The sequence below is a fragment of the Pseudomonas sp. rhizo25 genome (assembly GCF_031931935.1).
Taxonomy (GTDB): Bacteria; Pseudomonadota; Gammaproteobacteria; order Pseudomonadales; family Pseudomonadaceae; genus Aquipseudomonas; species Aquipseudomonas synxantha.
Genome location: NZ_JAUJXA010000010.1, coordinates 171,475 through 214,765, shown reverse-complemented (window position 1 = coordinate 214,765; position 43,291 = coordinate 171,475). Strand labels below are relative to the sequence as shown.

Annotated in this window: 36 protein-coding genes and 2 pseudogenes (1 of these 38 cut by a window edge); 26 read left to right on the top strand and 12 right to left on the bottom strand. The window is 60.7% G+C overall.

What is annotated here, in order from left to right:
- Window positions 1-93 precede the first annotated feature (93 nt).
- The 6 genes from recC to QZR30_RS20970 all read left to right on the top strand — a co-directional run bounded on the left by recC (window position 94) and on the right by QZR30_RS20970 (window position 11,745).
- A complete protein-coding gene (gene recC / locus QZR30_RS20995; protein WP_311904069.1) occupies window positions 94-3,546 on the top strand; it encodes an exodeoxyribonuclease V subunit gamma in 3,453 nt (1,150 codons plus the stop codon).
- Window positions 3,543-7,214 (top strand): exodeoxyribonuclease V subunit beta, encoded by a 3,672-nt coding sequence (recB, locus tag QZR30_RS20990; protein ID WP_311904068.1) that lies wholly within the window; start codon window positions 3,543-3,545, stop codon window positions 7,212-7,214. The genes recC and recB overlap by 4 nt, the downstream gene beginning before the upstream one ends.
- Window positions 7,211-9,280, top strand: coding sequence for an exodeoxyribonuclease V subunit alpha (gene recD / locus QZR30_RS20985; RefSeq protein WP_311904066.1), 2,070 nt, complete (start codon window positions 7,211-7,213; stop codon window positions 9,278-9,280). Before recB ends, recD begins: the two co-directional genes overlap by 4 nt.
- A 142-nt stretch (window positions 9,281-9,422) precedes the next feature.
- A complete protein-coding gene (locus QZR30_RS20980) occupies window positions 9,423-9,989 on the top strand; it encodes a YfiR family protein (protein ID WP_043046734.1) in 567 nt (188 codons plus the stop codon).
- Window positions 9,986-11,248 carry a diguanylate cyclase domain-containing protein gene (locus QZR30_RS20975; RefSeq protein ID WP_046069521.1) on the top strand — a complete coding sequence of 421 codons (1,263 nt, stop codon included), beginning with the start codon at window positions 9,986-9,988 and terminating at the stop codon, window positions 11,246-11,248. Before QZR30_RS20980 ends, QZR30_RS20975 begins: the two co-directional genes overlap by 4 nt.
- A gap of 5 nt (window positions 11,249-11,253) precedes the next feature.
- Complete coding sequence (locus tag QZR30_RS20970) at window positions 11,254-11,745, top strand: OmpA family protein (protein WP_043046736.1); 492 nt, start codon at window positions 11,254-11,256, stop codon at window positions 11,743-11,745.
- A 160-nt stretch (window positions 11,746-11,905) separates the two neighbouring features.
- On the opposite strand, the pseudogene QZR30_RS20965 reads toward QZR30_RS20970, so the two are convergent.
- Window positions 11,906-12,001: pseudogene (locus tag QZR30_RS20965) on the bottom strand (DUF3077 domain-containing protein); the annotation flags it as partial.
- Window positions 12,002-12,401: 400 nt separating this feature from the next.
- On the opposite strand from QZR30_RS20965, the gene QZR30_RS20960 reads away from it, so the two are divergent.
- Together QZR30_RS20960 and QZR30_RS20955 are read left to right on the top strand one after the other, a co-directional pair.
- Window positions 12,402-13,250, top strand: coding sequence for an EamA family transporter (locus QZR30_RS20960; RefSeq protein ID WP_311904064.1), 849 nt, complete (start codon window positions 12,402-12,404; stop codon window positions 13,248-13,250).
- Window positions 13,250-14,197, top strand: coding sequence for a LysR substrate-binding domain-containing protein (locus QZR30_RS20955; protein ID WP_046069519.1), 948 nt, complete (start codon window positions 13,250-13,252; stop codon window positions 14,195-14,197). The genes QZR30_RS20960 and QZR30_RS20955 overlap by 1 nt, the downstream gene beginning before the upstream one ends.
- Window positions 14,198-14,242: 45 nt before the next feature.
- Here the strand turns inward: QZR30_RS20955 and QZR30_RS20950 are convergent.
- Both QZR30_RS20950 and QZR30_RS20945 read right to left on the bottom strand, forming a co-directional pair.
- A pseudogene (locus tag QZR30_RS20950) lies at window positions 14,243-14,395 on the bottom strand (DUF3077 domain-containing protein); the annotation flags it as partial.
- Window positions 14,396-14,571: 176 nt separating this feature from the next.
- Complete coding sequence (locus QZR30_RS20945; RefSeq protein ID WP_046069517.1) at window positions 14,572-15,519, bottom strand: LysR family transcriptional regulator; 948 nt, start codon at window positions 15,517-15,519, stop codon at window positions 14,572-14,574.
- A gap of 133 nt (window positions 15,520-15,652) precedes the next feature.
- Between QZR30_RS20945 and QZR30_RS20940 the strand changes: the two genes are divergently transcribed.
- Window positions 15,653-17,170: a CoA-acylating methylmalonate-semialdehyde dehydrogenase gene (locus QZR30_RS20940; protein ID WP_046069516.1), complete on the top strand. Its 1,518-nt coding sequence runs from the start codon at window positions 15,653-15,655 to the stop codon at window positions 17,168-17,170.
- A 15-nt stretch (window positions 17,171-17,185) separates the two neighbouring features.
- On the top strand, window positions 17,186-18,073 hold the full coding sequence (gene mmsB, locus QZR30_RS20935; RefSeq protein WP_056845950.1) for a 3-hydroxyisobutyrate dehydrogenase: 888 nt from the start codon (window positions 17,186-17,188) through the stop codon (window positions 18,071-18,073).
- Window positions 18,074-18,120: 47 nt separating this feature from the next.
- Here the strand turns inward: mmsB and QZR30_RS20930 are convergent, their stop codons facing one another.
- The gene (locus QZR30_RS20930) at window positions 18,121-18,465 is read right to left on the bottom strand and encodes a cupin domain-containing protein (protein WP_003230905.1); all 345 of its coding nucleotides are present in this window, start codon (window positions 18,463-18,465) and stop codon (window positions 18,121-18,123) included.
- 329 nt (window positions 18,466-18,794) lie between these two features.
- Between QZR30_RS20930 and kynB the strand changes: the two genes are divergently transcribed.
- Window positions 18,795-19,445 carry an arylformamidase gene (gene kynB / locus QZR30_RS20925; RefSeq protein WP_046069514.1) on the top strand — a complete coding sequence of 217 codons (651 nt, stop codon included), beginning with the start codon at window positions 18,795-18,797 and terminating at the stop codon, window positions 19,443-19,445.
- Window positions 19,442-20,299, top strand: a complete 858-nt coding sequence (gene kynA / locus QZR30_RS20920; RefSeq protein ID WP_046069513.1) for a tryptophan 2,3-dioxygenase — start codon at window positions 19,442-19,444, stop codon at window positions 20,297-20,299. The genes kynB and kynA overlap by 4 nt, the downstream gene beginning before the upstream one ends.
- 144 nt (window positions 20,300-20,443) lie before the next feature.
- Here kynA and QZR30_RS20915 read toward each other — a convergent pair whose 3' ends face one another.
- The 4 genes from QZR30_RS20915 to antA form a co-directional block, all read right to left on the bottom strand.
- Window positions 20,444-21,844 carry an amino acid permease gene (locus QZR30_RS20915; protein ID WP_057025156.1) on the bottom strand — a complete coding sequence of 467 codons (1,401 nt, stop codon included), beginning with the start codon at window positions 21,842-21,844 and terminating at the stop codon, window positions 20,444-20,446.
- A 71-nt stretch (window positions 21,845-21,915) separates the two neighbouring features.
- A complete protein-coding gene (gene antC / locus QZR30_RS20910) occupies window positions 21,916-22,923 on the bottom strand; it encodes an anthranilate 1,2-dioxygenase electron transfer component AntC (RefSeq protein ID WP_056845952.1) in 1,008 nt (335 codons plus the stop codon).
- 148 nt (window positions 22,924-23,071) lie between these two features.
- Window positions 23,072-23,563, bottom strand: coding sequence for an anthranilate 1,2-dioxygenase small subunit (gene antB, locus QZR30_RS20905; RefSeq protein ID WP_056845953.1), 492 nt, complete (start codon window positions 23,561-23,563; stop codon window positions 23,072-23,074).
- Complete coding sequence (antA, locus tag QZR30_RS20900) at window positions 23,563-24,954, bottom strand: anthranilate 1,2-dioxygenase large subunit (RefSeq protein ID WP_046069509.1); 1,392 nt, start codon at window positions 24,952-24,954, stop codon at window positions 23,563-23,565. The genes antB and antA overlap by 1 nt, the downstream gene beginning before the upstream one ends.
- A gap of 311 nt (window positions 24,955-25,265) precedes the next feature.
- Between antA and QZR30_RS20895 the strand changes: the two genes are divergently transcribed.
- Window positions 25,266-26,258 (top strand): AraC family transcriptional regulator, encoded by a 993-nt coding sequence (locus QZR30_RS20895; protein ID WP_046069508.1) that lies wholly within the window; start codon window positions 25,266-25,268, stop codon window positions 26,256-26,258.
- 68 nt (window positions 26,259-26,326) lie between these two features.
- On the opposite strand, the gene QZR30_RS20890 is transcribed toward QZR30_RS20895, so the two are convergent.
- On the bottom strand, window positions 26,327-27,202 hold the full coding sequence (locus QZR30_RS20890; protein WP_046069507.1) for a LysR family transcriptional regulator: 876 nt from the start codon (window positions 27,200-27,202) through the stop codon (window positions 26,327-26,329).
- 114 nt (window positions 27,203-27,316) lie between these two features.
- On the opposite strand from QZR30_RS20890, the gene QZR30_RS20885 reads away from it, so the two are divergent.
- The 3 genes from QZR30_RS20885 to catA are packed head-to-tail and all read left to right on the top strand — an operon-like array spanning window position 27,317 to window position 29,719.
- The gene (locus QZR30_RS20885) at window positions 27,317-28,444 is read left to right on the top strand and encodes a muconate cycloisomerase family protein (RefSeq protein ID WP_056845992.1); all 1,128 of its coding nucleotides are present in this window, start codon (window positions 27,317-27,319) and stop codon (window positions 28,442-28,444) included.
- Window positions 28,445-28,455: 11 nt separating this feature from the next.
- Complete coding sequence (gene catC / locus QZR30_RS20880; protein WP_056845956.1) at window positions 28,456-28,746, top strand: muconolactone Delta-isomerase; 291 nt, start codon at window positions 28,456-28,458, stop codon at window positions 28,744-28,746.
- A 43-nt stretch (window positions 28,747-28,789) separates the two neighbouring features.
- A complete protein-coding gene (gene catA / locus QZR30_RS20875) occupies window positions 28,790-29,719 on the top strand; it encodes a catechol 1,2-dioxygenase (RefSeq protein WP_046069506.1) in 930 nt (309 codons plus the stop codon).
- A gap of 140 nt (window positions 29,720-29,859) precedes the next feature.
- On the opposite strand, the gene QZR30_RS20870 is transcribed toward catA, so the two are convergent.
- Complete coding sequence (locus QZR30_RS20870; protein ID WP_003176072.1) at window positions 29,860-30,333, bottom strand: Lrp/AsnC family transcriptional regulator; 474 nt, start codon at window positions 30,331-30,333, stop codon at window positions 29,860-29,862.
- 144 nt (window positions 30,334-30,477) lie between these two features.
- Here QZR30_RS20870 and kynU point away from each other — a divergent pair, with 144 nt between their 5' ends.
- The gene (kynU, locus tag QZR30_RS20865; RefSeq protein ID WP_046069505.1) at window positions 30,478-31,728 is read left to right on the top strand and encodes a kynureninase; all 1,251 of its coding nucleotides are present in this window, start codon (window positions 30,478-30,480) and stop codon (window positions 31,726-31,728) included.
- 163 nt (window positions 31,729-31,891) lie between these two features.
- Window positions 31,892-33,298 carry an amino acid permease gene (locus QZR30_RS20860; RefSeq protein WP_046069504.1) on the top strand — a complete coding sequence of 469 codons (1,407 nt, stop codon included), beginning with the start codon at window positions 31,892-31,894 and terminating at the stop codon, window positions 33,296-33,298.
- On the opposite strand, the gene QZR30_RS20855 is transcribed toward QZR30_RS20860, so the two are convergent.
- Complete coding sequence (locus tag QZR30_RS20855; RefSeq protein ID WP_274356041.1) at window positions 33,244-34,134, bottom strand: LysR substrate-binding domain-containing protein; 891 nt, start codon at window positions 34,132-34,134, stop codon at window positions 33,244-33,246. The genes QZR30_RS20860 and QZR30_RS20855 overlap by 55 nt on opposite strands.
- Window positions 34,135-34,217: 83 nt before the next feature.
- Here QZR30_RS20855 and QZR30_RS20850 point away from each other — a divergent pair, with 83 nt between their 5' ends.
- The 4 genes from QZR30_RS20850 (at window position 34,218) to QZR30_RS20835 (ending at window position 38,567) form a co-directional block, all read left to right on the top strand.
- Window positions 34,218-34,982: a sulfite exporter TauE/SafE family protein gene (locus tag QZR30_RS20850; protein WP_274356040.1), complete on the top strand. Its 765-nt coding sequence runs from the start codon at window positions 34,218-34,220 to the stop codon at window positions 34,980-34,982.
- A gap of 51 nt (window positions 34,983-35,033) precedes the next feature.
- Window positions 35,034-35,930, top strand: a complete 897-nt coding sequence (locus QZR30_RS20845; RefSeq protein ID WP_046069503.1) for a LysR family transcriptional regulator — start codon at window positions 35,034-35,036, stop codon at window positions 35,928-35,930.
- Window positions 35,931-36,033: 103 nt separating this feature from the next.
- The gene (locus QZR30_RS20840; RefSeq protein WP_311904061.1) at window positions 36,034-36,927 is read left to right on the top strand and encodes an NAD-dependent epimerase/dehydratase family protein; all 894 of its coding nucleotides are present in this window, start codon (window positions 36,034-36,036) and stop codon (window positions 36,925-36,927) included.
- 194 nt (window positions 36,928-37,121) lie between these two features.
- On the top strand, window positions 37,122-38,567 hold the full coding sequence (locus QZR30_RS20835) for a SulP family inorganic anion transporter (protein WP_311904060.1): 1,446 nt from the start codon (window positions 37,122-37,124) through the stop codon (window positions 38,565-38,567).
- Between the two features lie 2 nt (window positions 38,568-38,569).
- Here QZR30_RS20835 and QZR30_RS20830 read toward each other — a convergent pair whose 3' ends face one another.
- On the bottom strand, window positions 38,570-38,950 hold the full coding sequence (locus QZR30_RS20830; RefSeq protein ID WP_046069500.1) for a lysozyme inhibitor LprI family protein: 381 nt from the start codon (window positions 38,948-38,950) through the stop codon (window positions 38,570-38,572).
- Window positions 38,951-39,196: 246 nt separating this feature from the next.
- Here QZR30_RS20830 and QZR30_RS20825 point away from each other — a divergent pair, with 246 nt between their 5' ends.
- The 4 genes in view from QZR30_RS20825 to QZR30_RS20810 are tightly spaced (at most 29 nt apart) and all read left to right on the top strand, a layout consistent with a single transcriptional unit that may run on beyond the window.
- Entirely contained in the window at window positions 39,197-40,546 is a 1,350-nt protein-coding gene (locus tag QZR30_RS20825; RefSeq protein ID WP_068967798.1) for a GntT/GntP/DsdX family permease, read from the top strand.
- Between the two features lie 26 nt (window positions 40,547-40,572).
- On the top strand, window positions 40,573-41,433 hold the full coding sequence (locus QZR30_RS20820) for a MurR/RpiR family transcriptional regulator (protein WP_274356038.1): 861 nt from the start codon (window positions 40,573-40,575) through the stop codon (window positions 41,431-41,433).
- A gap of 1 nt (window position 41,434) precedes the next feature.
- Window positions 41,435-42,898 carry an N-acyl-D-amino-acid deacylase family protein gene (locus QZR30_RS20815; protein WP_311904059.1) on the top strand — a complete coding sequence of 488 codons (1,464 nt, stop codon included), beginning with the start codon at window positions 41,435-41,437 and terminating at the stop codon, window positions 42,896-42,898.
- A gap of 29 nt (window positions 42,899-42,927) precedes the next feature.
- Window positions 42,928-43,291 carry the 5' portion of a glyoxalase superfamily protein gene (locus tag QZR30_RS20810; RefSeq protein ID WP_032879523.1) on the top strand. Its footprint extends 5 nt past the window's final position, so only the first 364 of its 369 coding nucleotides appear in the window; its start codon is at window positions 42,928-42,930; its stop codon lies beyond the right edge, outside the window.

Here is a 43,291-nt window from a genome sequence, read left to right as displayed (position 1 = left end):
CCTGTCCCCGCGCACCTGTCAGCCATGTGTCCGGTCCGTGCACCACAGTGCTAAAGTCCACCCCTCGATTTTGCTTTTCCCAAGGAAGCCGTTATGCCGGACGCAACGTCCCTCAGCGCTGGATTCATGGTGGTCCACGGCAATCGCCTGGACGAACTGCGTAGCCTGGTGGTCAGTTGGATGCGCCGCTACCCACTGGCGCCTTTGGAAAATGAAATCGCCCTGGTACAAAGCAACGGTATCGCCCAGTGGCTCAAGCTGGCCCTGGCCGAAGACCCTGAGGAAGACGATATGGGCGGTTGCGGCATTGCTGCTGCAATCGATGTGCAGCTGCCTGGCAGCTTCATGTGGCAGCTCTACCGCATGGTCCTGGGCCGTGACGAAATCCCGCCGAAGTCCCTGCTCGATAAAGCCCCGTTGACCTGGCGCCTGATGCGCCTGTTACCCGAGCTGATTGACCAGCCGTACTTCGAGCCTTTGCAACGCTTCCTGACCCAAGACACCGACCTGCGCAAACGATACCAACTTGCCGAGCGCCTGGCTGACTTGTTCGACCAATACCAGGTCTACCGCGCTGATTGGCTGGAAGATTGGGCCGCAGGCCGCCACCAACTACGCAATAGTCGAGGCGAATCCAAACCGCTCGACCCTGCCAATTGCTGGCAAGCCGAGTTATGGCGTGCGTTGTTGCTGGACGTGGGAGCAGAGGGCATGGCCCAAAGTCGAGCCGGCGTTCACCAACGTTTTATCGAACGTATCAATAGCCTTGAAAAAGCACCGTCCGGCTTGCCTTCCCGGGTGATTGTCTTTGGCATTTCATCGCTACCGGCCCAGGCATTGGAAGCGCTGGCGGGTCTGGCCCGTTTCAGCCAGGTCCTGCTTTGCGTGCATAACCCTTGCCGCCACCACTGGTCCGACATTGTCGCCGACAAGGACCTGCTGCGAAACGAATACAAACGCCAGGCGCGCAAAGCCGGCATGCCGGTCACCATCGACCCCCAAACCCTACATCAGCACGCCCATCCGTTGCTCGCCGCGTGGGGCAAGCAAGGCCGTGATTACATCAACCTGCTAGACAGCTACGATGACCCCAACAGCTATCGGGCCGCATTCCGTGACGGCCGCATCGACTTGTTCAGCGACAGTGAACCCACCACGCTGCTCAACCAGCTCCAGGACGATATCCTCGAACTGCGCCCGCTGAATGAAACCCGTGAGCTGTGGCCCCCTGTCGACTTGGAGCACGATGCTTCGATCCGCTTCCACATTGCCCACAGCGCCCAGCGCGAAGTGGAGATCCTCCACGACCAATTGCTCCAACGCTTCAGCGCCGACCCAACTTTGCGCCCCCGGGACATCATCGTCATGGTCCCCGACGTCGACAGCTACGCGCCGCACATCCGCGCAGTCTTCGGCCAGCTCGAACGAAATGATCCACGCTTCATTCCTTTCACGCTTACCGACCAAGGCCAGCGCGGCCGCGACCCTCTGCTGATCGCCGTCGAGCACCTGCTGAAACTTCCCGACAGCCGTTTCCCCGTCAGCGAGATCCTCGACCTGCTCGACGTGCCCGCCCTGCGCGAACGTTTCGCTATCAAAGAGCGCGACTTGCCCACCTTGCATCGCTGGATCGAAGGTGCCGGCATCCGCTGGGGCCTGAATGCCGAGCAACGCGCTGGTTTAGGCCTACCTACAGAACTGGAACAAAACAGCTGGCGATTCGGCCTGCGCCGCATGCTGCTGGGCTACGCTGTCGGCACCGGCACGGCCTGCAATGGGATTGAGCCCTACGATGAAATCGGCGGCCTCGATGCGGCACTGATCGGCCCGCTGGTCGCCCTGCTCGATGCCTTGAGCGATGCCCATCAGGCGTTGTCCCAACCCGCCTCCCCCCAGGCCTGGGGCGAGCGACTGCAACGCTTGATGCAGCTGTTTTTCCTCCCTAGCAGCGAGCACGACGACTACCTGCTAGGCCAGCTCGAACAACTAAGAGAGACTTGGCTGGAAACCTGCGAGTCCGTTGGCTTGCAGGACGAGTTACCGCTTACCGTGGTCCGTGAGGCGTGGTTGGCCGGACTGGATCAGGGGCGCCTGTCCCAACGCTTCCTAGCGGGAGCTGTCAATTTTTGTACCCTCATGCCCATGCGTGCAATCCCGTTCAAGCTGGTCTGTCTGCTCGGCATGAATGATGGTGATTACCCGCGGGCCCAGCCGCCCCTGGACTTCGACCTAATGGGCAGCGACTACCGCCCCGGTGACCGTTCACGCCGCGAAGACGACCGCTACTTACTGCTTGAAGCGCTGCTGTCGGCCCGCGACCAGCTATATATCAGCTGGGTAGGGCGCAGCATCCGCGATAACAGCGATCGCCCAGCCTCGGTGTTGATTGGTCAACTGCGCGATCACCTCGCCAGCGGCTGGCAGCACGCCAAAACCGATACACCGCTGATTGACGCAATGACCCAGGAACATCCTCTGCAGCCCTTCAGTGCCCGCTACTTTCACGAAGGCGACCCGCTGTTCAGTTATGCCCGCGAATGGCAATTGCTGCATGAAACCCCGGTCGCCGTCGGCCCAGAAAATACGCTGGCGCAACACCAACAGGAAGAGCCGCTGAGCCTCGGCCAGTTGCAGGACTTCCTACGCAACCCGGTTAAACACTTCTTCAGCCAGCGCCTGAAAGTGTTCTTTGAAGCTGCCGAAGTTCCCCTGGCCGACGAAGAGCCCTTCGTGCTGGACGCACTGCAACGCTACAGCCTCAGTGACAGCCTGCTGAGCGCCGCACTGACCCAGCCCGATCACCTCGATCAGGCCCTCAATGCCCAGGCGCTGCGCCTGCAAGGCAGCGGACTGCTGCCGATGGTCGGTTTCGGTGAGTGTCTGCGTAACGAACTGATCGAGCCATTGCCTGACCTTGTGCAACGCTATCAACACCTTCTGGCCCTTTGGCCAACCCCGCATACCGCTGCTGAGCCGATCAGTTTTGAGTATCAGGGCATCCAGCTGGAAGGTTGGATCAGCGGCCTGCATCGACGCAGTGATGGCGGTTTGTTAAGCGTTACCACCATCCCCAACAGCATTGGCTCGATCAAGACCCGCAAGTGGCACCGCCTGATTCGACCCTGGGTCAATCATGTGGTGGCCTGCGCCTGCGGCCTGCCACTGAGTACCGGCCTGGTGGCAAGTGACGACACCTTGCTGCTGGCTCCGCTGGACAAGCCCATTGCGCAGGAAATCCTTGGCAACCTGCTGCTGGCCTGGCACACCGGCATGAGCACGCCGCTACCCGTCGCGGTGAAAACCGCCTTTGCCTGGCTCGGCCAGACCGATCCCATCAAGGCCCAGGCCGCGGCCAGCAAAGCCTACGAAGGCGATGGCATCACCACCGACGGCGAACGCCGCGAAACACCCGCGCTCACGCGGCAATTTCCCGACTACGCCGCCTTGGTTGCCAGCGAAGAGTTCGAAGGCTGGTGCGAAACCCTGTATCGCCCACTGCTCAACGCCCCGTGGCGATCACTCTCCAGTACGGAGGCCGGCGCATGATTGGCAAACCCTTGGCCCTGGCGTTTCCGCTCAAAGGCAGCCAGTTGATCGAGGCCAGTGCCGGCACTGGCAAGACGTTTACCATCTCCGCCTTGTACCTGCGCCTGGTGCTCGGCCACGGCGGTGATGAGTCCGGTTTCGTGCGCGAACTGTTGCCGCCACAAATCCTCGTGGTGACGTTCACCGACGCCGCTACCAAAGAGCTGCGGGAGCGCATCCGCATCCGCCTGGCCGAAGCTGCGCGTTTCTTTCGCGACGAAATCGAACAGCCCGATGCGTTGATCGCCGACCTGCGCGATCAGTACCCCCCGGAGCAGTGGCCCGCCTGCGCCAACCGCCTGGACATCGCCGCGCAATGGATGGATGAAGCCGCCGTCTCGACTATCCACAGCTGGTGCCAGCGCATGCTGCGCGAACATGCGTTCGACAGCGGCAGCCTGTTCACCCAGACTCTGGAAACCGACCATAGCGACCTGCTGGGCGAAGTGCTACGCGACTACTGGCGGCTGTTCTGCTACCCGATGCACGACGACGCGCTCAGCTGGGTGCGCAGCCATTGGGGCGGCCCCGCTGCACTGATGCCGCGAGTGCGTGCGCTGTTCGGCAGCGAACGGCCCACCGATGAAAGTCGTGAGCCGGCGGAGCTGATCAACGCCTGCCTGCAAGAACGTCGCGCAGCGCTGGTAAGCCTCAAGGCGCCTTGGCAACAATGGGCCGTCGAGCTGCGCGATATCTGCCTGCAAGCTGTTGCGGCCAAAGCTGTCGATGGTCGCAAGATGCAAGCGCGCTACTTCGAACCCTGGTTCGAGAAGATCAGCGCCTGGGCCGCTGATGAAGCCCTGGAACAACTGGACATCGGCACCGGCTTCACGCGCCTGACGCCCGACGGCATGGCCGAAGCCTGGAAAGGTGAGCCGCCGCAGCACCCAGGGATCGAGGCCATGGCCGGCCTCAAAGCCAGCCTTGACGCCTTGCCAACACCAGACGCAGCGGTGTTGCAACATGCTGCCGGCTGGGTCGGCAAACGCTTCGAAGAAGAAAAGCGTCGCCGCGCAGAGATGGGCTTCGACGACATGCTGATTCGCCTCAACGCCGCCCTTCAAGCCGACGGTGGCGAGCGCCTGGCCAGTGTGATCCGTGAGCAATTTCCGGTGGCGCTCATTGATGAATTCCAAGACACCGACCCTGTGCAATACAGCATCTTCGACAGCATCTACCGCATCGAGGAGAACCACCTCGACAGTGGCCTGTTCCTGATAGGCGATCCCAAGCAGGCGATCTACGCCTTTCGCGGCGCCGACATCTACACCTACCTGCGCGCCCGGCAGTCCACCACCGGCCGCCATCACACCCTGGGCACCAACTTCCGTTCCAGCCATGCGATGGTCGAGGCGGTGAACCACGTGTTCCAGCGAGCTGAAGCCGGCCGTGGCGCGTTTCTGTTTCGTGAGCCCAATGGCGAGAATCCGGTGCCGTTCCACCCGGTACTGTCCCAAGGCCGCAGAGAGCATCTGCAGGTTGACGGCCAGACGCTGCCGGCCATGAACCTTTGGCACCTGCCCACCGACCAGCCGATTTCCAACGCGCTTTATCGCCAACAACTGGCTGCTGCCTGTGCCACGCAGATCGTCGCGCTGCTCAACGGCGGGCAGCAAGGCACGGCGGGGTTTGTCACGAAAGACAGTTTCACCGGTGTGCTGCCCTCAAACATCGCCATCCTCGTGCGCGACGGCAAGGAAGCCCAGGCCGTACGTGCTGAACTGGCCAGCCGTGGCGTGCGTAGCGTGTACCTCTCGGATAAAGACTCGGTGTTCGCCGCCCAGGAAGCCCACGACCTGTTGGCCTGGCTCAAGGCGTGCGCCGAGCCGGATGTCGAGCGCCCGCTACGCGCTGCCCTTGCCTGCGTCACCTTGAATCTGTCGTTGGCGGAACTGGAGCGTCTGAACCAAGACGAACTGGCGTGGGAATCCCGCGTAATGCAGTTCCGGGGTTACCGCTCGATCTGGCGTACCCAAGGCGTGCTGCCGATGCTGCGCCGCCTGCTCCACGACTTCAAGTTGCCGCAAACCCTCATCGCCCGCAGTGATGGCGAGCGTGTGCTGACCAACCTGTTGCACCTCAGTGAGTTGTTGCAACAAGCCGCGTCGGAACTCGATGGTGAACAGGCGTTGATCCGTCATCTGGCCGAACACTTGGCGCTGTCGGGCCAGGCTGGCGAAGAGCAGATCCTGCGGCTGGAAAGCGATGAGCAACTGGTAAAGGTGGTGACCATCCACAAATCCAAAGGCCTGGAATATGACTTGGTGTTCCTGCCGTTCATCTGCTCGGCCAAACCGGTGGATGGCAGTCGCTTGCCGCTGCATTACCACGATGAACAGGGTAAGTCCCAAGTGAGCCTGCGGCCGACGGCCGAGCTGATTGCCCAGGCCGATGATGAGCGCCTGGCCGAAGACCTGCGCTTGTTCTACGTGGCGTTGACCCGCGCCAAACACGCGTGCTGGCTGGGCATCGCCGACCTCAAGCGCGGCAATAACAGCAGTTCGGTTTTGCACCTCTCGGCCTTGGGCTATCTGCTGGGAGCCGGTGCGTCGCTAGGCGAATCCGCCGACCTGGCGCGCTGGCTGTTGGACTTGCAGCAAGGCTGCCCGGCCATCAGTTATGCACCTGTGCCAGATGCGCAAGACATCCTGTTCCACCCGCCACGCAATGAAGCGACCCTGCTGGCGCCGTTGCTGCCTAAACGCAAGGCTGCGGAAAACTGGTGGATCGCTTCCTACAGCGCCTTGCGCATTGGCGACAGCATGAGCGCCGCCAGCCTCGAAGCACCGGAAAGCCCACAGGCCCAGAAGCTGTTCGACGACGAACGCCTCGACCCGGATGCACCACGGGAATTGGTGGCGTCCGGCGGTGACATACACCGTTTTCCACGCGGCCCTAATCCAGGCACCTTCCTTCACGGGTTGTTGGAGTGGGCCGGTGAAGAGGGTTTCAACGTGACGCCTGAGGCGATCGAAAAAGCCGTGGGCGCACGCTGTAATCGCCGCAACTGGGAGGGCTGGATCGTCACCCTCAGCGGCTGGCTGGGTCATCTGCTGCAAACGCCGCTGCCCCTGTGCAACGACCACGTCACCCTCAGCGGCCTGAAGCAGTACCAGATCGAAATGGAGTTCTGGTTCGCCAGCCACAAGGTCGATGTGCTCGCCCTCGACAAGCTGGTGTGCCAGCACACCCACGGCGGTGCCTCCCGCGTGGCCGCTGAGCCGGTGTTGCTCAACGGTATGTTCAAGGGGTTTATCGACCTGACGTTCGAGCACAATGGCCGCTACTACGTGGCGGACTACAAATCCAACTGGCTTGGTCCCGACGATTCAGCCTACACCCTTGATGCCATGGAGCATTCGATCCTAGAGCATCGGTACGACCTGCAATACGTATTGTACCTGCTGGCCCTGCATCGCCAGCTCAAGGCGCGTTTGCCGGATTACGATTACGACCAGCACGTCGGCGGCGCCCTGTACCTGTTCCTGCGCGGTACCCAGGCGGTGAGCCAGGGCGCGTATTTCACCCGGCCACCCCGTGAGCTGATCGAGGGGCTGGACCTGTTGTTCCAGGGCAAGCCTATCCCGCCCAAGGTTGAGCCCGCCTGGGAACAAGGAGTGCTGCTATGAACCTGTCGCCGTTACCGCTGGACGAGCTGACACCCCTGAGCCGCGCCGCCGACCTGCTGCAACTGTTAGAGCGTTGGGTCGACCGTGGCTGGTTGCGCGCCTTGGACAAAGCCTTCGTCGGCTTCCTGCATGAGCTTGATCCCCAGGCCGATCCCCTGGTGCTGTTGGCGACCGCCTTGACCAGCCATCAGTTGGGCCATGGTCACGTCTGCCTGGACCTGTTCGAAACCCTCAAGGCACCGGACTTCGCCCTGTCACTGCCGCCCGAGGGCGACCCGCACACCGGCGCCATGCTGCTGCCGTCACAGCTGCTGCATGGCCTGGACGGTGCCCATTGGTGTCATGCCCTGGCGTCCAGCCAACTGGTCGCGCTGGCGGTCGATGGCAGCGCAGCCGCCCAGAGCCGACCGTTGGTGTTGTCCGGCAAGCGCCTGTACCTACGGCGCTACTGGGCCTACGAACGGCGTATCGACAGTGCCTTGCGCCAGCGTCTTGCGAGTGTGGAGATCGTTGCCGCCGATTTGCCGCAGCGCCTCAATCGCCTGTTCGATCAACCGGCGCCGGATGGCGTGATCGACTGGCAAAAACTCGCCTGTGCCCTGGCGACCCGCGGCGCATTCAGTATCGTCACCGGCGGCCCCGGCACCGGCAAGACCACCACGGTGGTGCGCCTGCTCGCGCTGTTGCAAGCGCCCGCCGTGGAGTCCGGCAACCCGTTGCGTATCCGTCTGGCCGCGCCCACCGGTAAAGCCGCCGCGCGCCTGACCGAATCCATCAGCCAGCAAGTGCTATCGCTGACAGTGGCCGACAACGTGCGGGAAAAAATCCCCACTCAGGTCACCACTGTCCACCGTCTGCTGGGCAGCCGCCCGGGAACCCGACATTTCCGTCATCACCTGGGTAACCCGTTACCTCTGGATGTGCTGGTGGTGGATGAGGCCTCGATGATCGACCTGGAAATGATGGCCAACCTGCTCGACGCCTTGCCGGCCCATGCACGCCTGATACTGCTGGGAGACAAGGACCAACTGGCATCGGTGGAAGCGGGAGCCGTACTCGGCGACTTGTGCCGCGATGCCGAAGCCGGCTGGTACAGCCCGCACACGCGCCAATGGTTGCAAGCGGTCAGCGGCGAAGACCTCAGTACCAGTGGCCTGCAAGAAGACCTCGATGGCAGTCATCCCCTGGCCCAGCAAGTAGTGATGCTGCGCTATTCGCGCCGCTTCGGTGAGGGCAGCGGCATCGGCCAACTGGCGCGTTGGGTCAACCAGCAAAACGCCGAAGAGGCCCGCCAGCTGTTGGTCGCACGCCGCCACGACGACCTCTTCTGCGTCAGCCTCAAGGGTGAACATGACCACGCACTTGAGCGCCTGGTGCTGGACGGGCAGGGCGACGGCGCCCAAGGTTATCGCTACTACCTGAACCTGCTGCAATCTGCACGCCCATCGCTGGATACGCGGCGGGACGACCCTGCCTGGACCCATTGGGCGCAACAGCTGCTGCAAGCCTTCGACGCGTTCCAGCTGCTTTGCGCCGTACGCAAGGGCCCTTGGGGCGTCGAAGGGCTGAACCTGCGCATCACCGCGGCGCTGCGCAAAGTGCGCCTGATCGAAGGCGATGAGCAGTGGTACGAAGGCCGCCCGGTGCTGATGACCCGTAACGATTACGGCCTGGGCCTGATGAACGGCGACATCGGCATCGCGCTGAAATTGCCCGAAAGCGACGGTGGCCCCCAGGTGCTGCGCGTGGCCTTCCCGCGTAACGATGGCCAGGGCGGCGTGCGCTTTGTGTTGCCCAGCCGGCTCAATGACGTGGAAACCGTGTACGCAATGACCGTGCACAAATCCCAAGGCTCTGAGTTCACCCATACCGCACTGATCTTGCCGGATGCCCTGAACCCGGTACTGACCAAAGAGTTGATTTATACCGGTATCACCCGCGCCAAGCGCTGGTTCAGCCTGATTGAGCCTCGGGCTGGCGTGTTTGAGGAGGCCGTGCGCCGCAAGGTCAAGCGCTTGAGCGGGCTGATGCTGGAATTGGACGCCGTGCCTGAAGAAACTGACTGATAGGTCATGCAATATTTCTGATTCAGCTGTCTGATTTTTCTGAAAAAATAGTGCGCCCCGCGCAAACCGTGTTTCGTGGGGTTTTCCGCCGCTGTGCTATCGTTGCGGCATCACCTTGGAAAACACCTGAGAGAATTGCTGCATGAACGTGGCTGGCTCGCCCACAGAGCGTAGTTTGAGCTGGAGACGCATGTTACTGGTGGCGGTTCTGTGCCTGCTCGTGACGCCTCTGTCGGCACAGACCCAAAGCCTCGCCGAGCAGCGTGCCCAAGCGGTTACCCAAGTGGTGCTCGGCATCCTCAGCTACGCCCGATGGCCGGTAGAGCCTGCGCAGTTGCGGCTGTGCGTTGTCGGGCCGACCCAATACACAGACGACCTGGTCAAAGGCACCACCCAGGCTACCGGCCGTCCGGTGCTGGTACGGCGCCTGCTGGTCGATCATCCCGACATCGTCAACGCCTGTGACGCCGTCTACATCGGCAAGCTCACCGCGGACGAACGCAGCCGCTTGTTCACCTCATTGATTGGCCACCCGGTACTCAGCATCAGCGAAGGCGGCGACCAATGCACCGTGGGCAGTCTGTTCTGCCTGCGAGTAAGCGATGAGCAAGTATCGTTCGAGGTCAACCTGGATTCCGTCGCCCGCAGCGGCGTGCGCATCCACCCCAGCGTGTTGCAGTTATCTCGCCGTCGAGCGCCAGGGTCATGAGCGGTACTAAGGTGCGGCCGACCCTGCGCTCGGTGATTGCCCGTGGGCATATGATCCTGGCCCTGGTGGCGGTCACCCTGGCCAGTGTGTCCCTGACCCTGCTCGGCGTACTTGCCCTGCGGGTCTACGCCGAGCACAACCTGCACCTGATCGCCCGTTCCATCAATTACACCGTGGAAGCGGCGGTGGTGTTCAATGACAGCGCGGCGGCTACCGAAGCCCTGAGCCTGATTGCCTCTACCGAGGAAGTGGCCCAGGCGGAAGTTTTCGATATCAATGGCAAATTGCTGGCGCGATGGGTACGCCCGGAAACCGGCATGTTGTCACGTGTCGAGCTGCAAATAGCGCACGCCCTGCTTGAACAGCCCATCAGCCAACCGATCCTGCGCCAAGGGCAAACCGTGGGCAGCATTCACCTGGTCGGCCACGGTGGCAGTCTATTGCGCTTTTTGCTCAGCGGCCTGGTCGGGATTCTGATCTGCACCGCCCTCAGCGCCTGGGTGGCCTTGCACTTGTCGCGGCGTCTGTTGAATGGTATCACCGTGCCGCTGCAGCGCCTGGCCGCCGTGGCCCACGCGGCCCGCAGCGAGCGCGACTTCGACCGCCGCGTTCCCTCCGCGCAGATCGCCGAACTCGACAGCCTGGGCAGCGACTTCAATGCCCTGCTCGGCGAGATGGAAGCCTGGCAGAGCCACCTGCAAAGCGAGAATGAAACCCTGGCTCACCAGGCCAGCCACGACAGCCTCACCGGCCTGCCCAACCGCGCGTTCTTCGAAGGCCGGTTGATCCGTGCCTTGCGCAGCGCAGCCAAGGTCAACGAGCAAGTGGCGGTGCTGTTTCTCGACAGTGACCGCTTCAAAGACATCAATGACAGCTTCGGCCACGCCGCCGGCGATGCCGTACTGGTAGCCGTTGCCGACCGCGTGCGTGCGCAACTGCGCGAGGATGACCTGGTGGCGCGCTTGGGTGGCGATGAATTTGCGGTGTTGCTGGCGCCCCTGCACAAGGCCGAAGACGCCCAGCGCATCGCCGACAAGATCATTGCCAGTATGGACGTGCCGATCCCACTGCCTGGGGACACCCAGGTATTGACCTCCCTCAGTATTGGCATTGCCATTTATCCCGATCATGGCGCCACTCCCGGCACCTTGCTCAACGCCGCCGATGCAGCGATGTACCAGGCCAAACGACTGTCCTCGGGCGGCCAGCAAACGGCGGAGTCGGAGCGCCCCGTCGTCAACGTTCAACACAGGAGTTGATTCCCTTGTTTGCTAACACGCGCGTTTTGTTTATTTCTTTACTCGTTGCCTTCCTGGCCCTCAGCGGCTGCCAGACGCCACCGCCCAAGGGTCTGACCCCGGCGCAAGTTGCCGTGCTCAAACAACAAGGCTTCGAGCTGACCGATGAAGGCTGGGCCTTCGGCCTGTCTGGCAAAGTGCTGTTTGGCAGCGACGTCGAAACCCTCAACAAACCCAGCACCGACATCGTTGAGCGCATCGGTAGCGCCCTGGTTGGTGCAGGCATTGAGCGCGTGCGCGTTGACGGCCACACCGATGCTTCCGGTAAAGAACCCTACAACGTGGCGCTGTCCCTGCGCCGCGCCAAGAGCGTCGGCAAGGTGCTGACCCGCGTGGGAATGAAAGAAGAAAATATCCAACTGCGCGGCCTGGGCAGCAGCGAGCCGGTGGCATCGAATACGACAACGGCAGGCCGAACCGAGAATCGCCGGGTGTCGATTGTAGTGATCGCGGACTAAGGCAATTCACCTGCCTTAACCTGAAATACATTCAAAATGTGGGAGGGGGCTTGCCCCCGATAGCGGTGTGTTAGCCAATACAACTGGTGACTGACACTCCGCCATCGGGAGCAAGCCCCCTCCCACATTTGTTTTGCGGTCTGCTCGCGGGAGTTTCCGCTTAACAGCGCGGCGTCATCGTCTGCGTCAAGTCATCCACCACGGCCTTGCCCATCTCACACAGATAATGCGCGTCCCATGCGTATTGCTCGCCGCGAAAACCTACCAACGACCATTAGGAGTTTTCTCTGTAGGAAAGGCCTGTCATGACGAATTTTAATGGCTGGGCTGATGAAGTTTCGTTTTTTCGCAAGTGGTGGGCTTAGTTAAATGGACGCTATAAGTAATTACCGTAAAGGATTGCGATGAATATAAATGTCAGTAATTTTCGCCAGGAAGTATCTAAAGTCCGGCTTTCAAAAGACGCATTTGCTGAGCTATTGACGGTAAGAGAATTATTCGAGGTTGGAAGATATGAATGCTCCACGCTCCGAGATCAATGATGCTGAGCCGTTGAGTGATCTGAATCGTTATATGCTACGGATGTGGTTACGCAAACCATGATGCATTCGTGTTCATAACGTAAGTCCTCCCATATCCGCCATAAGCCGAGCCCCATGGAAAATTCCGATATCGCGATCACGCCGGTCTTGATCTCTGCCTTTATGCACGCCACTTGGAATGCCGTAGTCCGCGCCGGTAGCAGTCGCTTCATGACCTTGGCCATGGTCGATGGCACTGCGCTCGTGATATGCCTGCTGGCGTTGCCGTTTGTCAGTGTGCCTAGCCTAGAGGTATGGGGCTATATACTCGTCTCCGTGGTGCTCAATACGGTCTACCGGCTATTTTTGATCAAAGCGTACGAAACAGGTGATTTCGGTCAGGTTTACCCGGTGATGCGTGGGGTGCCACCTGTACTGGTCGCGCTGTTTTCTTACTTTCTGCTGCATGAACAGTTGTCATGCCAGGCGTTGACGGGAGTGTTGCTGATTTGTGTGGGGATTATCAGCCTGACCTTTGTGCGCAGGATGACGGCGCAGATGTTCAAGCCGATCCTGATGGCGGTGTGCGCCGGTGCGTTTATTGCGTCTTACACGGTGGTGGATGCCAAAGGTGTAAGAGCCAGTGAGACGGTGCTGCAGTACATCATCTACCTGACAGTGTTCCAAAGTATTCCGATCCCGATGCTGGCGTTTTACAAAGAGCGTTCAGTCTTGGCTCGTACGATACGTGGGCATTGGCGAGTTGGACTCTTAGGCGGTGTTTTTTACCTGGCGTCTTACGGGTTGGTGTTGTTTGCGTTGTCATTGGACGCGGTGGCCAAGGTCTCAGCTCTGCGGGAAACCAGTGTTATTATCGGCGCCATTATTGCTGCACTGTTCTTTCATGAACGGTTCGGTTGGCGACGGATGCTTTCGGCGTTCGTCATTGTTTGCGGGATCATCTTGATCAAAGTGAGCACCTGATGGCCCAGCGTCCGCCTCCCACACCTATGCTTCAAGCGTTTGTCAGCGCAGCGCAAACCGGTAGTTTTGCGCGCGCAGCGTCTGAGCTCAACCTCACTGCCAGCGCCATTAGCCATCAAATTGCGGGCTTGGAGGAGTGGTGGGGCGTGTCGTTGTTTGAGCGGCACTCGCGTGGCGTCAAACTGACGGTGGCTGGGCAGGCTTTGTTGCCGGTTACCGATGGTTTCTTCAAATCGCTGGATGGGGTGCTGCATTCACTCAACCCCGGTAAATCCCAACCGCTGTACCTCTCATGCACGTCTTCTCTCTGTTCAACATGGCTGATCCCCAGGATGCACGGTTCTCACACTGAGGCCTCATTCAATCTAGATCTGGTGTTGACCAGCGTCGACATGAACCGCGCCAGCCTGGAGGCTCATCAATACGATGTCGCGGTGGTGATGGGGTACGGCGACTACCCGGATCATCATGTCGAATTACTGATGCGCGATGCGGTGTTCCCCGTTTGTTCGCCGGAGTTTCTGCGGTTGAAGGGTGATATTGCGCTTGAGGATGTCGCCCGCAATCCGCTGATTCATCGGGTGGACGATCAGGTGTGTCCGGGATGGGAAAGTTGGTTTGCGTTTCAGGGGCTGGCGGCGCCGCCTTATCACCATGGGCCGAGATTTCCGGATTCGAGTCTGGCGATTAGTCTGGCGGTGAAGGGTGGGGGGATAGCGCTGGGCAGGACTGCATTAGTGTATGACCAACTGGACGGTGGTGCGTTAGTTGCGTTGAATAGTCCCGTGATGATGTCTCCAGCGGCCTACTACATCATTTGTCGAAACGGGCGTCAGTCGGAGCCGGATATTGCTCGACTGATTGAATGGCTCAAGAGCAGTGCGGGTGAGTTTCTGCGCGAAGTTCGGGCTCGGTATCCGCAAATTGCCGAGGCTGGCGCGGTTTAAATGTGGGAGGGAGCAAGGCTCCTCCCGCATTCGAACGGTATTCGCTTAACGGCCCGGCGTCATCGCCTGCGTCAAGTCATCCACCACGGCCTTGCCCATCTCACACAGATAATGCGCAGCCCATGCATATTGCTCGCCGCGCACATCCATGGCGGCTTCCATCGCGAGTTTCTTGGAGTAAAAAAGCAGGGAAGCTGACGGACGCCAGCTAATACTGTTTGGGGCAGTGTCACGCTCGAAACCCGGATCGCTAAACCCGATCGCTGATGTGCAGCGACCCAGGGAGGCTAGTGATCCAAACGCTACAGCGCAATAGGCCAAGGATTCTCTAGGAAACGTCCTGCAATTTAAAGCGAATCGTCGTTGATGGTGCTTTAATCCGCAAACCTGATCTCCCGCGTCTCCCCCATCAACAACCCCTGATTCTGCTCCGTCACCTCCCTGATGTAATCCCACAACAACGTAATCCGCTTCAACTTGCGCAAATCCTCCCGGCAATACATCCAGAACTGCCGCGTAATCGCGATCTGCTCTCCCAGCACCGGCAACAAGCGCGGATCCTGCGCCGCCAGAAAGCACGGCAGTATCGCCATCGACCGTCCCTGCTGCGCAGCAACGTACTGCGCAATCACGCTGGTACTGCGCAGGCTGGCGCTGGCGCCGGGCACCACATTCGCCAGGTACAACAGCTCCGAGCTGAACGCCAAGTCATCCACATAACTGATAAACGGATGCTCGGCCAAATCCGCGGGTTTGCGGATTGGCGGGTGTTGGTCGAGGTAGTCCTGGGTCGCGTACAACTGCAATTTGTAGTCGCACAGTTTGCAGCACACATAGGGCCCGTGCTCCGGGCGTTCCAGGGCGATGACGATGTCGGCTTCGCGCTTGGACAGGCTGATGAAGTGCGGCAGCGGCAGGATATCTACTGAGATCGCAGGATAGGTGTCGACGAAATGGCTCAATTGCGGGGTGACGAAGAAGCTACCGAAGCCTTCGGTGCAGCCCATGCGCACGTGGCCGGACAGCGCCACGCCGGAGCCGGAGACTTGTTCGCAGGCCATGTGCAAGGTGCTTTCGATGGTCTCCGCGTAGCCCAGCAGCCGTTGGCCCTCGGTGGTGAGGACAAAGCCGTTGGTCCGGGATTTTTCAAACAACAGGGTACCGAGCGACACTTCCAACGAGCTGATGCGCCGCGACACAGTGGTGTAGTCCACTGCCAGACGCTTGGCGGCCACGCTGGCCTTGCGGGTGCGGGCCACTTCGAGGAAAAACTTCAGGTCATCCCAGTTCAGGGAGCCCAGGGAGGTGATGTTTTTTTGCATATTGGACCGGCTTTTATGTGCGTTCTTATTAGAAGTTTGCACATCTATACTCCAAAAACAGTCCGAACGCCTCATTCTTCAAGGCGATTCAACGCCTTGGTTCTCTGCATAAATACAAGATTCTGGAGACCACATGAACGCATCTGCCGATATTTCCGTGCAACAGGTCAAGTTGCTGATCAACGGCGAGTGGGTCGAGTCCAAGACCACGCAGTGGCAAGACATCGTCAACCCGGCCACCCAGCAAGTGCTGGCCAAAGTCCCGTTCGCTACTGCCGATGAAGTCAACGCTGCCATCGACGCCGCCCATCGCGCCTTCCAGACCTGGAAGCTGACGCCTATCGGCGCGCGCATGCGCATCATGCTCAAGCTACAAGCCTTGATCCGTGAACATTCCAAGCGTATCGCCGTGGTCCTCAGCGCTGAGCAGGGCAAGACCATTGCCGATGCCGAAGGCGATATTTTCCGTGGCTTGGAAGTGGTCGAGCACGCCTGCTCCATCGGCACCCTGCAAATGGGCGAGTTCGCCGAGAACGTAGCCGGTGGTGTGGATACCTACACCCTGCGCCAGCCTATCGGCGTGTGCGCTGGCATCACCCCATTCAACTTCCCGGCGATGATTCCACTGTGGATGTTCCCGATGGCCATTGCCTGTGGGAACACCTTCGTCCTCAAGCCATCCGAGCAGGACCCGCTGTCGACCATGTTGCTGGTGGAGCTGGCCCTGGAAGCCGGGGTACCGGCCGGCGTACTCAACGTGGTGCATGGCGGCAAGGACGTGGTGGATGCACTCTGCACCCACAAAGACATCAAGGCCGTGTCCTTCGTCGGCTCGACGGCCGTGGGCACCCACGTGTATGACCTGGCCGGTAAACATGGCAAGCGCGTGCAGTCGATGATGGGCGCCAAGAACCACGCCGTGGTGCTGCCGGATGCCAACCGCGAACACACCCTCAATGCCCTGGTCGGCGCCGGGTTCGGCGCGGCGGGCCAGCGTTGCATGGCCACTTCGGTGGTGGTGCTGGTGGGCGCGGCCAAGCAGTGGCTGCCGGATCTCAAGGCCCTGGCGCAGAAGCTCAAGGTCAACGCCGGCAGCGAAGCCGGCACCGACGTCGGCCCGGTGATCTCCAAGCGCGCCAAGGCACGCATCCTGGAGTTGATCGAAAGCGGCGTGAAGGAAGGCGCCAAGCTGGAACTGGATGGCCGCGATATCAAGGTGCCGGGCTTCGAACAAGGTAACTTTGTCGGCCCAACCCTGTTCTCGGGCGTCACCCCCGACATGCGCATCTACACCGAGGAAATCTTCGGCCCGGTGCTGGTGGTGCTGGAAGTCGACACCCTCGATCAAGCCATCGCCCTGGTCAACGCCAACCCGTTCGGCAACGGCACTGGCCTGTTCACCCAGAGCGGTGCGGCGGCGCGCAAGTTCCAGAGCGAAATTGATGTGGGCCAAGTCGGTATCAATATCCCGATCCCGGTGCCAGTACCGTTTTTCAGCTTCACCGGCTCCCGGGGCTCCAAGCTTGGCGACCTCGGCCCGTATGGCAAGCAAGTGGTGCAGTTCTACACCCAGACCAAAACCGTCACCAGCCGCTGGTTCGATGACGACACCGTCAACGATGGTGTTAACACCACCATCAACCTGCGCTGAACCTGGGAGACGACCATGAAGATTGCATTTATCGGCCTGGGCAACATGGGTGCGCCCATGGCCCGTAACTTGATCAAGGCTGGGCACGCGCTTAACCTTTTCGACCTGAACCAGGCGGTACTCAAGGAACTCGCCGAATTGGGCGGCACCATCAGCAGCTCGCCCCGTGACGCGGCCCAAGGCGCGGAACTGGTGATTACCATGTTGCCGGCCGCCGCCCACGTACGCAGCGTCTGGCTCAATGAAGACGGAGTGCTGGCAGGCATCGGCAAAGGCGTGCCAGCGGTGGATTGCAGCACCATCGACCCGCAGACCATCCGTGATGTAGCGGCAGCGGCGGCAAAACAGGGCGTGGCCGTGGCCGATGCGCCGGTTTCCGGTGGCACCGGCGGCGCGCAAGCCGGGACGCTGACCTTCATGGTCGGCGCCAACCCGGAACTGTTCGCCACCCTTCAGCCGGTATTGGCGCAGATGGGCCGCAATATCGTGCACTGCGGTGATGTCGGCACCGGGCAAATCGCCAAGATCTGCAACAACCTGCTGCTGGGTATCAGCATGGTCGGCGTCAGCGAAGCCATGGCCCTGGGAGATGCACTCGGTATTGACACTCAAGTGCTGGCCGGCATCATCAATAGCTCCACCGGGCGCTGCTGGAGTTCCGATACCTATAACCCCTGGCCCGGCGTGATCGAGACCGCGCCTTCATCGCGTGGTTACACCGGTGGTTTTGGTGCCGATTTGATGCTCAAGGATCTGGGCCTGGCCACTGAGGCTGCGCGCCAGGCGCATCAGCCGGTGATCCTGGGGGCAGTGGCCCAGCAGCTCTATCAATCGATGAGCCAGCGTGGGGAAGGGGGCAAGGACTTCTCGGCGATCATCAACAGCTATCGCAAGCCTAAATAGGGCGGTTTCCGGGGGCCAGCAAACAGCTGGCTCCCGGGTTTTGCGGGTCAGGCAAACACAAAATACTTACGCACTGTCTCGACCACTTCCCACGTGCCCTTCATCCCCGGCTCCACCACAAAGATATCCCCAGCGCGCAAATGAATCGGCTCCATGCCTTCAGGTGTGATCACGCAGTAGCCTTCCTGGAAATGGCAGTATTCCCACTTCACGTATTCGACATACCACTTGCCCGGCGTGCAGATCCAGGTGCCCATTATCTTGCTGCCGTCTTCGCTGGTGTAGGCGTTGAGGTTGACAGTGTGCGGGTCGCCTTCGAGCTTTTCCCATTTGCAGGCATCCAGGACCGGCAGTGGGTGGGTGTCGCGCAGTACGGTGATGGGCTTGGACATGATGCCTCCGAGGCAAGGGTAGAAGAGTCGAACCCTATAGCGTCGCGGCTGGGGCTGGTGGTCTGGACTCGACATCGGTATGCCCAGAAGCGCAGTTAATGTGGGAGGGGGCTTGCTCCCGATAGCAGTGTGTCAGTCACTGCTATGGCTACTGACACACTGCAATCGGTGGCAAGCCCCCTCCCACATTGGATCTGTGTGAATTGTTCGGTAATTTGTCTTTTTATCGCAGTAACTGCGAAAGAATTCGCCTATGACGCCAGAATTCGCAAGAAAATTCAGAGCTGGCCCTCGTATCATTCACCCCAGTACCCCGTGAGAGCCTTGCAATGAACCCAATAAAAACGTGGTGGGATATCAGCCCGCCCTTGAGCACGGCGACCCCAACCTGGCCGGGCGATACGCCGTTCCAGGAAGAGCGTGTGTGGCAGTTCGGCCCGGAGTGCCCGGTGAATGTGGGGCGCGTGACCTTGTCGCCGCATACTGGCGCCCATGTGGATGCTCCGCTGCATTACAGTGCCGACGGTGCGCCGATTGGCGAAGTGTCGTTGGACGTGTACATGGGCCCGTGCCGGGTGCTGCATTGCCTGGGCAGCGGCGCGCTAGTGCAGCCACACCAGTTGCAAGGCCGTGTGGATAACGTGCCGGAGCGCGTGTTGCTGCGCACTTATCCACAAGCGCCGCTCACCGAATGGGATGCGAATTTCACCGCCATCGCCCCACAAACCATTGAACTGCTCGCCAGCCTGGGTGTGCGCCTGATCGGTATAGACACGCCGTCCCTGGACCCGCAACAGTCCAAGACCATGGACTCCCACAACGCTGTGGCCCGCCACGGCATGGCGATCCTCGAAGGCATCGTGCTCGATGAGGTACCGGAGGGCGACTATGAACTGATCGCACTGCCGCTGCGTTTTGCCAACCTCGATGCCAGCCCGGTCCGCGCAATCCTGCGCCCGCTCAAGGAGCCCACGCGATGAGCCAATGTCCCTTCTCTGCCGATTACCAGCCACCGGAAGAATGGCATAACGCCGAACTGAATTTTTCCGAGTCCATGAGCTATGGCGACTACCTGGACCTGGGCAAAGTCCTCAGCGCCCAGCACCCGCTGTCGCCTGACCACAACGAGATGCTCTTCATCATCCAGCACCAGACTTCGGAGCTGTGGATGAAACTGATGCTCCACGAACTCAAGGCCGCCCGCGAACACGTGCGCCTGGGTGAGTTGCCGCCGGCGTTCAAGATGCTGGCGCGAGTCTCGCGGATCTTCGACCAACTGGTGCACGCCTGGGCGGTGCTGGCGACCATGACGCCGTCGGAGTACAAGGCAATTCGCCCGTTCCTGGGGCAGTCGTCGGGGTTCCAGTCGTTCCAGTACCGCGAGATCGAATTCATCCTCGGCAACAAGAGCCCGGCATTGCTGCGGCCCCATGCCCATCGGCCGCAATTGTTGCAGGAACTTCAGGTGGCGATTGCCACGCCGTCGCTATATGACGAGGCGATCAACCTGATGATCAAGGCGGGGCTGGCGATTGACCCCCAGCGCGCCGAGCGCGACCCGACGGCGGCCACAGTGCATGATGAGTCGGTGGAGGCGGCGTGGCGTGAGGTGTATCGCGACCCGAGCCGGTATTGGGATTTGTATCAGTTGGCCGAGAAGTTCATCGACCTGGAGGATTCGTTCCGCCAATGGCGCTTCCGGCATGTGACCACGGTGGAGCGGATCATCGGCTTCCAGCCGGGCACCGGTGGCACCGAAGGCGTGGGTTACCTGCGCAAGATGCTCGACACGGTATTGTTTCCCGAACTCTGGCGAGTACGCTCCACCCTCTAAACAAAAAGCCCCGGATCACCGGGGCTTTTCATTTGGAATGCAGTTAAAAATGTGGGAGGGGGCTTGCTCCCGATGGCAGTGTGTCAGCCACTGGATGTGCTGGCTGACACGCTGCCATCGGGAGCAAGCCCCCTCCCACATGGTTTATTGCGTTACTGCAACCGTCGCGTTTTTCATCCGCAGCCGATAGGCCACATAGATAATCCCCACCCACACCGGCATCGCATACACCGACTCGCGAATCCCCGGGATTGCCAGCATCACGCTGATGATCATCAGCATGAACGCCAGGCACAGGTAATTGCTGAACGGGAACCAGAAGGTCTTGAACGACGGCGTCACGCCTTGCTCGCCCATGGCCTTGCGGAACTTGATATGGGTGATGCTGATCAGCGCCCAGTTGATCATCAGCGAAGCAACCACCAGCGCAAACAGCAACTCCAGGGCACTCTGCGGCGCGACATAGTTGACCACCACACACAGCATCGTCACCAAGGCCGAAATCGCCAACGCCCGCAGCGGCACGCCTTGCTTGTTGAGCTTCATCAGCGCCTTGGGCGCGTCACCTTGCTCGGCCAGGCCAAACAGCATGCGGCTGTTGCAGTACACGCCGCTGTTGTACACCGACAACGCCGCGGTCAGCACCACGAAGTTGAGGATGTGGGCGGCGGTGTCGTTGCCGATCAGCGAGAAGATCTGCACAAACGGGCTGCCGCTGTAGGCATCGCCTGACGCGCCAAGGGTTTGCAGCAACTGATCCCACGGGTACAGCGACAACAGCACGGTCAGCGCGCCGACGTAGAAAATCAGGATGCGGTACACCACCTGGTTGATCGCCTTGGGAATCACCTTGCGTGGCTCGCTGGCCTCGGCGGCGGTGATGCCGACCAGCTCCAGACCACCGAACGAGAACATGATGAAGGCCATGGACATCAGCAGCCCCATGCCGCCATTGGGGAAGAAACCGCCGTGGCTCCACAGGTTGCTGACCGAGGCTTGCGGGCCGCCAGTGCCGCTGAACAACAGGTAGCAGCCGAGCACGATCATGCCGACAATCGCCACCACCTTGATGATCGCGAACCAGAACTCGGCTTCGCCGAAGAACTTCACGTTCAGGGTGTTGATCAGGTTCACCGCGACAAAGAACACCAGGGCGCTGACCCAGGTCGGAATCTCCGGCCACCAGAACTGGATGTACTTGCCCACGGCCGTCAGTTCGGCCATGCCCACCAGCACATACAGCACCCAGTAGTTCCAGCCCGCCAAAAAGCCCGCGTAGCCGCCCCAGTACTTGTGCGCGAAGTGGCTGAAGGAACCGGCTACCGGCTCTTCGACGATCATCTCGCCGAGCTGGCGCATGATCAGGAACGCGATAAAGCCTGCAATCGCATATCCCAGGATCATCGACGGCCCCGCCGACTTGAGTACCCCGGCCGAGCCGAGGAACAAGCCTGTACCAATCGCCCCTCCCAAGGCGATCAGCTGAATGTGCCGGTTCTTCAGGCCACGCTTGAGGCCCACCGGGTTAACCATGTCATCCGCCATTAACATTCCCTTCTACTTGTTTTTCTCAAGGGTGAGTGCACGCCGCATCGGCCCCTCAGAAGTGCTGAGGGTCAGATATTACTCTGGGTGAACTTTTCGTAATACAGCTGAACGCCATCAAGTGCCTGATCCGCCAGCCATTGTTGGATGGATTCGACCATTGGCGGGGGGCCGCACAGGTACATATCCGCCGATCTATCCCGCAATTCGGCCAGGTCGAAATGCTCGGTAAGGTAACCGCGCTTGCCGGGCCAGTCATTGGAGGGTTCGCTGAGTACTTCGGTGTAGCGAAAGCCCGGGATTTTTCCCGCGTAGTCCTGGATACGCGCCGCTTCGCATAAATCCTCGGCCCCGCGCACGCCGTAGTACAGGTGCACCGGTTGCGCGCAGCCGTTGGCCGCCAGCTCATCGAGCATGCCCAGCAACGCCGACAAGCCTGTGCCGCCCGCCACCAGCACCAGCGGCTGGGTGACATGGCGCAGGTAGAACGCCCCCAATGGCGCCTCCAGCAGCATCTGGTCGCCCACCTGGCAGCGCTCGCGCAAATAGTTGCTCATCACCCCATCCGGCAGCAGGCGCACCAGGAATTGCAGTTGGTTGCCCGGCCGATTGGCGAAGGAGTAGGAGCGCCAACTGTCGGTGCCGGGCACCGCGAGGCGAGCGTATTGGCCGGGCAGGAAATCCAGTGGCTGCTGCAGTTGTACCTGCAGGATCGCCGTACTGGTGGAGACCTGCTGCACGTCGCTCACCGTACCGCGTACCTGCACTGGCCCAGACGCATTGCACAGGCTTGAATCGAAGTCGAAGTAGAAGGTGGCGTCGGACTGCACCCGAGTCTGGCAACTGAGCATCTTGCGTTGTTGCAGCTCGAGGCTGGAGAGGGCTTCGTCGTCTACATAGTCTTGTGTGTAGTTTCCGGATTCGCAGCGGCCCTGGCAGGTGCCGCACACGCCTTCGCGGCAATCCAATGGGATCTTGATACCGTTACGCAGGGCCGCATCCAAGAGAATTTCATTGGCGCCCACCGGAAAAAACAGGGTTTTGCCATCGGCAAAACTGAAGGCCACTTTGTGATTCATTCACATGACTCCGTGGAAAGGTATAAACCCTTGTAGGAGCGAGCTTGCTCGCGAAGAACTTTAACGATGACGCCGGGCAACTTGGATGCACGCGGTGTATTTGAGTTTTTCGCGAGCAAGCTCGCTCCTACAGGGGAATGCGCCAACGTTACAGGTGATAGAAATCCAGCACCGAGTTGATGGTGTCGTTGAGCAGCAGGGCGTGCTTGCGCGTGATCAGCCAGCTGTCGCCCTCGGGCTTGAGGCGATAGGTTGCGTGCCCGTAGAACTGCTCGGACGTAGCCAGCCGATAAAACAGCGTGTGCCAGTTCAAGCGCACCTCCAAGGTGCCGTCACTTTGTTCGGCAATGCGCACGTTGTTGATCAGGTGCAAGGTGCGCGGCATCGGTGTGGCCGAGGCGGCCTTGCCGGTGCGCAGGCGGAACACGCGGTCTTCCAGGCCCGAACGGTTGGCGTAATAGATCAACGACATCTCGCGCTTGGGGTCCCGGGTGTAGACGTGTTCCGAGTCCCACTGCGGCAGGTGGAATTCACTCTGCGGGTCGAACAACTGCACATAGGCATCCCAGTCCTGGGCGTCGCACAGTTCGGATTTGCGGTAGAAAAACTGCTCGATCTGGTACTGCAATTGCGCATTCATCACTTCACCTCCCGCAGTGTCAGCGCTTGCCGGTCCAGGCCCTTGAGCAGGAACTGTTGCCAGTTACGGTGCTGGTTGACGTACAAGCCTTCGTGGGTGAACTCGGTGCCGGTCATGGCTGGTTGGATGCCAATGGCTTCGCTGTTGGGCGTAGGTCCGGTTTCCCAGCGGTGGCTGCCCCGTGAGATATCGCTCCAGCGCTCCAGGCGGCCCTGGAAACCGCGCTGGGCTTCGCGAAATTCCACCAAGTCGTCCGGCGTGCCCATGCCCGAGACGTTGAAGAAATCTTCGAATTGGCGAATGCGGTTTTCGCGATCCGCATCGGACTCATCCTTCACACCCAGGCACTGGCTGATGATCTCGGTCTTGTTCCAGGCCACCGGGCGGATGATGCGCAGCTGTGAGCTGATCTGGTCGAGGAAGAACAGGCTGGGGTAGATGTTCAGGTTGCGCAGGCGGTGCATCATCCACTCGGCCTTTTGCTGGCCGTGCTCTTGCACCAGGCGCGGCATGATGGTGGCGTAGCCGGAGCGCACGCTGGGGTTGGGCATGTCGCTGAACAACACGCTGTGGCCATTGTTGAAGGCGAACCAGCCGTCGTCGGTATTGGCGTCGCCGGCGCCGAGCTTGCTGTAGTCCAAGGTCGTGCTGGAGCCTGTGCCGTTCTCGGTATTGACCTGCTGGCGATGCTGCACCGTGGCCACGTAGTTGTAGTGCACGGTGCTGACGTGATAACCGTCCAGGCCGTTTTCGTTTTGCAGTTTCCAGTTGCCGTCATAGGTGTAGGCGGACTTGCCCGGCAGCACCTCCAGCTTCCCCGTGGCGGATTGCGCCACCATCATGTCGAAAAACACTTTGGCGTCGCCGAGGAAGTCTTCCAGGCTATCCGTGCCCTGCACGTCGAGGCTGATAAACACAAAGCCCTTGTAGCTGTCGATGCGGGCTTTTTTCAGGCCTCTGGTGGCTTTATCAAACCCCTCTGGATATTCCCCAGGTGCCTTGACCTTCACCAACCGGCCGTCGCTCTTGTAGCACCAGGCGTGGAACGGGCAGGTAAAGGTGGACTGGTTGCCCTTGCCCACCCGGGTGAGGGTGGTGCCGCGATGTTGACAGGCATTGATCAACGCGTTGAGCCGACCTTCGCCGTCGCGGGTGATGATCATTGGCTGGCGCCCGGCGCGCATCGTCACGAAGTCGTGATTGTTCGCCAGCTCGCTTTCGTGGCAGGCATAGATCCAGTTCTTTTCGAAGATCAGTTCCATCTCCAGCTCGAACAACTCGGGCTCGGTGAACATGTCGCGGGCGATGCGAAACACCGCATCGGTCGGGCGAAAATCCAGGCAGCTTTCGATAAAGCTCTTCCACTGCTCGACGCTTCTTGCACCACTCATGGGAGGCACCTTTTGATCATGGCTAAACGGTTAGCCATTAAGAGCCTGTGAGATGGTGGCGGGCTATCCGCTTAATGGGGGAAGCTGGGCCGCAAAGTTGGGCAGCAAGTACCCACGACGGTGCGCGCAAGTGACAGCATGCGCTACTGTGATTGCAGGTGAAGGTCACGAAAGCCTGGGCTTTATCCACATAGTCGACCTTTGCTATCCACCCGGTGGTGATGGTGCTGGCGTGGCTTGGAACTTGCTGTCGATGTTCAACGACGCGCCGCCAGAGCGCGCAAACGCCTAACCGCCGTGGGTGCAGCCCGATGAGTAGCCAGACACGCGATATTCATATTCAACGCTTCGACCTGGAGGGCGCCCGCAGCTGGATGTCCGGTATTTGCGGCCCCCATCGCCTGGCAACGACGACGCCCGAACGCCTGCGTTTTCACCACAGTGCCAACGTGTTCAAGTCCCGCGCCACCACCCTGGGCGTGATCGAATACGGCACCGACGTGACCATCGACATCGAAGACGCCGAGCACTTCAGCAGCTACAGCCTGAGCCTGCCATTGGTGGGCGAGCAGGAACTGAGCAAGAACGGTGAACGCCTCAGTTCCAACCGCGACCAGGGCGTGATCATTTCACCCAATGAACACCAGGTGCTGGCGATTTCCGGTGACTGCCGCAAGTTGCAGGTGGTGATTACCCGCGCAGCCATGAGTGAATCGCTGGAAGGTTTGTTGCAACGGCCCATCGACGCGCCGCTGCGCTTTGAATCAGTGATGGACGCGGTGGAAGGTGCCCCGGCTGCGTGGTGGCGCATGGCGCGTTACTTCATCGCGGAGCTGGAATGCAGCAGCGAGCTTTACGAACAGGCGGCGTTTACTCGCGACCTGGAAAGCTCACTGATCAAGGGCCTGATCCTGGCCCAGCCGAATAATTACTCCGAAGAACTGCGTGATGTGCTGGGCGTAAAATTGCCGCATTACCTGATCCGTGCGCGTCAGTACATCCACGACAACGCCCGCGAAGCGGTGCACCTGGAAGATCTGGAGGCGGCGGCCGGGGTGTCGCGGTTCAAGCTGTTCGATGCGTTTCGCAAGTACTTTGCGCTCTCGCCCATGGCTTATCTGAAGAAGCATCGGCTGGGGGCTGTACGTCAGGAGATTCTTGAGCAAGGTTCGGTGCGTACCATCTCGGAAATTGCGTTGGGTTGGGGGTTTACTCATTTGGGGCGGTTTTCGGCGGAGTACCGCAAGCTGTTTGATGAGTCTCCCAGCCAAACCCTGCAACGCAAGCGCTTGCGCAGCCTTTGAAAACGATGTCCCCGGTTTGTACCGGGGCTTGCCCCCTCCCACACTGGGTTTGTGGTGCATATGGAATATCAGATCAACTCTTCCACCAGTTGCAGGCAATGACTCAGCCCCGGCGACTGATCATTCACCCGTCGACTGAGAATGATCGGCGAGGTCGCAGTAGTCTCCACCACCGGTGTATAGCCAATATCCGCCCGATGCAGCACCTGCACCGACGCTGGCACCAATGTCACACCCATCCCGGCACCCACCAGGCCGATAGCGGTCTGCAACTCGTTGGTCCACTGTGCAACCTTCAGGCTCAAGCCATGGGCGTCAAACAGCGCGATCACATGGTCGGCATAACTGGGGCGCGGGTTGCCGGGGTAGAGCACAAAGGGTTCGGCGGCCAACTGGGCGAGGGTGGCGGGGGCGTCCAGCAAGGGGTGACCACTGGGCAGCACGGCTACCAGGCGATCCTCCACCAATACCCGCTGGACAATAGCCGGGTCGTCGATGCGAATCCGTCCGAAGCCCACATCGATGCGCCCGGCCTTGAGCGCGTCGACCTGCTGCAGGGTGGTCATTTCCGACAAGCCCAGCTCCAGCTCCAGGGCCTCATGGTTGCGCAGGCGCCGAATCAATTCCGGCAGCACGCCGTACAAGGTCGAGGGCGCAAAGCCGATGCCCAGCCAGGTCTTTTCGCCCAGGCCGATGCGCCGGGTGTTGTCGCAGACCTTGCCCAATTGTTCGAGCAACACATTGGCATGCTCATAAAAAAACCGCCCGGCCTCGGTCAGGCGCAAGGGGCGGCTACGCTCCAGCAGAATGACCCCCAGTTCATCCTCCAACTGTTGGATCTGCCGGCTCAAGGGCGGCTGGGCGATGTGCAGGCGTTCTGCGGCGCGGGTGAAGTTGAGGGTCTCGCCCAGCACCTGGAAATAGCGCAGGTGACGCAGTTCCATATCGGCTCCTTTCATACCTTGAAGGTATTGCTTGAGACCCATTCTATATTGGAACCCCGCAAAAATACGGCACAGAATCGGCCAAAACCTATAAAGAACCCAATGGGTATTGCCATGCTGACCTGCGCCATCGAGTCGATCGAAACCATCATCGTCGACCTCCCCACCATTCGCCCGCACAAGCTGGCGATGCACACCATGCAAAACCAAACCTTGGTGGTCATCCGCCTGCGTTGCGCCGACGGTATCGAAGGCATCGGCGAAGCCACCACCATCGGCGGCCTGAGCTACGGCAACGAGAGCCCCGACAGCATCAAAGTCAACATCGACCGCCACTTCACACCGCTGTTGATCGGCCAGGATGCGAACAATATCAACGCCGCCATGTTGCGCCTGGAACGCAGTATTCGCGGCAACACCTTCGCCAAGTCCGGCATCGAAAGCGCCTTGCTCGACGCCCTCGGCAAACGCCGGGGCCTGCCGGTCAGCGAACTGCTCGGCGGGCGTGTACGCGATGCGCTGCCGGTGGCCTGGACCCTGGCCAGCGGCAACACCGAACAAGACATCGGCGAGGCCGAGAAGATGCTCGACCTGCGCCGTCACCGCATTTTCAAGTTGAAGATCGGCGCCGGTGAAATCAGCCGTGACCTGACCCACGTGATCGCGATCAAGAAGGCCTTGGGCGAGCGTGCCAGTGTGCGTGTCGACGTCAATCAGGCATGGGATGAAGCCGTGGCCCTGCGGGCGTGCCAAGTGCTTGGCGACAACGGCATAGACTTGATCGAGCAACCGATCTCGCGCAATAACCGCGGCGGTATGGCCCGGCTCAACCTGTCGAGCCCGGTGCCGATCATGGCCGATGAGTCCATTGAGTGTGTCGAGGATGCCTTCAACCTGGCCCGCGAAGGTGCGGCCTCGGTGTTCGCCCTCAAGATCGCCAAGAACGGCGGGCCTCGTGCCGTGTTGCGCACGGCGGCGATTGCCGAAGCGGCCGGCATTGGCCTGTACGGCGGCACCATGCTCGAAGGTGGCATCGGCACCCTGGCCTCGGCCCATGCATTCCTCACCCTGAGCAAACTGGCGTGGGACACCGAGCTGTTCGGCCCGCTGTTGCTGACCGAAGACATTCTCACCGAGCAGCCGCTGTACCGCGATTTCCAGCTGCATATTTCCACTGCGCCGGGCCTGGGCCTGGCGCTCGATGAAGAGCGCCTGGCGTTCTTCCGTCGTGACAAACACTAAGAGGCGCTGCCATGTTGTTTCACGTAAAAATGACCGTAAACCTGCCCCTCGACATGCCCCCCGAGCGCGCCGACAGCCTCAAGGCCGAAGAGAAAGCCCTGGCCCAGCGCCTGCAGCAAGAGGGCAAATGGCGCCACCTGTGGCGCATCGCCGGGCACTACGCCAACTACAGCGTGTTCGATGTCGACAGCGTGCAGGACCTGCACGACCTGCTGATGCAACTGCCGCTGTTTCCCTACATGGCCATCGAAGTGAATGCGCTGTGCCGGCACCCGTCGTCGATCCATGCAGACGACCGCTAAGCGCCTTTTAAAAAGCTAATAATGACAAGATGAGGAATGCACCATGACCATCCGCCTGTCCCAGACTGCTCACGCCCAACGGTTTCTCGAAGAAGCCAGCGGTAACCTCAATGACGCCGGCAACCCGCGTGTCAAGGCGCTGATGTACCGGATCCTGCGCGACACCGTGAACATCATCGAAGACCTGGAAGTGACCCCGGAAGAATTCTGGAAGGCGGTCAACTACCTCAATGAACTGGGCAAAAACCAGGAAGCCGGCCTGCTCGCCGCAGGCCTGGGCCTGGAGCATTACCTCGACCTGCTGATGGACGCCGCCGATGAACAGGCCGGCAAGTCCGGCGGCACACCGCGCACCATCGAAGGCCCGTTGTACGTAGCCGGCGCGCCGTTGTCGAAGTACGAAGCGCGGTTGGATGATGGCCAGGATGACGCGGTGCCGTTGTTCATGCGTGGGCAAGTGCGCGATACCCATGGCAAGCCACTGGCGGGGGCGATTGTCGATGTATGGCAGGCCAATACGGGCGGTACCTATTCATGGTTCGATCCGACTCAGTCGGCATTCAACCTGCGCCGACGCATCGAAACCGACGCCCAGGGCAACTACCGTTTTCGCAGCATCGTGCCCTCCGGCTATGGCTGCCCGCCCACCGGGCCGACGCAGCAATTGCTCGACCAACTGGGGCGCCATGGACAACGCCCTGCGCACATCCACTTCTTCATCTCGGCGCCCGGGCACCGGCACCTGACCACCCAGATCAACCTGTCGGATGATCCTTACCTGCATGATGACTTTGCCTATGCCACGCGCGATGAACTGATTGCCGAGATTCGCTTCAGTGACGATCCGCAGCTGGCACGGGAGTTTGGTGTGCAAGGGCGGTTTGCGCAGATTGATTTTGATTTTGAGTTGCAGGTGGCTGATGCACCGGTTGAGCAAAAACGCATGCAACGCGTACGCGCCCTGGAAGACTGATCAACGCGGTCAAAAATGTGGGAGGGGCGGTGCGACGATTCGACTTGCTCCCGATAGCAGAGTGTCAGTCACCTATTTACTCACTGACCCACCGCCATCGGGAGCAAGCCCCCTCCCACATTTGATTTGTGGTGTTGGTGCTATTTGCGCACGACCAGATCCAACACCTCATCCCGGTCCTTGATCTTCTGCAGCACAATCTCCGACCTGATATCCATCACCCCCGCCGTGCGGTTCAGGTGGTTCACGATAAAGTCCGAAAAATGCTTGAGATTGCGCGCCTGCACCCGCAGCACATAGTTGCTGGCGCCGGTGATCACATAGGCGCTTGCCACCTCCGGCCAGCCTTGCACCTTCTTGATAAAGGTCTCATGCCAGTCCTCTACATCCTGGCGCAACGACAGGTGCACGATGGCTTCCAGCTCGATCCCCAACTGCTCGGCATTCAATACCGCACGGTAACCGCTGATGATGCCCTCGCTTTCCAACAGGCGCAGACGGCGCAGGCAGGCAGAGGGCGAAAGTGCGACTTTTTCCGCCAGTTCCTGGTTGCTGATACGGCCATCCTGTTGCAGGAAATGCAGGAGGCGCAGGTCGGTGGCGTCGAGAATCATGCTTTGAATAAATCCGCGTATTTAGAGGTTAAATTCGAATTTCCTACAGCTTAATTAGCCTGTTACCCACCACTTTGCACGAAAATTCTCTAAAGCTTCGTTCATTATTTGCTGCATCCTCACTTATAAAAACCAGGACAGCCCATGACCACTCGAAGCCATTGCCAAGCCCTCGACGCCCAGGACCCATTGGCGCCACTGCGCGCCCAGTTCGCCTTGCCCGAGGGGGTGATCTACCTCGACGGTAACTCCCTCGGCGCACGCCCGGTGGCGGCATTGGCGCGGGCGCAACAGGTGATTGCCGAGGAGTGGGGCAATGGTTTGATCCGCAGCTGGAACAGCGCCGGCTGGGCGGATTTGTCCCTGCGCCTGGGTAATCGCCTGGCGCCATTGATCGGTGCGCGGGACGGTGAAGTGGTGATCACCGATACCACCTCGATCAACCTGTTCAAGGTGCTCAGTGCGGCGTTGAGTGTGCAGCGCCAACGTGCGCCTGGGCGCAAGGTGATCGTCAGTGAGGCGAGCAACTTTCCCACCGATCTGTATATCGCGCAGGGCTTGGCGCAATTGCTGCAACAGGGGTATTCCCTGCGGTTGGTCAACAGCCCCGACGAGCTGCCGCAGGCAATCGATCAGGACGTGGCGGTGGTGATGCTTACCCACGTCAACTACAAAACCGGCTACATGTACGACATGCAGGCGCTTACAGCCTTGAGCCACGAGTGCGGCGCGCTGAGCATCTGGGACCTGGCGCATTCGGCGGGCGCGGTGCCGGTCGACCTGCATCGGGCCGGCGCTGATTATGCGATCGGCTGCACCTACAAATACCTCAACGGCGGCCCGGGCTCCCAGGCGTTCGTGTGGGTCAACCCGGTGTTGGTGGACGTGGTGCGCCAGCCGTTGTCGGGCTGGTTCGGGCACACCCGCCAGTTCGCCATGGAATCCACCTACGCACCCAGCACCGGCATTGCGCGCTATCTGTGCGGCACCCAGCCGATCACCTCGTTAGCCATGGTGGAGTGCGGCCTGGAGATTTTTGCCCAGACCGATATGGCCAGCCTGCGCACTAAATCCCTGGCATTGACCGACCTGTTTATCACGTTGGTCGAAAGTCGCTGCGCCGCCCATGGCGTGACGCTGATCACCCCGCGTGAACACGCCCGGCGTGGTAGCCACGTCAGCTTCGAACACCCCGAAGGTTATGCAGTGATCCAGGCCCTGATCGCCCGCGGTGTGATCGGCGACTACCGCGAACCACGGATCATGCGCTTTGGTTTCACGCCGCTGTACACCCGCTTTACCGAGGTGTGGGACGCCGTGGAAATCCTCGGTGAAATCCTCGACAACCGCACCTGGGATCAGCCGCAATTCAAAGTCCGAAACAGCGTTACCTGACAACAGCGTAACCCATTGTAGGAGCGAGCTTGCTCGCGAAGATCGTCAACGATAACGCGCGAATTCTGAATGCACGCGGCGTTCTCAGGTTTTTCGCGAGCAAGCTCGCTCCTACAGAAAACCAGCGCTTGCTGTGTAATCACAATAATAAAGGGGCACACCAGTGACCACGCCAGACAACGGCTTTGCCGAGATCACCCACCGCGAACTGGGCCTGCGGCGCCAGCTCACTTCCGGCCAGATGAGCATGATCGCCATCGGTGGCGCCATTGGCACCGGGCTGTTCATGGGCAGCGCCTATGCCATCGGCTATGCCGGGCCGAGCGTGCTGGTGAGCTACGCCATCGGCGCGCTGATCACCTTGTTGCTGATGGGCTGCCTGGCGGAGATGACGGTGGCCCATTCCACCTCCGGCTCCTTTGGCGCCTATGCCGAGTTCTACATCAGCCCACTGGCCGGCTTCCTGGTGCGTTATGCCTACTGGGCGGCGATTGTGCTGGCCGTAGGCGCCGAGGTCACGGCGGTGGCGATGTACATGAAGTACTGGTTTGCCAATGTGCCGGAGTGGGTGTGGATCGTGTCGTTTTCCAGCGTGCTGATCCTGCTCAATGCCATCAGCGTAAAGACCTTTGGTAACTTCGAATACTGGTTCTCGACGATCAAGATCAGTGCCATCGTCGGTTTCATCATCCTTGCGGTGTATGTGGTGTTCGGCTCCGGCAACCCGGACTACGGCGTGCAGAACTACACGGCCCACGACGGGTTTTTCCCCCATGGCTTGAGCGGCATGTGGATCGCGGTGATCGTGTCGATCTTCAGCTACCTCAGCGTCGAGATGATCGCCGTGGCCGCCGGTGAAGCCGCCGATCCGGAACAGGCGGTGAAGAAAGCCTTTCGCGCCACCATTGTGCGCCTGGTGGTGTTCTACCTGCTGACCCTGGCGCTGATGCTCGCCATCGTGCCGTGGAACCAGGCGGGCCAGACCCAGAGCCCATTCGTTACGGTGATGCAGACCATCGGCATTCCTGGTGCCACCGGGGTGATGAACTTCGTAATCCTGATCGCGGCGCTGTCGGCGATGAACAGCCAGCTCTACATCACCACGCGCATGATGTTCAGCCTGTCTCGTGCAGGCTTTGCGCCCAAGGCCATGGGCGCCTTGAGCAAGAACGGCATCCCGCTCAATGCCCTGTTGCTGTCCAGCTCGGGCATCGCCCTGGCGACCTTGCTTAACGTGGTGTACCCGGAAAGCTCGTTCACCCTGATGATGGCGATCTCGATGTTCGGCGCGATCTTCACCTGGTTCATGATCTTCCTCACACACCTGTTCTTCCGCCGCTACCGTAAGCGCCATGGCGGGGCGAAGTTGTCCTTCCAGCTGCGCCTGTTTCCCTACACTACGTTGCTGGGGCTGGTGCTGATGGGAGCGGTGATGATCACCACTTATTTCACCGAGGCGTTCAAGATGACCCTGGTGTTTGGCGTGCCGTTCCTGCTGATACTGTCGGCGGTGTATTACGGGTTTTTCCGCAAGGGCAGGGCCAAGGCATCGAACAAAGCTCTGGCGTAACCCGGCAGTTGTTCGAAGTCGCGTGCGCATAACAGCAGCTTGCGGCAGGCCCAGGTTTCGCGCAGAGGCTGGACCTTGAAACGGCGCTCCGACGGCCAGCGATCCAAGGCGGCCTGAGGCACGATGCCCAGGCCGGCGCCGCCGGCGACCATGCGAATCAAACCATCAAAACCGTCGGCACGGATGCGGGTTTGCAGGCGAAAGCCTGCGTGCAATGCCTGCTCCTCCAGATACACCGCCAGCGCACTGTTGGCCGCCAAGCCTACGTAGTCGTACTGCAAGCTGTCGATGAAGCTGGCTGTGGTCAGCGGATGGTCAAGGGGCACGATGAGCACCAACGGATCATCGCGAAACGGCAAGGTTTGCAAGCCGTGGGTGTCCACCGCATCAGAAATAATCCCCAGGTCGGCCGTGCCCTGGCGCAAGGCTTGGGTGATGCGCAGGCTGCGCAGTTCTTGCAGGTCGATATCGAGGTTGGGGTGTTCACGCAGAAAGCCGGCGAGCAGTTCAGGCAGGTATTCGCTGAGGGCGGTGGTGTTGCACAGCAGGCGGACCTGGCCTTTGACGCCATTGGCGTATTCGGCCAGGTCCTGTCGCAGGTGTTCGGCCTGTTGCAGCAGCAGGCGAGCGTGCCGGGCCAAGGCCTTGCCCGCAGGGGTTGGGGTGACGCCACGGCGGCCACGGTCGAGAAACGCGATGCCCAGTGAAGACTCCATCGCCCGGATGCGTGCGCTGGCGGCAGCCAGGGACAAATGACTGCGAGCCGCGCCGGCGGTGATATTGCCGGTATCGAGGATGTGCAGGTAGAGGCGCAGGTCGATCAGATCAAAGTGCATGGCATCAGCCTCAGGCAAATCAAGAGTCAGGGTCAGTATATGGCGAATTTTCGAACCCGGCGAAAGCTCCCACAATGATGCTCATGAATACCTTCCTCTCGTTCTATCAAAACCTTGGTACTGCCTTGACGCTGCTGGTGATCGGCACCTTCCTGCTGGCCGGCACGGTCAAGGGCATCATTGGCCTGGGCCTGCCCACCGTGGCCATGGGCATGCTCGGCCTGGCTATGTTGCCGGCGCAGGCTGCGGCGTTGCTGATCATTCCTTCGACAGTGACCAATCTCTGGCAACTGGCGTTTGGCGGCCATTTGAGCGCCTTGGTCAAACGCTTGTGGCCGATGCTATTGTTGATTTTCTTCGGCACCGGGCTTGGCAGCGTGTGGCTGGGCATGGGGGGCGGGCCTTGGGTGGTGCGTGGGTTGGGTGCGGCGTTGCTGGTGTATGCGTTGAGCGGACTGTTCCTGCCGGCATTGCGGGTAGACCCGGCCACCGAACGTTGGCTGGGGCCGCTGTGCGGCGCCGTCACTGGCCTTATCACCTCGTCGACCGGCGTGTTCGTGATTCCCGCTGTGCCCTACCTGCAAGCCTTGGGTTTGAATCGCGATCAGTTGGTGCAGGCACTGGGCCTGTCGTTCAGCGTATCGACCCTGGCGCTCGCCGCAGGCCTGGCGTGGCGGGGCACCTTGGGCGGCGGTGAGATCAGTGCTTCAATGTTGGCACTGCTGCCGGCGCTGCTGGGCATGTGGCTGGGCCAGGCGCTGCGCCAGCGCATCAGCGCAGTGTTATTCAAGCGCGTTTTCTTTATCGGCATGGCGCTGTTGGGGGGCCACCTGTTGATCAGTGGCTGAGTCGCCAACCGCTCGGTGTAAGCTGCGCTGAACCGATTACGAGGAGCGCCTGTGAAAGCCCGGTCCGATGAGCTACAGATTTTCGTCAGCGTGATTGAGTGCGGTTCGATTTCCGCCGCGGCGGAGCAGGTCGGACAGACCCCTTCGGCGGTCAGCCGCACCTTGTCGCGCCTGGAGGCCAAGCTCGACACCACCTTGATCAACCGCACCACCCGGCGCATGGACCTGACGGAAGAGGGCAAGTACTTCTTCGAGCAGGCCAAGGTGATCCTGGCACAGATGGATGAGCTGGAAGAGCGCCTGTCGTCGCGCCAGAAAAAACCGGCCGGCCGCCTGCGTATCAACGCTGCCGTGCCGTTTATGCTGCATGGGATCGTGCCGTACATCGCCGAATTTCGTAGCCTCTACCCGGAAATCCAGCTGGAGCTCAACAGCGACGACCTGATCATCGACCTGCTGGAGCAAAGCACCGACATCGCCATTCGCATCGGCGCCCTGGCCGATTCGACCCTGCATGCGCGTTTCCTGGGTTCGACCCCGCTGCATATCCTTGCCAGCCCCGACTACCTCAAGCAGTACGGGACGCCGGCGACGGTAGCCGAACTGGCCGATCACACGCTGCTTGGCTTCACCCACACTGAAACCCTCAATCACTGGCCGCTGCGCCATGTGGACGGTGATCGCTGGCTGATCCAGCCCGGTGTCAGCGCCTCCAGTGGCGAAACTGTGCGGCAATTAGCGCTGGAGGGGCAGGGCATTTGTTGTCTGTCGAACTTCATGACTATCGACGACATCGACACCGGGCGCCTGGTGCCGATGTTGGAGGCGTTCAACAGCGGTTATCGCCAGCCGATCCATGCGGTGTTCTACCGCAACTCGCAATTGGCGCTGCGCATCCAGTGTTTCCTGGATTTTATTCAGACCAAACTGGCGCGGTATGCCCGCTGATTCGTGATCTGCACGCAAGAGTGAATTGGGCGATACGGGCTTATTCGGCTGGGAGGGGTGCTTGATACTGGCTCCATCATTTACCCAGTCAGGAGCAACCTCCATGAACGTATTCGTTACCGGCGCCGCAGGGTTTATCGGCGGTTCCATCGCCACCGGCCTGGCCAAGGCCGGCCACCACGTCACCGGCCTGGTGCGTAGCGCCGAGCAAGCCGCCGAGATGACTGCCCTGGGCATCACCCCGGTGATCGGAACCCTTGACGACGCCGCCGTGTTGACCGAGCAGGCGCACAAGGCCGATGCAGTGATCAATGCCGCCAGCAGCGACCATCGCGCCGCCGTGGAAACCCTGCTGGCCGCCTTGAAAGGCTCGAACAAGCCGTTGCTGCACACCAGCGGCTCGAGCATTGTCGGCGATGCGTCGGGCGGTAAGGCCAGCGATGTCATCTACTTCGAAGACAACCTGCCGGAGCCGACCGTCGACAAGGCCGCACGCGTGGCGATCGACAACCTGATCCTCGCGGCCGCCAGCGACGGCGTCAATTCGGCGGTGATCTGCAACACCCTGATCTACGGCCACAGCCTGGGCGTGAAGCGTGACAGCGTGCAATTGCCGCGCTTGCTCAAGCAGGCGCGCAAAAGTGGTGTGGTGCGTCATGTAGGCCCGGGGCAGAACATCTGGTCCAACGTGCATATCGAAGACGTGGTGGCCCTGTACCTGCTGGCGCTGACCAAAAACGTGCCGGGTACGTTCTACTTTGTGGAAAGCGGCGAAGCAGCGTTTATCGACATGACCACGGCCATTGCCCAAGCGCTGAACCTGGGCGAGCCGCAGGACTGGCCATTGGCCGAGGCTGAGGCCGAATGGGGCTATGAAATGGCGAACTACGGGCTGGGTTCCAACAGCCGGGTGCGTGGCAAGCATGCCCGTGAGTTGTTGGGCTGGGTGCCGAAGCGTACGTCGGTGGTGGAGTGGATTCGCGACGAAATGGTGTGATGTTCGCTTGAGACCAAGGTGCTGCTATCGGGAGCAAGCCCCCTCCCACACTAGGCCGCGTACTCCCATGTATATGCGGTCAAATGTGGGAGGGGGCTTGCTCCCGATTGAGGCGACTCGGTCTTCGAGGCTAGCCCCACCCGCCGCAATTCCGTACCATTCCCCGCCTTATCCCCGCAACTCCCTGGTACTCCATGAACCTCACCCGTCTGCGCGCCGATGCCCTGGCCGGCCTCACCACGTCTTTCGCGCTGCTGCCAGAATGCATCGCCTTTGCCCTGGTAGCACACCTCAACCCGCTGATGGGGCTCTACGGCGCCTTTATCATCTGCACCCTGACTGCGTTGTTCGGCGGTCGCCCGGGCATGGTTTCGGGCGCGGCCGGTTCGATGGCGGTGGTGATCGTCGCGCTGGTGGTGCAACACGGGGTGGAGTATCTGCTGGCGACGGTGCTGCTGGGCGGGCTGATCATGGTCGCATTCGGCCTGCTGCGCCTGGGCAAGCTGGTGCGCATGGTGCCGCACTCGGTGATGCTCGGTTTCGTCAACGGCCTGGCGATCATCATTGCGCTGGCGCAACTGGAGCATTTCAAGAGCGGCGAACACTGGCTCAGTGGCACGCCGTTGTATGTGATGACCGGCCTGGTGGTGGTGACCATGGCGATTGTCTACCTGTTGCCACGCCTGACCCGTGCCGTGCCCCCTGCGCTGGTGGCGATCCTGGGGGTTGGCCTGGCGGTCTACCTGCTTGGCCTGCCGACCCGCACCTTGGGCGATATGGCGCATATCGCCGGCGGCTTGCCAACCTTCGCCCTGCCGCAGATCCCCTGGACCCTGGAAACCCTCGGCATCATCGCGCCCTACGCGTTCCTGATGGCGATGGTTGGCCTGTTGGAAACCCTGCTGACCCTCAACCTCACTGATGAAATCACCGAGACCCGTGGCTACCCCGACCGCGAAAGCGTGGCCCTGGGCGCAGCGAACATGGTCTCGGGCCTGTTCGGTGGCATGGGTGGTTGCGCGATGATCGGGCAAACCGTGATCAACCTCAGCTCCGGCGGGCGCGGGCGTTTCTCCGGGGTCTTTGCTGGGGTGATGATCCTGTTGTTCATTCTGTTTCTGTCACCTTTGATCGAGCGAATTCCCCTGGCGGCGCTGGTGGGCGTGATGTTCGTGGTGTCGCAGCAGACCTTCGCCTGGGCGTCGCTGCGGGTGATCAACAAGGTGCCGCTCAATGATGTATTGGTGATCATGGCGGTGACGGTCATTACCGTGTTCACCGACCTGGCCACCGCAGTGTTGTGCGGTATCGTCATCGCGGCGCTGAACTTCGCCTGGCAGCAGGCGCGGGAGCTGTACGCGGATGAACACCTGGAGGCTGACGGCAGCAAGCTTTACCGCCTGCATGGCACCTTGTTCTTTGCCTCGACCACGCCGTTCCTGAATCAGTTCGACCCGGCCAACGACCCGGCCCAGGTCACGCTGGATTGCCGTCACCTGAGCTTTGTCGACTATTCGGCGATTGCCGCGCTGATGACCCTGCGTGAACGCTACTCCAAGGCCGGCAAGCACCTGCGGGTGCTGCATTTATCCGAGCGCTGCAAGAAGCTGCTCAAGCGTGCGAAGGTTCACCACGACTGATATTAAGGCCCGACCAGGTCTTCGAGTTCCTGGGCGCGGGTCTGGGTCATGTCCAGCACGCAGCCGGAACCGTTGACCTGATCGATAGTGCCGCCGGTGGCACTGCCAGCGAAGGCGCAATTGGCATCGCGGTACTTGATCCACAGGCGCTGCACATCTTGCAGTTGCTGCTTGCGCGCGCCGTCCTGGGCGGCGATAGCGGTCTTGTAGGCACGGTTCAGGCGTTCGTCCTGCACCTTGGTTTGCTTGGCGTTGCAGTTGACCATGTCCGCCGTGGTGTTGGCGCTGTCCATGCATTTCTTCAATGCGGCATTGTCTGCGGCAAAAGCGCTGCCGCACAGGGACAGAAGCAGGGTGCTGGCGGCGATTGTGGTGCGAATCATGAGCTGTTTCCTGAACAGAGTGGAGGCGCATTCTATGACTCGAGGGCGGCGCTTGAGTTTCCGACATCCTCTGATCTTCATGTAAGAACCCACCCCGAATTTTCATGGGCTGGCGCTGGACATATCCCCAAGCGACAGCGCTTATCTGTGGGCGAAAATTACTTTCATAAAAATTGAAAATATCCCTCGGTAATGATTTATGAGTTTCACAACCAATTCGACGTGACCCTTTCCGAGGAGTACCGCATGGCCGCATCACCGGGCTTCGGGCTACTGGCATACGCTGCCATTGCCATCATTGCATTGATCGTGCTGATTGCACGTTACCGACTCAACCCGTTTATTGTCATCACCCTGGTATCCATCGGCCTGGCGCTGATGGCCGGCATGCCGGCCGATACCATCATGGGTTCGTACGAGGCGGGCGTGGGTAAAACCCTGGGGCATATCGCCCTGGTGGTGGCGCTGGGCACCATGCTCGGCAAGATGATGGCCGAGTCCGGTGGCGCCGAGCAGGTGGCCCGCACGCTGATCAACCGCTTCGGTGAGCGCAATGCCCACTGGGCGATGGTGTGCATTGCATTCTTGGTGGGGCTGCCGCTGTTTTTCGAGGTTGGGTTTGTGCTGCTGGTGCCGATTGCCTTTACCGTGGCGCGGCGCGTGGGGGTGTCGATCCTGATGGTCGGCCTGCCGATGGTCGCCGGCCTGTCGGTGGTGCACGCGCTGGTGCCGCCGCACCCGGCGGCGATGATGGCGGTGCTGGCCTACAACGCTTCGGTCGGGCAGACAGTGCTGTATGCGATTTTGATCGGTATCCCCACGGCGATCATCGCCGGTCCGGTCTATGCCAAGTTCATCGTGCCGCATATTCACCTGCCGGCGGAAAACCCGTTGGAGCGCCAGTTCATCGAGCGCGAACCGCGTACCCGCCTGCCCAGCTTCGCGTTGACCATGGGCACCATTCTGTTGCCGGTGGTGCTGATGATGATCGGTGGTTGGGCTAACGTGATTTCCACCCCAGGCACTGGCTTCAACCAGTTCCTGCTGTTTATCGGCAACTCGGTGATCGCCCTGCTGGTAGCGACCCTGGTGAGCTTCTGGACCCTGGGCCTGGCCCAGGGCTTCAACCGTGAGTCGATTCTCAAGTTCACCAACGAATGCCTCGCGCCGACGGCCAGTATCACCTTGCTGGTGGGCGCGGGCGGCGGGTTGAACCGCATCCTTGTGGACGCCGGGGTGACCAACGAAATTCTCGGCCTGGCCCATGCGTTCCACCTGTCGCCGCTGGTGATGGGCTGGCTGTTCGCCGCCCTGATGCGTATCGCCACCGGCTCGGCTACGGTGGCCATGACCACGGCGTCTGGCGTAGTCGCCCCCGTCGCCCTGGGCTTGGGTTATCCACACCCTGAATTGCTGGTATTGGCGACCGGCGCGGGTTCGGTGATCTTTTCCCACGTTAATGACGGCGGCTTCTGGCTGATCAAGGAATACTTCAATATGACGGTGATCCAGACCTTCAAGACCTGGACCGTGCTGGAGACCCTGATTTCGCTGGTCGCCTTCGGTCTCACCTACGGCCTGTCACTGGTTTTATAAGCCTCATCCTGTAACCCGGAGCCCCCATGGACATCCTTTACCAGATCCGCGCCCGCCAGGACTCTTTCAGCGCCGGCGAAGGGCGTATCGCCAAGCTGATGCTTGAGGATGTGGGCTTTGCCGCCTCGGCCAGCCTGGAAGCATTGTCCCAGCGGGCCGAGGTCAGTACCGCCACCTTGTCACGCTTTGCCCGTAGCGTCGGCTGCCGCGACTTGCGCGATTTGCGCCTGCAACTGGCCCAGGCCAGTGGTGTGGGCAGCCGCTTTTTGGACCCTGCGGGGTTGCCGGAACAATCGGCGTTTCATCGGCAGATCCTCGGCGATATCGAGGCGACGCTGCGTCAGCACCTGTCGGGGTTCAATCAACCCAGTTTCGTTGATGCGGTCAATCTATTGGGCAAGGCGCGGATGATCCATGCATTCGGCATGGGCGGCCCGTCGAGCCTGTGCAGTGATGAATTGCAGGTACGCCTGGTGCGGCTGGGCTACTCGATTGCCGCCAGCCATGACCCGGTGATGATGCGGGTCACGGCGGCCACCCTGGGACCGGAGCACGCATTGATCGTCTGCTCCCTCACTGGACTGACCCCCGAGTTATTGGAGGTGGTAAAGCTGGCACGCAGCTACGACGCCCGCATCGTCGCCATCACGCTCGCCGATTCGCCTCTGGCGCAGTTGGCGGATGTGTTGCTACCGCTGCAACCGGCGGAAACCAGTTTTATCTACAAACCCACCGCAGCCCGCTACGGCATGCTGCTGGCTATCGACCTGCTCGCCACCGAGCTGGCGCTGGCCCTGCCGGACGACAACCAGGAGCGCCTGCGCCGGATCAAACTGGCCCTGGACGATTACCGCGGCGGCCCTGACAGCCTGCCGCTTGGAGACTGATATGAAGTACGACACGCTGATTCGCCAGGCGCTGATCATCGATGGCAGCAATACCCCAGGCTATCTCGCCGATGTCGGCTTGCACGGCGGCCGAATCCAGACGATTGGCGACTTGTCCACAGCCGAGGCCGAGCATGTTCTCGAGGCCCATGGTCGCGTATTGGCACCGGGTTTTATCGATGTGCACACCCACGATGACACCGTGGTGATCCGCCAGCCGCAGATGCTGCCCAAGCTCAGCCAGGGCGTGACCACGGTGATTGTCGGCAACTGTGGCATCAGTGCCTCGCCGGTGAGTTTACGCGGTGCCCCGCCAGACCCGATGAACTTGCTGGGCGGCCGTGAGGCGTTCTGCTATCCGCGGTTCAGCGACTATCGCAACGCCGTGGAGGGCGCCCATCCGGCGGTAAACGTCGCCGCGTTGATCGGCCACACGGCGTTGCGCAGCAATCATATGGATGACCTGCACCGCACTGCCACGCCCGGTGAAATCACGGCGATGCGTATACAACTGCAAGAGAGCCTGGAGGCTGGCGCCCTGGGCTTATCCACAGGCCTGGCCTACGCCAGCGCGTTCAATGCCGAGACCGATGAAGTGTTGCAGCTCACCGAAGAGTTGACGGCCTACGGCGCGGTGTACACCACCCACTTGCGCAGCGAATTCGAGCCGGTACTGGAGGCGATGGACGAGGCGTTTCTGATCGGCCGCCATGCCAAGGTGCCGGTGATTATTTCCCATCTTAAATGCGCCGGTGCCGGTAACTGGGGGCGTAGCCCGCAGTTGTTGGCGTCCCTGGAAGCCGCGGCGAAAGACCATCCGGTAGGCTGTGATTGCTATCCCTATGCTGCCAGCTCCTCGACCCTGGACCTCAAGCAGGTGACCGACGCGTTTCGCATCACCATCACCTGGTCGACGCCGCACCCCGAAATGGGTGGGCGGGATCTGCAGGCTATCGCTGCCGAGTGGGGCGTTTCGCTAATGGACGCTGCCCGTCGCCTGCAACCGGCGGGAGCGGTGTACTACGGGATGGACGAAGACGATGTGCGGCGCATCCTCGCCCATCCGTTGTCGATGGTGGGCTCCGATGGTTTGCCCGAAGACCCGTTCCCCCACCCGCGCTTGTGGGGGGCGTTCCCGCGGGTGCTGGGGCACTTCAGCCGCGATGTCGGCTTGTTCCCGTTGCACACGGCGGTGCACAAGATGACTGGTCTGTCGGCAGCGCGCTTTGGCTTATCCGAGCGTGGCGAAATCCGCGAAGGGTACTGGGCCGACCTGGTCTTGTTCGACCCGTTGCGGGTGCGTGATGTGGCAGATTTCAACACACCGCAACGTGCAGCGGAAGGGATCGACGGTGTGTGGGTTAACGGCGTACTGAGCTACAGCAATGGGCAGGCCAACGGCCAGCGGCCAGGGCGATTCCTGGCGCGCAGTGGGGATTTGCGTGGCGGCTTTTCGTCTTTATAGTGGGCGTTCTCATACACGGAGCGGTCGCCATGCACTTAGGAAAAGTCACCCCCATCCTGCGGATTTTCGACGAGACCAAAGCGTTGGAATTCTACGTCGACTTCCTGGGGTTCAAGGTCGATTGGCAGCATCGGTTCGAGGCGAATTTCCCGTTGTACCTGCAAGTGTCGCTGGGTGAGTGCGTGTTGCATTTGTCCGAGCACCATGGCGATGCTTCGCCGGGCGCGGCGGTGCGGATCCAGGCGCAAAGGGTGGATGCGTACCAGCAGCAATTGCTCGGCAAGGATTACCGCTATGCCAAGCCTGGGGTCGAGGAAACGCCTTGGGGATCGCGGGAAATGAGCATCCGGGATCCATTCGGGAATCGCTTGGTGTTTGTCGAGGACAGCGAGG

Excerpts from the sequence above, each read along its gene's own strand:
- kynU (WP_046069505.1), top strand. The coding sequence starts at position 30,478 with ATGACCACTCGAAGCCATTGCCAAGCCCTCGACGCCCAGGACCCATTG.
- QZR30_RS20830 (WP_046069500.1), bottom strand. The coding sequence starts at position 38,950 with ATGATTCGCACCACAATCGCCGCCAGCACCCTGCTTCTGTCCCTGTGC.
- QZR30_RS20980 (WP_043046734.1), top strand. The coding sequence starts at position 9,423 with ATGAACGTGGCTGGCTCGCCCACAGAGCGTAGTTTGAGCTGGAGACGC.
- kynB (WP_046069514.1), top strand. The coding sequence starts at position 18,795 with ATGAACCCAATAAAAACGTGGTGGGATATCAGCCCGCCCTTGAGCACG.
- antA (WP_046069509.1), bottom strand. The coding sequence starts at position 24,954 with ATGAGTGGTGCAAGAAGCGTCGAGCAGTGGAAGAGCTTTATCGAAAGC.
- QZR30_RS20855 (WP_274356041.1), bottom strand. The coding sequence starts at position 34,134 with ATGCACTTTGATCTGATCGACCTGCGCCTCTACCTGCACATCCTCGAT.
- antB (WP_056845953.1), bottom strand. The coding sequence starts at position 23,563 with ATGAATGCGCAATTGCAGTACCAGATCGAGCAGTTTTTCTACCGCAAA.
- QZR30_RS20885 (WP_056845992.1), top strand. The coding sequence starts at position 27,317 with ATGCTGACCTGCGCCATCGAGTCGATCGAAACCATCATCGTCGACCTC.
- kynA (WP_046069513.1), top strand. The coding sequence starts at position 19,442 with ATGAGCCAATGTCCCTTCTCTGCCGATTACCAGCCACCGGAAGAATGG.
- QZR30_RS20850 (WP_274356040.1), top strand. The coding sequence starts at position 34,218 with ATGAATACCTTCCTCTCGTTCTATCAAAACCTTGGTACTGCCTTGACG.
- QZR30_RS20815 (WP_311904059.1), top strand. The coding sequence starts at position 41,435 with ATGAAGTACGACACGCTGATTCGCCAGGCGCTGATCATCGATGGCAGC.
- QZR30_RS20930 (WP_003230905.1), bottom strand. The coding sequence starts at position 18,465 with ATGTCCAAGCCCATCACCGTACTGCGCGACACCCACCCACTGCCGGTC.
- mmsB (WP_056845950.1), top strand. The coding sequence starts at position 17,186 with ATGAAGATTGCATTTATCGGCCTGGGCAACATGGGTGCGCCCATGGCC.
- QZR30_RS20890 (WP_046069507.1), bottom strand. The coding sequence starts at position 27,202 with ATGGAACTGCGTCACCTGCGCTATTTCCAGGTGCTGGGCGAGACCCTC.
- QZR30_RS20870 (WP_003176072.1), bottom strand. The coding sequence starts at position 30,333 with ATGATTCTCGACGCCACCGACCTGCGCCTCCTGCATTTCCTGCAACAG.
- catA (WP_046069506.1), top strand. The coding sequence starts at position 28,790 with ATGACCATCCGCCTGTCCCAGACTGCTCACGCCCAACGGTTTCTCGAA.
- catC (WP_056845956.1), top strand. The coding sequence starts at position 28,456 with ATGTTGTTTCACGTAAAAATGACCGTAAACCTGCCCCTCGACATGCCC.
- QZR30_RS20960 (WP_311904064.1), top strand. The coding sequence starts at position 12,402 with ATGGAAAATTCCGATATCGCGATCACGCCGGTCTTGATCTCTGCCTTT.
- QZR30_RS20940 (WP_046069516.1), top strand. The coding sequence starts at position 15,653 with ATGAACGCATCTGCCGATATTTCCGTGCAACAGGTCAAGTTGCTGATC.
- QZR30_RS20955 (WP_046069519.1), top strand. The coding sequence starts at position 13,250 with ATGGCCCAGCGTCCGCCTCCCACACCTATGCTTCAAGCGTTTGTCAGC.
- QZR30_RS20945 (WP_046069517.1), bottom strand. The coding sequence starts at position 15,519 with ATGCAAAAAAACATCACCTCCCTGGGCTCCCTGAACTGGGATGACCTG.
- antC (WP_056845952.1), bottom strand. The coding sequence starts at position 22,923 with ATGAATCACAAAGTGGCCTTCAGTTTTGCCGATGGCAAAACCCTGTTT.
- QZR30_RS20915 (WP_057025156.1), bottom strand. The coding sequence starts at position 21,844 with ATGGCGGATGACATGGTTAACCCGGTGGGCCTCAAGCGTGGCCTGAAG.
- QZR30_RS20840 (WP_311904061.1), top strand. The coding sequence starts at position 36,034 with ATGAACGTATTCGTTACCGGCGCCGCAGGGTTTATCGGCGGTTCCATC.
- QZR30_RS20835 (WP_311904060.1), top strand. The coding sequence starts at position 37,122 with ATGAACCTCACCCGTCTGCGCGCCGATGCCCTGGCCGGCCTCACCACG.
- QZR30_RS20825 (WP_068967798.1), top strand. The coding sequence starts at position 39,197 with ATGGCCGCATCACCGGGCTTCGGGCTACTGGCATACGCTGCCATTGCC.
- QZR30_RS20895 (WP_046069508.1), top strand. The coding sequence starts at position 25,266 with ATGAGTAGCCAGACACGCGATATTCATATTCAACGCTTCGACCTGGAG.
- recB (WP_311904068.1), top strand. The coding sequence starts at position 3,543 with ATGATTGGCAAACCCTTGGCCCTGGCGTTTCCGCTCAAAGGCAGCCAG.
- QZR30_RS20975 (WP_046069521.1), top strand. The coding sequence starts at position 9,986 with ATGAGCGGTACTAAGGTGCGGCCGACCCTGCGCTCGGTGATTGCCCGT.
- QZR30_RS20820 (WP_274356038.1), top strand. The coding sequence starts at position 40,573 with ATGGACATCCTTTACCAGATCCGCGCCCGCCAGGACTCTTTCAGCGCC.
- recC (WP_311904069.1), top strand. The coding sequence starts at position 94 with ATGCCGGACGCAACGTCCCTCAGCGCTGGATTCATGGTGGTCCACGGC.
- recD (WP_311904066.1), top strand. The coding sequence starts at position 7,211 with ATGAACCTGTCGCCGTTACCGCTGGACGAGCTGACACCCCTGAGCCGC.